General features: G+C 28.6%; 50 protein-coding genes and 1 tRNA gene (1 of these 51 only partly in view). 19 read left to right on the top strand and 32 right to left on the bottom strand.

Going from position 1 to position 48350, the window contains the following annotated elements; translation table 11 throughout:
• Positions 1–121 precede the first annotated feature (121 nt).
• Positions 122–613, top strand: a complete 492-nt coding sequence (gene ruvC / locus CBLAS_RS09385; protein WP_106869472.1) for a crossover junction endodeoxyribonuclease RuvC — start codon at positions 122–124, stop codon at positions 611–613.
• On the opposite strand, the gene CBLAS_RS09380 is transcribed toward ruvC, so the two are convergent.
• The 4 genes from CBLAS_RS09380 to CBLAS_RS09365 all read right to left on the bottom strand — a co-directional run bounded on the left by CBLAS_RS09380 (position 614) and on the right by CBLAS_RS09365 (position 4859).
• Positions 614–1048 carry a tetratricopeptide repeat protein gene (locus CBLAS_RS09380; RefSeq protein ID WP_106869474.1) on the bottom strand — a complete coding sequence of 145 codons (435 nt, stop codon included), beginning with the start codon at positions 1046–1048 and terminating at the stop codon, positions 614–616. It lies immediately after the preceding gene.
• A gap of 111 nt (positions 1049–1159) precedes the next feature.
• Positions 1160–1774: an FAD-dependent thymidylate synthase gene (gene thyX, locus CBLAS_RS09375; protein WP_106869476.1), complete on the bottom strand. Its 615-nt coding sequence runs from the start codon at positions 1772–1774 to the stop codon at positions 1160–1162.
• Between the two features lie 8 nt (positions 1775–1782).
• Entirely contained in the window at positions 1783–3114 is a 1332-nt protein-coding gene (locus CBLAS_RS09370) for a Na+/H+ antiporter family protein (RefSeq protein WP_106869479.1), read from the bottom strand.
• A 74-nt stretch (positions 3115–3188) separates the two neighbouring features.
• A complete protein-coding gene (locus tag CBLAS_RS09365) occupies positions 3189–4859 on the bottom strand; it encodes an anaerobic C4-dicarboxylate transporter (protein ID WP_106869481.1) in 1671 nt (556 codons plus the stop codon).
• Positions 4860–4999: 140 nt separating this feature from the next.
• On the opposite strand from CBLAS_RS09365, the gene ilvD reads away from it, so the two are divergent.
• On the top strand, positions 5000–6673 hold the full coding sequence (ilvD, locus tag CBLAS_RS09360) for a dihydroxy-acid dehydratase (RefSeq protein WP_106869483.1): 1674 nt from the start codon (positions 5000–5002) through the stop codon (positions 6671–6673).
• A gap of 202 nt (positions 6674–6875) precedes the next feature.
• Here ilvD and CBLAS_RS09355 read toward each other — a convergent pair whose 3' ends face one another.
• Genes CBLAS_RS09355 through CBLAS_RS09330 form a run of 6 tightly spaced genes read right to left on the bottom strand, consistent with a single transcriptional unit; the run spans position 6876 to position 10969 of the window.
• Positions 6876–8045 (bottom strand): sensor histidine kinase, encoded by a 1170-nt coding sequence (locus CBLAS_RS09355; protein WP_106869485.1) that lies wholly within the window; start codon positions 8043–8045, stop codon positions 6876–6878.
• A complete protein-coding gene (locus tag CBLAS_RS09350) occupies positions 8038–8691 on the bottom strand; it encodes a response regulator transcription factor (RefSeq protein ID WP_106869487.1) in 654 nt (217 codons plus the stop codon). The genes CBLAS_RS09355 and CBLAS_RS09350 overlap by 8 nt, the downstream gene beginning before the upstream one ends.
• Positions 8672–9121, bottom strand: a complete 450-nt coding sequence (locus tag CBLAS_RS09345) for an HvfX family Cu-binding RiPP maturation protein (protein WP_338152840.1) — start codon at positions 9119–9121, stop codon at positions 8672–8674. The genes CBLAS_RS09350 and CBLAS_RS09345 overlap by 20 nt, the downstream gene beginning before the upstream one ends.
• Entirely contained in the window at positions 9102–9800 is a 699-nt protein-coding gene (locus CBLAS_RS09340; protein ID WP_106869491.1) for an HvfC/BufC family peptide modification chaperone, read from the bottom strand. Before CBLAS_RS09340 ends, CBLAS_RS09345 begins: the two co-directional genes overlap by 20 nt.
• The gene (locus tag CBLAS_RS09335) at positions 9797–10612 is read right to left on the bottom strand and encodes a multinuclear nonheme iron-dependent oxidase (protein ID WP_106869493.1); all 816 of its coding nucleotides are present in this window, start codon (positions 10610–10612) and stop codon (positions 9797–9799) included. The genes CBLAS_RS09340 and CBLAS_RS09335 overlap by 4 nt, the downstream gene beginning before the upstream one ends.
• 3 nt (positions 10613–10615) lie before the next feature.
• Positions 10616–10969, bottom strand: coding sequence for an HvfA family oxazolone/thioamide-modified RiPP metallophore (locus tag CBLAS_RS09330; RefSeq protein WP_106869495.1), 354 nt, complete (start codon positions 10967–10969; stop codon positions 10616–10618).
• Positions 10970–11141: 172 nt separating this feature from the next.
• On the opposite strand from CBLAS_RS09330, the gene CBLAS_RS09325 reads away from it, so the two are divergent.
• From CBLAS_RS09325 to CBLAS_RS09300, 6 genes are all read left to right on the top strand, one after another.
• Entirely contained in the window at positions 11142–11711 is a 570-nt protein-coding gene (locus tag CBLAS_RS09325) for a hypothetical protein (RefSeq protein WP_106869497.1), read from the top strand.
• Complete coding sequence (locus tag CBLAS_RS09320; RefSeq protein ID WP_106869499.1) at positions 11708–13342, top strand: FAD-binding oxidoreductase; 1635 nt, start codon at positions 11708–11710, stop codon at positions 13340–13342. The genes CBLAS_RS09325 and CBLAS_RS09320 overlap by 4 nt, the downstream gene beginning before the upstream one ends.
• On the top strand, positions 13339–13710 hold the full coding sequence (locus tag CBLAS_RS09315) for a c-type cytochrome (RefSeq protein WP_106869501.1): 372 nt from the start codon (positions 13339–13341) through the stop codon (positions 13708–13710). Before CBLAS_RS09320 ends, CBLAS_RS09315 begins: the two co-directional genes overlap by 4 nt.
• Before the next feature lie 102 nt (positions 13711–13812).
• Positions 13813–14385 carry a hypothetical protein gene (locus tag CBLAS_RS09310; RefSeq protein WP_106869503.1) on the top strand — a complete coding sequence of 191 codons (573 nt, stop codon included), beginning with the start codon at positions 13813–13815 and terminating at the stop codon, positions 14383–14385.
• A gap of 62 nt (positions 14386–14447) precedes the next feature.
• Positions 14448–16010 (top strand): tetratricopeptide repeat protein, encoded by a 1563-nt coding sequence (locus CBLAS_RS09305; protein WP_106869505.1) that lies wholly within the window; start codon positions 14448–14450, stop codon positions 16008–16010.
• 44 nt (positions 16011–16054) lie between these two features.
• Positions 16055–17053 carry a tetratricopeptide repeat protein gene (locus CBLAS_RS09300; protein ID WP_106869507.1) on the top strand — a complete coding sequence of 333 codons (999 nt, stop codon included), beginning with the start codon at positions 16055–16057 and terminating at the stop codon, positions 17051–17053.
• A gap of 45 nt (positions 17054–17098) precedes the next feature.
• On the opposite strand, the gene ypfJ is transcribed toward CBLAS_RS09300, so the two are convergent.
• From ypfJ to CBLAS_RS09240, 12 genes are all read right to left on the bottom strand, one after another.
• A complete protein-coding gene (gene ypfJ / locus CBLAS_RS09295; protein WP_106869509.1) occupies positions 17099–17968 on the bottom strand; it encodes a KPN_02809 family neutral zinc metallopeptidase in 870 nt (289 codons plus the stop codon).
• 94 nt (positions 17969–18062) lie between these two features.
• On the bottom strand, positions 18063–18599 hold the full coding sequence (gene tpx / locus CBLAS_RS09290; RefSeq protein ID WP_106869511.1) for a thiol peroxidase: 537 nt from the start codon (positions 18597–18599) through the stop codon (positions 18063–18065).
• 753 nt (positions 18600–19352) lie between these two features.
• Positions 19353–20459, bottom strand: a complete 1107-nt coding sequence (locus CBLAS_RS09285; RefSeq protein WP_106869513.1) for an NnrS family protein — start codon at positions 20457–20459, stop codon at positions 19353–19355.
• The gene (locus CBLAS_RS09280) at positions 20452–21144 is read right to left on the bottom strand and encodes an ATP-binding cassette domain-containing protein (RefSeq protein WP_172658221.1); all 693 of its coding nucleotides are present in this window, start codon (positions 21142–21144) and stop codon (positions 20452–20454) included. Before CBLAS_RS09280 ends, CBLAS_RS09285 begins: the two co-directional genes overlap by 8 nt.
• Positions 21144–21941, bottom strand: a complete 798-nt coding sequence (locus tag CBLAS_RS09275; RefSeq protein WP_106869515.1) for an ABC transporter permease — start codon at positions 21939–21941, stop codon at positions 21144–21146. The genes CBLAS_RS09280 and CBLAS_RS09275 overlap by 1 nt, the downstream gene beginning before the upstream one ends.
• Positions 21938–22903, bottom strand: a complete 966-nt coding sequence (locus CBLAS_RS09270; protein WP_106869517.1) for an ABC transporter substrate-binding protein — start codon at positions 22901–22903, stop codon at positions 21938–21940. Before CBLAS_RS09270 ends, CBLAS_RS09275 begins: the two co-directional genes overlap by 4 nt.
• A gap of 13 nt (positions 22904–22916) precedes the next feature.
• Positions 22917–24770: a TonB-dependent receptor gene (locus CBLAS_RS09265; RefSeq protein ID WP_106869519.1), complete on the bottom strand. Its 1854-nt coding sequence runs from the start codon at positions 24768–24770 to the stop codon at positions 22917–22919.
• A 95-nt stretch (positions 24771–24865) separates the two neighbouring features.
• Entirely contained in the window at positions 24866–25288 is a 423-nt protein-coding gene (locus tag CBLAS_RS09260; protein WP_106869521.1) for an RDD family protein, read from the bottom strand.
• A gap of 36 nt (positions 25289–25324) precedes the next feature.
• Entirely contained in the window at positions 25325–25876 is a 552-nt protein-coding gene (gene frr, locus CBLAS_RS09255; RefSeq protein ID WP_106869523.1) for a ribosome recycling factor, read from the bottom strand.
• A gap of 15 nt (positions 25877–25891) precedes the next feature.
• Positions 25892–26212 carry a preprotein translocase subunit SecG gene (gene secG / locus CBLAS_RS09250; RefSeq protein WP_106869525.1) on the bottom strand — a complete coding sequence of 107 codons (321 nt, stop codon included), beginning with the start codon at positions 26210–26212 and terminating at the stop codon, positions 25892–25894.
• A 66-nt stretch (positions 26213–26278) separates the two neighbouring features.
• Positions 26279–26659, bottom strand: coding sequence for a thiamine-phosphate pyrophosphorylase (locus CBLAS_RS09245; RefSeq protein WP_106869983.1), 381 nt, complete (start codon positions 26657–26659; stop codon positions 26279–26281).
• Positions 26649–27344, bottom strand: a complete 696-nt coding sequence (locus CBLAS_RS09240; protein WP_106869527.1) for a Bax inhibitor-1/YccA family protein — start codon at positions 27342–27344, stop codon at positions 26649–26651. The genes CBLAS_RS09245 and CBLAS_RS09240 overlap by 11 nt, the downstream gene beginning before the upstream one ends.
• 179 nt (positions 27345–27523) lie before the next feature.
• Here CBLAS_RS09240 and CBLAS_RS09235 point away from each other — a divergent pair, with 179 nt between their 5' ends.
• The 4 genes from CBLAS_RS09235 to CBLAS_RS09220 all read left to right on the top strand — a co-directional run bounded on the left by CBLAS_RS09235 (position 27524) and on the right by CBLAS_RS09220 (position 32205).
• Positions 27524–28192 carry a carbonic anhydrase gene (locus CBLAS_RS09235; protein ID WP_106869530.1) on the top strand — a complete coding sequence of 223 codons (669 nt, stop codon included), beginning with the start codon at positions 27524–27526 and terminating at the stop codon, positions 28190–28192.
• A complete protein-coding gene (locus tag CBLAS_RS09230; RefSeq protein ID WP_106869532.1) occupies positions 28155–30329 on the top strand; it encodes a mechanosensitive ion channel family protein in 2175 nt (724 codons plus the stop codon). The genes CBLAS_RS09235 and CBLAS_RS09230 overlap by 38 nt, the downstream gene beginning before the upstream one ends.
• 108 nt (positions 30330–30437) lie before the next feature.
• Complete coding sequence (locus CBLAS_RS09225; RefSeq protein ID WP_106869534.1) at positions 30438–31088, top strand: superoxide dismutase; 651 nt, start codon at positions 30438–30440, stop codon at positions 31086–31088.
• A 298-nt stretch (positions 31089–31386) separates the two neighbouring features.
• Complete coding sequence (locus CBLAS_RS09220; RefSeq protein ID WP_106905672.1) at positions 31387–32205, top strand: transporter substrate-binding domain-containing protein; 819 nt, start codon at positions 31387–31389, stop codon at positions 32203–32205.
• A 169-nt stretch (positions 32206–32374) separates the two neighbouring features.
• On the opposite strand, the gene CBLAS_RS09215 is transcribed toward CBLAS_RS09220, so the two are convergent.
• The 5 genes from CBLAS_RS09215 to CBLAS_RS09195 are packed head-to-tail and all read right to left on the bottom strand — an operon-like array spanning position 32375 to position 36118.
• Positions 32375–32875 (bottom strand): hypothetical protein, encoded by a 501-nt coding sequence (locus tag CBLAS_RS09215; RefSeq protein WP_106869538.1) that lies wholly within the window; start codon positions 32873–32875, stop codon positions 32375–32377.
• 37 nt (positions 32876–32912) lie between these two features.
• Positions 32913–34010: a chorismate synthase gene (gene aroC / locus CBLAS_RS09210; protein WP_106869540.1), complete on the bottom strand. Its 1098-nt coding sequence runs from the start codon at positions 34008–34010 to the stop codon at positions 32913–32915.
• Entirely contained in the window at positions 34007–34684 is a 678-nt protein-coding gene (gene rnc / locus CBLAS_RS09205) for a ribonuclease III (protein ID WP_106869542.1), read from the bottom strand. Before rnc ends, aroC begins: the two co-directional genes overlap by 4 nt.
• Positions 34681–35115 carry a ribonuclease HI gene (rnhA, locus tag CBLAS_RS09200; protein WP_106869543.1) on the bottom strand — a complete coding sequence of 145 codons (435 nt, stop codon included), beginning with the start codon at positions 35113–35115 and terminating at the stop codon, positions 34681–34683. Before rnhA ends, rnc begins: the two co-directional genes overlap by 4 nt.
• Positions 35093–36118 carry a tetratricopeptide repeat protein gene (locus CBLAS_RS09195; protein WP_106869545.1) on the bottom strand — a complete coding sequence of 342 codons (1026 nt, stop codon included), beginning with the start codon at positions 36116–36118 and terminating at the stop codon, positions 35093–35095. Before CBLAS_RS09195 ends, rnhA begins: the two co-directional genes overlap by 23 nt.
• 57 nt (positions 36119–36175) lie before the next feature.
• On the opposite strand from CBLAS_RS09195, the gene dnaG reads away from it, so the two are divergent.
• From dnaG to CBLAS_RS09505, 3 genes are read left to right on the top strand one after another with little or no spacing between them, the layout of a single operon-like run.
• Complete coding sequence (gene dnaG / locus CBLAS_RS09190) at positions 36176–37816, top strand: DNA primase (RefSeq protein ID WP_106869985.1); 1641 nt, start codon at positions 36176–36178, stop codon at positions 37814–37816.
• Entirely contained in the window at positions 37813–38799 is a 987-nt protein-coding gene (locus tag CBLAS_RS09185; protein ID WP_106869547.1) for an argininosuccinate synthase domain-containing protein, read from the top strand. The genes dnaG and CBLAS_RS09185 overlap by 4 nt, the downstream gene beginning before the upstream one ends.
• A gap of 31 nt (positions 38800–38830) precedes the next feature.
• Entirely contained in the window at positions 38831–39700 is an 870-nt protein-coding gene (locus CBLAS_RS09505; RefSeq protein WP_193852728.1) for a hypothetical protein, read from the top strand.
• Between the two features lie 99 nt (positions 39701–39799).
• Here CBLAS_RS09505 and CBLAS_RS09175 read toward each other — a convergent pair whose 3' ends face one another.
• Positions 39800–40135 (bottom strand): YnfA family protein, encoded by a 336-nt coding sequence (locus CBLAS_RS09175; protein WP_106869549.1) that lies wholly within the window; start codon positions 40133–40135, stop codon positions 39800–39802.
• Positions 40136–40245: 110 nt separating this feature from the next.
• Between CBLAS_RS09175 and CBLAS_RS09170 the strand changes: the two genes are divergently transcribed.
• Positions 40246–40322: transfer RNA gene (locus tag CBLAS_RS09170), tRNA-Met, on the top strand.
• A gap of 35 nt (positions 40323–40357) precedes the next feature.
• Here CBLAS_RS09170 and CBLAS_RS09165 read toward each other — a convergent pair.
• Entirely contained in the window at positions 40358–41278 is a 921-nt protein-coding gene (locus CBLAS_RS09165) for an AEC family transporter (RefSeq protein ID WP_106869551.1), read from the bottom strand.
• 262 nt (positions 41279–41540) lie between these two features.
• Between CBLAS_RS09165 and CBLAS_RS09160 the strand changes: the two genes are divergently transcribed.
• Positions 41541–42071, top strand: coding sequence for a YbaK/EbsC family protein (locus CBLAS_RS09160; protein WP_106869553.1), 531 nt, complete (start codon positions 41541–41543; stop codon positions 42069–42071).
• 18 nt (positions 42072–42089) lie between these two features.
• Here the strand turns inward: CBLAS_RS09160 and CBLAS_RS09155 are convergent, their stop codons facing one another.
• Positions 42090–43925, bottom strand: a complete 1836-nt coding sequence (locus tag CBLAS_RS09155; protein ID WP_106869555.1) for an LTA synthase family protein — start codon at positions 43923–43925, stop codon at positions 42090–42092.
• A gap of 885 nt (positions 43926–44810) precedes the next feature.
• On the opposite strand from CBLAS_RS09155, the gene CBLAS_RS09145 reads away from it, so the two are divergent.
• The gene (locus tag CBLAS_RS09145; RefSeq protein ID WP_106869561.1) at positions 44811–45350 is read left to right on the top strand and encodes a GIY-YIG nuclease family protein; all 540 of its coding nucleotides are present in this window, start codon (positions 44811–44813) and stop codon (positions 45348–45350) included.
• Here CBLAS_RS09145 and CBLAS_RS09140 read toward each other — a convergent pair whose 3' ends face one another.
• On the bottom strand, positions 45351–47204 hold the full coding sequence (locus CBLAS_RS09140) for a monovalent cation:proton antiporter-2 (CPA2) family protein (RefSeq protein WP_106869563.1): 1854 nt from the start codon (positions 47202–47204) through the stop codon (positions 45351–45353). It abuts the gene before it with no gap.
• Positions 47204–47815 carry an NAD(P)H-dependent oxidoreductase gene (locus CBLAS_RS09135; RefSeq protein WP_106869565.1) on the bottom strand — a complete coding sequence of 204 codons (612 nt, stop codon included), beginning with the start codon at positions 47813–47815 and terminating at the stop codon, positions 47204–47206. Before CBLAS_RS09135 ends, CBLAS_RS09140 begins: the two co-directional genes overlap by 1 nt.
• Before the next feature lie 146 nt (positions 47816–47961).
• Between CBLAS_RS09135 and CBLAS_RS09130 the strand changes: the two genes are divergently transcribed.
• Positions 47962–48350: the 5' end (the start) of an SLC13 family permease gene (locus tag CBLAS_RS09130; protein ID WP_106869567.1), read on the top strand. Its footprint extends 1021 nt past the window's final position; 389 of the gene's 1410 nt are visible here — the first part of the coding sequence; it begins with the start codon at positions 47962–47964; the stop codon falls past the right edge of the window.

The following is a 48350-nucleotide window of genomic DNA, read 5'->3' as shown; positions in this document are numbered from 1 at the left end:
TAAAATCCTTTACAATAATTACATCTAATATTTTACCCTAAATATGATAAAATATTAGTTAATTTATAAGTTAATTTAATATTTATGTGAATAGAACTTGAATAATAGTGAAAGAGTATGAATGAGAATTTTAGGAATAGACCCAGGAACTCATAACTGTGGTTATGCAATCATAGAAAAAGATAATGTGAATGTAAAATTAATTGAAGCTGGATTAATTAAGATAAAACCTAACACTTTAAACTATCAAATAACAGAACTTTGTGAAGGGCTTGATATAATTTTTAAAAATAATCAAATAGATGAAGTTGTAATAGAAGATATATTTTTTGCTTTTAATCCAAAAACAGTTTTAAAGCTTGCACAATTTCGTGGAGCTTTAAGTCTTAAAATACTTCAAATTCATGGTGAATTTTATGAGTATACTCCACTTCAAATTAAAAAAAGTGTAACAGGAAAAGCAAAAGCTACAAAAGAGCAAGTTGCTTATATGGTTAAAAGAATTTTAGGGCTTAAAAAAGATATTAAACCCCTTGATATAACCGATGCTATAGCAATAGCACTAACACATGCAAATCAGGTTAAATTTTTAAAAAATAATCCAAAGATTTAATTATCTTAAATTTAAATAATAACAGGCCTGTTTATCACCTAATTTACATGATTTTGAAAAAAGTTTTGTTGCTTTGGTTATGTTTTTTTCAACATATTCGCCATACTCATACATCATAGCTAAATTTAAACAGCTATATGAGCTATTATTATCACATGCCCTTTGAAATACATCAAATGCCTCTTTTGGTTTTTGGCTTTTATTAAAAAATGCTTTTAATTCACATCCAATTGAAAACTTAATCTTACAACCTTTATCAAAATATATTAAGGCTTCTTCTAAATTATCATGCTTATAGTTTGTCATTCCAACTTCAGCACAAGCCCAAGAATCACCATGTTCACACTTTTCTACATATTTTTGATATTTGTTTTGTGCAAAAAGAGATGATGAACAAAATATTAAGATCATTAAAAAAGCATATATTTTTTTCAAATTTTATCCTTTATAATTATAGTTAAATTCATTTTATCTAAAATTTGATAAAAATATAGTTAGTGATAAAACAGACATATTTTTTAATAAAATATATCTACAATAATAAATTTAACTTTGTATACACTCTTCAAATATAAATTTATGTTCTTGTGGAATTTGCTCATAAATAGCATGGGCTAAGTTTTTTATCTCCCAAAGAGCTGATTTTGAACTTCTTAGATGTAAAAAATTTTGCAAAGACCTTGCATTTATACTCCAAGTAAGTTCTGTTTTATAGCTTTCTGGTAAGCAGTATTTTGCTATATCTATTGTTTTTACTTCTTGCAGTACTAAACGCATGTTTTCTAATGCTTTAATGCTGTAATTATCAACTATTTCATTACCTGTTAAAACTAAATATCTACTTGCATTAGTGAAATCATTTTCTTTAAATTCACTCTCATTTTTAAGCTCTTTTAATGTATATCTTGTTGATTTTACACTTAAACTTGCCATTCTATGGCGGGCAAGTTCCTGAAGTAGGGCTCTACTAATACCTTTTATATAAAAATTATAATGAAGGTGTTCTAGGGTTGATGCATGTTTGTATTTATTACCAACTCTATCAATTAATTCTTTATCTTTCTCTCCGCCATTATCACTTTTATCAAAGCTTTGCCAGCAAGTTCTGATTGCATTTGAGCATATCCATAAAGGTGTGTAATTTAATAAATTTACTTCCATAATTTTCCTTATAATATATATGCTGAAAAAATTGTTCCAAAAATAATTAATGGAATATTATAAAATATAAATGTTGGAATACAAGTATCATAAATATGGTTATGTTGTCCATCAAAATTTAGACCACTTGTTGGTCCAAGTGTGCTATCACTTGCAGGACTTCCTGCATCTCCAATGGCAGCTGCAACACCTATTAAAAAAATAGTAGCTTCAACGCTAAATCCAAGTTCTAATGCTAAAGGGCAATAAATCGCAGCTATTATAGGAATAGTTCCAAAGCTACTTCCAATTCCAATAGTTATTAACAGACCAATTAAAAGCATTAAAAATGCTCCAGTTATTTTACCACCAGCCAAGGTTGCTGCTGCATTTACAAGCTCGCCTATACCGCCTGTTTCTCTTAAAATTGCTCCATAACCAGCAGCTACAAGCATAACAAAAGCGATAAAACCCATTAGATGAATTCCACTATTAAAAGTTTCATCCATTTTTTTATATTTTATACTTGTAGTTAAGATCATTGTGATAATTCCAAGTAATGCACCAAGTGGAAGAGAACCATACATAAGTTGAATGATAAAAGCAACTATAATACCAGCTAAAGCTCCCCACTCTTCTAAATGCATTTTTAAGTTATCTAAATTTTGCTCTAAATTTTGTTCTATTGTCTGATATTCTCTTGGTTTTCTATAAACTATCAAAGCAGTAGCTAAACCAATTATCATAGGAATGGCAGCTAACCACATAATTGATGAAACATTGCTTAAAGTTACTTCAATACTATTATTTATCATCTCTTTTTTAATTAAGTTATGAAATATAAGTCCAAAACCTAAAGGAATTGCAACATACGGGGTTTGAAGACCAAAAGTTAAAGCACACGCGACAGCTCTACGGTCAATTTTCATTTTGTTCATAACTTTTAAAAGTGGTGGAATTAAAATAGGTATAAAAGCTATATGAACAGGGATTAAGTTTTGAGAAAAACAAGAAATTATAGCTAATGAAACTAAAAAATACATTTTTTTAGAGGTTATAAAATTTGAAATTTTATTTATGAAAATTGTTGTTAAATTTGTATGAGAAATTGCAGCTGCCAATACTCCAAGAAGTATATAAGAAAGTGCAGTTTCTAAATTTCCACTCATGCCATTTATAAAAGTTGAGATTGTATATTCAAGCGTTTGAGAAAAGCTAGGATCAATTACATCTTTTGGAGCTATACCACCTAATAAACCAGCAGTTATAGCTGAAATTAAAATAGCAAGCATAACATTGCATCTAAATATACATAAAACCAGCATTAAAACAATGCTTATAAAAACTGGATTTGAAAGCACGGATATCCTTTATGAAATTTATAATTCATTATATAATATCCGTGCTTTATAAAGTTTTAAAAATAAAAATTAACTTAAGCTAAATATCCAAATAAACCTGCCAATATATATCCAACAACACAAGAGCTAGATACACCTATTAAACCTGGAAGTATAAAACTATGGTTAATAACATATTTTCCTATATGCGTTGTTCCACTTCTATCAAACTGAATAGCTGCCAAATCACTTGGATATGTTGGAAGGATATAGTAACCATAGCAAGCTGGAGCAAAAGCTACAATTACACCTGGATGAACACCAATTCCTAAAGCTAATGGAACAAATGCTGTTAAAGCTGCTGCTTGAGAGTTAACAAATTTTGATATTAAAAGAAGCATTACAGCATATGTCCATGGGTAGTCATTTACAACACTTCCAAGAACCTCTTTAATCATTGGAATATGAACACCAAACATAGTTTCTGCCATCCATGAAATTCCAAAAACAGCAACTAAAGCTATCATACCTGAACGGAAAATCTCATTTTTAGAAATCTCATTTGCATTTGTTTTAGTAAATATAATTATTAAAGCACCCGCTAAAAGCATAAAAAGTTGGATTGTTTCTGTCATTTTTAAAGCTTTATATTTTGTTATGGAGCTTAAGACTACAATTTTAGCATCATTATAAATTTTATCACCAACTATGACATCATTTCCATCTTTTGTTATAGTAATTGTTTTTTCTGAATTATCTTTTTCTACTTTTGTTATTACAACTTTTGAATAATCAAGATTGGTCTTTGTTTTTCCATTATTTATAATTTCTTTATATTCTGAGCTTAAATTTGCTGTTAAACTTCCATTTTTTACATCAATTTTTTCTAAAATTGTATCGTCTTTAACTATTTGAACTATTTTTGCATCAGATTTTGATGGAAAACTAGGACGAAGTTCATTAAAATACCCAAGTAGAGCAACAACAGCTATAACTCCTAAGAATATCCACATAGCAAGCCATTTTTTAGACTCTAATTTTACTCCAAGTAAAGATACATTTCCCTCATCACCATAAACATATTTTTTAAACTCAGGATTTTTAATTTTTTCTTGAAAAACAGGGTCTTTATCTAAATCTTTTCCTCTAAACCAACTAAAAATTCCAATTGCCAAAACACCAAATAAAGTTGATGGTATAGTAATTTTTAAAAGATCTAAATAGCCATCAAAATTTGTTAATTGTGTTTTTGAAACTAATAAAAATGCAGTTAAAGTAACAACTGCCACTGATACAGGGCTTGCTATAATTCCCATTTGTGCACCAACAGAACTTGCAGCCATAGGTCTTTCTGGGCGAATTCCATTTTTTATAGCAACATCATATATAATTGGTAAAACAGTATAGCAAACATGACCTGTTCCACAAAGAATTGTTAATATACAAGTAACAAAAGGTGCTAAAATACTAACATATTTTGGATTTTTTCTTAAGATTTTTTCTGCAATTTGAAGCATACAATCCAAACCGCCACTAGCTTGAAGTGTGGCACTAGCAACAACAACAGCTAGAATTGTAAGCATAACGCTAATTGCTGGTTTTCCTGGTTGGATATTAAATCCAAAAACCATAATTAAAAGCCCTATACCTCCTAAAAGTCCTAAGGCTATACCACCTTTTTTTGCCCCGTAAAAAAGACAAACTAAAACTATTGCAAGTTGAATTGCAAACTGTGTACCTTCACTTAGATTAATTAAAAAATCCATATAAAACCCTTTTTAAAAATTTTCTGAATTTTATTGTATTGTTTTTTTTCTAAATTTCATTTAAAATTCTAATTAAATTTAAAAAATAAAATTAACAATTTTTAGATAAAATATTTATTATGTAATATAAAAGGAAAATTATGAGAAGTGATATAGTAAAAAAGGGTTATACAAAAGCACCACATCGTTCTCTTTTAAGAGCAACAGGGCTTAAAGATGAAGATTTTAACAAGCCTTTTATAGGTGTGGCAAATAGTTTTATAGAAGTAATTCCAGGACATTTTTTCTTAGATAAATATTCTAAAATTATAAAAGATGAGATTAGAAAAAATGGCTGTGTTCCATTTGAGTTTAATACAATTGGTGTTGATGATGGTATTGCGATGGGCCATAGTGGTATGCTTTACTCACTTCCTAGCCGTGAAATAATAGCAAATTCAATAGAAACAGTTATGAATGCTCATGCACTTGATGCATTAGTTTGCATACCAAACTGCGATAAGATAGTTCCTGGTATGCTTATGGGGGCTTTAAGGGTTAATGTTCCAACCATTTTTGTAAGTGGCGGACCTATGAAAGCAGGGGTTGGAGAGAGTGGCGAAGCACTTGATTTAAACTCTGTTTTTGAAGGAGTTGGAGCTTATGAAACTGGTAAAATAAATGAAGAACAACTTAAATTTATAGAGTGTGCTGCCTGTCCAGGTGGTGGAAGTTGTTCTGGAATGTTTACAGCAAATTCAATGAATACACTTTGCGAGGCTATGGGCATAGCACTGCCTGGAAATGGAACTATACTAGCTTTAACGCCTGAAAGAGAAAAGCTTTTAAGACTTGCTGCTAAAAGAATTTGTGAAATTGCCCTTAATAAAAAATACAAGATTAGAAATATCATAAATGAAAAATCAATAAAAAATGCTATGGTTATAGATATGGCAATGGGTGGAAGTTCAAATACAATTTTGCATATGCTTGCAATTAGTCGTGAGGCAGAGGCTCCACTTGATATTGCAAAACTAAATGATATCAGTAAAGTTGTGCCACATATAGCAAAAATAGCACCAAGTTTACCAACTGTACATATGGAAGATGTCGGTAGAGCGGGAGGTATGAGTGCTGTTATGGCTGAGATTGCAAGATATGATGAAAATCTTTTAAATTTAGATAATCTTTGTGTTGAAGGTATTATGTTAAAAGATAGATTAAAAAATGCAATTATTAAAGATGAAAACATTATCCATACTGTTGAAAATGCCTATTCAAAGGTTGGCGGGCTTGCGATTTTATTTGGAAATTTAGCTGAGCAAGGTTGTGTTATAAAAGCAGCTGGTATCATAGGAAGTAGAAAATTTAGTGGAAAAGCAGTATGTTTTAACTCTCAAGATGAAGCAATAGTTGGTATTTCTAGTGGTAAAGTTAAAAAAGGCGATGTTGTAGTTTTAAGATATGAAGGTCCAAAAGGTGGTCCTGGAATGCAAGAAATGCTTAGTCCAACAAGCCTTATAGTAGGTCGTGGTTTGGGTGCTGATGTAGCTTTGATAACTGATGGTAGATTTAGTGGAGCAACTAGAGGGCTTAGCATAGGGCATGTCAGTCCTGAAGCAGCTGAGGGTGGAATGATAGGGCTTTTAAAAGATGGAGATATTATAGATATTAATGTTGATGAGTATTCTATAAATGTGCGTTTAAGCGATGAGGAGGTAGCAAAAAGAAAAGCTGAGTTTAAATATCTTGGCAAAGAAGTTAAAAGCAGATGGCTTAGACAGTATCAAAAACTTGTTACAAATGCAAGTAATGGAGCAATTTTGGAAGCGTAAGTGATTTAAATAATAAATGAAAATTAGCTAATAATAAAAGTGCAATATAATTAATTTTATAAATAAAATTTAATATTTTTATTTTGTTTATTCGTGTTTTTAAATTTAAACTAGGTTGTTGCATATTTAAGGATAAAAAGGCATGTTCGAAGGAAGTTATAATCAATGGGATTTAGATAAAATAGATGAAGAGATTAATCTTTTATTTAGTAGCCAATTTTGACAGATTAAAGCTAAAAATACTTCCTTTATCTAAAGAGGATTGTAAATCAATTTTTATATTATATTCTTGGCATATTGAAGAGATGATGTCTAAGCCTATGCCAAAACCGCCTTCTTTGCTAACGCCTCTTTGATATCTTTTAAAAATCTCTTTTTGCATACTTTTATCAATGCCTATACCTTCATCTTGAACAATAAATTTATTTTCTTTAAGCGTTATATGAATGTTTTTATCTTTGTTTGTGTATTTTATAGCATTTGCTAAAACATTGCTTATAATCATCGTAGCACAGTATTTATCCATACAAATATTTGTATTTTCAAGCTTTGTGTGCAAAGTTATATTTTTGGATTTTGCAAGTTCGTTAAAAAATATAATACTTTCATCAATCAAGATTTTAAAATCAAATTTTTCATTATATCTTTCTGAGTTTTTTCCATTGGCATTAAAGAGTAGTTTATCAGAAGATAATTTTATATTTTTTACACTTAGTATTATTTGATTTAATGTTTTGTTGTCTATAGTTTTTTGTTTTTTTAGCTTTGAAACTATCATTACAAGGGCTGTTAATGGAGTGTTTAGTTCATGAGAACTATTTTTTACAAAATCATTTAATTGTTCAAAACTTTCTTTAATAGGCTTTACTAAAATTCTACTTAAAATATATCCAAAACACAGTATCATTATGAAATTTAATACGATAAAAGCTGCAATTTTATATCTAAGTTTTTGTATATCTGATAAAATATTTGTATCTTCAACTATTATGTATTTTATTGGAATTTCATTTTCATTTAAGTTTAAAATATATACAATTTTTGCACTAAAAATATGAGTTTTATTTTGTATATTAAAGTCAATTGGATATCTTAAATTTGAAAAATATACAGAAGTATCGTCCTTTAAAAGAGCATAATTTATAGTTTTATCTTCTATGTTAAGAACTAATTTCTCATTTTTCATATATTTATTTAGTATTTCGCTTTTAATTTTCCAAGCTATTTGACTTGTTTTCATACTGTAGTGACTTTCTATATTTTTCCATTCTTTGTCATAATACATAAAAGCTATAATTACAACAAATATAAAAGATGATCCGACATAGTATTGCAAAAATTTCAAAAAAGCAAATTTCTCTTTTTTATTCATATATGTAGCCTAAACCTCGCAAAGTTTTTATTTTATCCTTACCTACAATATTTCTCAAATTTTTTATATATACTCTTATTGTAATTTGGCTAGGGTATTCGTCACAATACCATATATTCTGAAATAATTCATCAAAACTTACAACTCTTTTGCTGTTATTATATAAATAATACAAAATTTCAGCCTCTTTTTTTGAAATTTCATAGGTATTTTTATCTTTTTCAATAGTATGGTTTATTAAATCAAGAGTGTGTGTTTTCATATCTATTATATGATTTTTATCAATTCCAAATCTTTTTGATAAATTTATAACTCTTTGGCTTAACTCTTCTAAGTCAAAAGGCTTTTTTATATAGTCATCACAACCGTAACAAAAGCCTTTTTTGAGATTCCCAGTATCTTGATAAGCCGTTATTATAATAGTTGGTATAGTTATATCATAATCTCTTATATTTTTTAGCAAATCTAAGCCAGAAATTTTTGGAACATTTATATCAAATATAAACATATCATATTTTTTATTTTCTATACTTTCTAATGCTTTTTCCCCATCATCAAATGTATCAACCTCATAATTTTGCTCTATTAGATGAGTTGAAATTAAATCAGATAATAACGCATCGTCCTCAAGAAGCAGTATTTTCATAAAATTTTCTTTTGATTATATGATCTAAGCTTATTTTTCCTGCTCCAAAACCCATCAAAATAATCAAAAATGATATGTAGTATAGTGGTATTTCAAATCCATTGTTTCCAACACTAAAACCATTTGCAAAATGAACTGTCATTATAGCAACGGTTAAAACCATAATTAATAAAAATGAAATATATCTAGTAAATAGTCCTAAAACTAATAAGATTACCCCAAAAATTTCAGTATATGTTGCTGCATATGCATTAAGTAGTGGAAAAGGAATTCCAAGACTTGCAAACCATGTAGATATTCCTTGAATATCAGAAAATTTATTTATTGCTGGCTCATAAAATCCATAAGCTAACAACATTCTAGCAAAAAATAATCCCACGCTTTGCAGATTATTTAAGCAATTATTGACTTTATTTAATATTTGTGTCACTATTTATCCTTTTTATTAAAACACCTAAATTTACAAGTTCTTTTAGGGCTTTTTTTAGTATTTTTTTACTCTCTTTTTTTTCTAAATCATATTTTTTGCATATGATTTTACTACTTTTTTTGAAAGAGTTATGCTTCATCAACTTTATAAACTCATACATAGATAAGGACAATTCCCTATAGATAACTATTTTACTTTGAGTATCATAATAGGCTAATAATGCACATTTCTCCTTGTTTTCTAAATCTTTTAAATGAACTTTATATTTTAACTTTTTTATTTTAGCATTTTTATTTAAAATATAATTAGATTTTAAAGAAAATTTTGATTTTTCAAAATCATCATAGTTTTTCATAAATAATTCTATTTCTATCCACTCAAACCATAATAAGTCTTTTGTATAAGGCAAGTTTTTGTATTTCTTGCTAGAAGTCAGATATTTTCCAAATTCTTTTGGCATTTTCCAAACATACTCATTCCTTGCACCAAATTCTAAAAAATCTTGAACCATTTTTTTAAATTTGTCATCAGGTATAATACTAGCAAATATAGGATAAGCATTTGATAAAATTTCATAATATCTTTGAAAAACCAAATTTTGATATAAAGTTATAGCTTTATCTTCGCTTGGTTTTCTTCTGCTTATTTTGTAAAAAAAATCTTTTTGTAAATCTTTCATTTTACACTTTCATATATTTGTTTCATTTTCTCAAATTCTTTACCTAGTTCATCTAAGCTTGGAATATTGTTATCTCTTTCTATCATACACGGAACTTTTTTCTGTTCTAATGTATAAGCTAGGAGTTCCCAAACTTTTTTTGTCACATTTTTCCCATGAGTATCAACCAAAAATCCAGATTCTCTGTCATTAAAATGACCTGCTATATGAATGTAAGCAATGGTTGACTTGTCCAAATCATCTATAAATTTTTGTGCATCAAAATTATGGTTAACTGAGTTTACATATACATTATTTACATCTAGTAAAATTCCAACACCGCTTTTTTCTACAAGCTTATTTATAAACTCAACTTCACTCATTTTTTCTTGCACTTTATAATAATATGTAGCATTTTCAAGTATAAGCTTTCTACCTAATTCATCTTGGACATAGTTAACTCTGTCGTTTAATAAATTTAGCGACTTTTTATTTAAACAAATAGGTAATAGTTCATAACTTTGTGAAAAATCAACATGCGAAAAACTTATATGCTCTGAATACTCTTTGATATTATATTTATCTAAAAACTCTCTAAGGTCTTTTAAAAACTTTTTAGATGGTTTTTTATTTGAGCCAATAGATAAAGACACTCCATGAGCTACTATTTTGTTTTGAGAGACTATTTTTTCAAAGTTTTCTCTGTGATGATAGGGCATTTGTATCCAATTTTCGGGAGTTATCTCCCAAAAATCAGGTTTAAAGTCGCTACTTAGAGCCTCAACCAAAAATTCTCTTCTAAGTCCTAAACCACAACCTTGTAATTTTTCCATTTATTAGCTACCGCACTTTCCTGCGCCACATTTAGCATCCATTTTTTTAGTAGTAGCTTTTTCTTCTACATCACCACCACATTTACCTGCGCCACATTTAGCATCCATTTTTTTAGTAACATTTTCTTCCATATGTGCGCCACATTTAGCATCCATTTTTTTAGCATCTTTTTTGCTTCCACATTTACCTGCACCACATTTAGCGTCCATACTTTTAGATGATTTACTTTCCATATTGTTAGAACCACATTTACTTGCGCCACATTTAGCTTGACCTGCACTTAAAACTGTTGCACTAACTAAAGCTGCACCTAATAATAGACCTTTTGTTTTTGTTTTTAAAGATTTCTTACTCATCTTTTCTCCTTCTGTTTGTTAAGATAGTTTAATTGTATATATTTAGTGTTGAATTTTTGTTGGATAACAAAATTTTAAATTAATCTAAAATATTTTTGTTACAAAATTTTAAAATTAATTTTTTATATATCTAATAATATAATTTTATTAACAAAACTAGAAAGGAGTGCTCATGCAAAAGTTATCTAGGCGAAATTTTTTAAAAATTGCATTAGCTACTGGCACCTTAATGAACAGTGCAAGTGCTTTTGTTTTTGATAAAAATTTTTCAAAAAATATAAATTACACTCATCTATTTTATGATGAAAGCTCTATTATAAGTAAATATTTTGCTAAAAAAATTTCAACTAACAATTCTAATCTTTATGGCTTAAATGGAGATATTTCACATATCTATACAAAACTATTAAAAGATATTTCTTCTAACTCAATACTTTGCGGATTTACAAGTTATGAGAGTTTTTTTGTTATTTCTCAAGCTGTAAAAAGTCTAAATTTAAGACCATTACATCTAAATATCTATGCTATAAATGATAATTTTAATGATTTGAAAGGATTAAAATCTGTTAGAAATTATATAAAAGATGATTATTTTATCAATAAACTAGCTTTTGATTTAACAAATTTTAATTTTAATGAAAAAGATATTGCAAAAAGTTTTACAAAAATAGCTCAAAAAGATAGCTACAAAACTACTTTGTATTCGTGGGTAATAACATCAAATAAAAGGAGAGACATATGATACTTCCAATAGGAGTTAGCGAAGCTAATTTTAAAACTGCTATAGAAAAATTTAAAAAAGCCATAGGAGAAAAATGGGTATTTGATAAAGAAGAAGATATCAAACTCTATAGAGATGCGTATTCTCCAGAATGGGACGAACCAACTGAACCAATACCTTCACTTGCTGTTGCACCAAAAGATACTGCTGAGGTTCAAGCTATTGTAAAGATTGCAAATGAGTATAAAATTCCACTCTTTCCAATCTCAACAGGTAAGAATTTAGGATATGGTTCATCTGCTCCAAATCGCCGTGGAGATGTGGTTGTTGATCTAAAAAGAATGAACAAAATTATAGAAGTTGATGATAAAAGAAATTTCTGTATTTTGGAGCCAGGAGTTAGTTATTTTGACTTTTATGAATATTGTGAGAAAAATAACCTAAATGTAATGATGGATATTCCAGATCCAGGTTGGGGGAGTCCTGTCGGAAATGCACTAGATCACGGCTGGGGCTATACATATGGAATGTATAGAGATCACTTTGGTGCACATTGTGGTATGGAAGTTGTGCTTGCAAATGGTGAAGTTATGAGAACAGGTATGGGAGCATTGCCAAATGCTAAAACATTTGCCGAAAATAAATATGGATATGGTGCTTATGTGGACGGCCTTTTTGCTCAATCAAATTTTGGAATAGTTACAAAAATGGGATTTTGGCTTATGCCAAAGCCTGAATTTTATGCACTTTATAGCCTTACAACTCCACGCCGTGAAGATATAATTCCAATGGTTGAAATTTTAAACTATTTGGAAGACTCTTTTATTATAGGTTGGCCACTTTATAGAAGCCCTTTAAACCCACCTCACGGCAAAGAGATGAATCCTGAGTTAAAATCTTATCTTACTTCAAATGGTGGAAAACCTGATCTTGAAAAGATTCAAAACTATGCTTTAAAGAATAAAATTCCATATTGGCAAATTGACATTCCAATTTATGGAAACAAAGACTCTGTTAAAGCAAATGCAGAGTATATCAAAAAGCGTTTTAGTGTAATAGATGGTTCAAAACTTGAGTTAGTTCAGGAATTTTCACTTCCTTTAAGTAAAGATGATATTGAAAAACTTAAACATAAAGTTTCTCTTGGAATTCCAAGTATGGAAATTTTTTGGCTTAGCACAAGGGGTGAAAAACTTGACCCTCAAGATGGACATGTTTGGTTCTCTCCTATAATTCCACGAGATGGAAAAGAGCTTTTAAAATGTCAAGATGTTTATATAGATGTGTTTCACGAGCTTGGTATGCCTTCGCCAATTACTCCTTTTGCTCATCCTAGAAGTTGGATGTATAGGGCATTTTGTTTTATGCTAGGTTTTGGAAACTCAAGAACAGATATAGAGCATAACAAAAAAATGAGAATAGCATATCGTAAAATGATAGAAGTAGCTGCAGATAATGGTTGGGGCGATTATAGAGCTGCACCTACATTCCAAGATGATGTTTATGATGTATATTCTTATAATGATCATATTTTAAAGAAATTTATAGAAAAATTAAAAGACGCAATAGATCCAAATGGTATTATGGCTCCTGGTCGTGGAGGAATTTGGCCAAAATCTCTAAGAGAAGCCAAAAACGGAGGTGCAAAATGAAAATAGTTAAAATTTTAGCCAAATTTGGACTTTTAATGGCAATTTTAAGTAGCTTTGCAATAGCTGAAAATAGCATAAAAATGTCCGATATTCCACAAGATGAAACTTTACAAAGAGGTAAAAAGGTTTATGATTATTGGTGTTTGCCGTGTCATGGTGCAAATATGCCAGGAACAAATGCACTTGTTGTGCTTTATAAAGATAGTGGCATTCCAACTGAACTTACAAAAAGAACAGATTTAGTTCCTGAATTAGTTGAGTTTTTTGTAAGAGAGGGCAAGCATAGTATGCCATTTTTTAGAAAAACCGAGATAAATGATGAAGATATGAAAGCTCTTAGCGAGTATCTCTCAAACCCTAAAAATTAACTATAATAGCGGGTGAAAACCCGTTATTATCTATACAAAATTTAGTTTATGCTAGAATACAGATAAATTTTATTAATATTAAAATCATACAAAGGAAATGTTTTGTATCTACTTACTATAAGACAAGATAATTATAGCACCATTATAGGAGTGTTTGAAACTCTTGAGAGTGGGCGAGAATTTGCTAAAAAACTGCCAGGATATAAGTACTTGATAGAAGATGGTTTTGAATACGAAACGCTAGATTATAAAGCTTTTAGTGATTATGTAGAAGTTCATTATAAAACAAATATTTTGCCATTTACTAAATTTATGTTTAGAAGCGAAAATGAAATTTATATAGATTGGAGCAAAGTTGTAAATTTAGACGAGACACAAAACAAAATAGTAGGAACTCACACACTTGTAGATGCATATTTTGTTAATAATGATGAGGTTAAAAGCTATATTGAAAAAAGAGAAAATCTTTATAAAAAAGTCAAAAAAGTCTTAGAAAATTTGGGTTATGAAGTAGATAGAAGCTATAAAGGTTCAGAAGATGGAGAAGCTATTTTGTATAAAAAGAGTGGTTCTAAGGATTGGCATTTTTTGACCCATTTAGATCCTATGTTTGTTGAAGAATGCCCTAGTAAAAATGAAGAGATTTCAAAATATGTGCAGGATTTACTTATATAAAGCTTTGTAGAATAAATATCAAAGATAAAAATGGTAAAATTAAATTATATTAGGAAAATAAAATGAAAAAATTTATTTTAATAGGATTATTTATCTTAACTAGTTGTTTTGGAAATACAGCTGATGAATTAAAGGCAAGATGTGAAATTGCAGATGGTAACTCGTGCCATACCTTAGGATTATGGCACAACTATGGAAGCAAAGAAGATGTAGAATATAATAAAACAAAATCAGAGTTTTTTATTAAAAAAGCTTGCAATTTGGGGCTAGGAAAAGCTTGCTATGATTTGATTGTAGTGTTAGGTGGAAATGGAAGAACAGAAGAAGAAAAAATGGATATTTATAAAAAAGGGTGTGATTTAGATGATGAATTCTCTTGTGAGATACTAGGAGATTTGCACTATCCATATAATAATAGCAAACAAGATTTTAATAAGTCAAAATATTATTATGAAAAAGCTTGCAAGATAAATCCTGTAAATTCATCTTGCGAAAAAATGGCATTTTATTCTATACAAAATCCAGAATTTAGCAAATTAAATCTAAATAAAGCATTATCTATCTTAAAAGAAAATTGTAATTTTTATAAAAAGAGAGGAAATTGTAGCTATTTCAATTATGCTTGTAATTTACAATCTTTAAGAGATAAATTACAAGAAGAGTGTAATTTAAACAAAGGTTATGCATGTGGAAATTTAGGATTAATTTATTATATGGAAGAAAAAGAAAATAAAGATTATAAAGCTATATTAAATTTATACCAAAAAGGCTGTGATTTAAAAGATGGAGATTCTTGTTCCTACTTGGCTGATTATTATTTTAATAATAAACAAAGCGACAAAGCAACTAAAATACTCCAAAATAGTTGCGAAAGAGGAGATTTAAAACAATGTGGCTTTTTGGGAAATATATATTTTATTGGCAAACTTACACAAACAGATTATATAAAAGCAGAGAAGTATTATATTAAAAATTGTGAATTAAAAACCAAAAACTATTGCAAAACATTAATTTCGTTGTATGAGGAAAGTGAAAAAGATCCAAACAATATAAAAGAGCTATTTGAACAGAAATGTTCCTTAGGAAATGGTAATTTTTGTGGGTTATTAGGTGAAATGTATGAGACTGGTTACTTCTTAGATGAAAATTTTAGTAAAGCTCTTGAGTTTTACAATAAAGCCAATTCCCTAGGACATACCGAGTATTATTTTAACCTTGACTGGTTGCAAACAATAAACAAAAATATAAATTTTGAAAAAATTTTAAACATATGTGATAAAAAATTATGTTATGAATTTGCAAAAGAGTATGAAAGTTCTTATAATATTGGTGATGAAAAAGCTCTTGAAAATATGAAACAACTTTACGAGAAAGGTTGTGATTTGGGTGATGGAAACTCGTGTGTAGAGCTAGGATATATAAATTATAATGATATAACTAAAGTAAAAGAATTATATAAAAAAAGTTGTGATTTAAATAATTCCAAAGGTTGTTTTATTCTAGGGTATTTATATGAAAATGGTGCAGGTATTACCAAAGATATGAACATTGCTAAAAAAATGTATGAAAAAGCTTGCAACTTAGGAAATAAAATATCTTGTGCTAAAATAGATAAATTAAAATAAATATCAAAGGTGAAAATGATAAATTTAATTATTAGGAATATAAAATGAGAGAAATAATTTTAATAGGATTTTTTATCTTAACTAGTTGTTTTGGAATGAGTGAATTAGAGCAAAAGTGCGAATTTGGTGATGGAAATGCCTGTAAGTCTTTGGCGCTTCAAAACAGACATAAAATAAAAACTAATGAAACACTAGAGTTGTCAAAAAACTATTTTATAAAAGCAGTTGAAATTTATAAAGAAAAATGTGAAATAGGGGATTATAGTTATTGTTCGCAATTGGCCGATGCTTATAAATACGGAGAAGGTGTCGAGATGGACACGGCAAAAGCAGATGAACTATATAGCAAAGTAGAGGCGCATTATAAAGAAAAATGTAATGAAGGCGATACTAAAAATTGCAACATAATTATAAATTTATATAAATATGGAATTATTGAGAATGGATCTTCAAATTTAGATGGTCTATATAAACAATTAGTTCAAATACACACAAAAAAATGTGAAATGGGCGATGGAGATTCATGCGAAGAGTTAATTAAACTTTATAATAGTAATGGCGAAGAAAAAAAATATATAAATGATGCAGATAAGCTTTATAAGAAGGCTTTTGAAGGTTATATGAAAAATTGTAATCTAGAAGACGCTAACTCTTGCTATAAATTATCTAATATATATGGTATGGGAAATCCTGCGGTAGAGCATAATTTAACTAAATCTAATTTATACTTTGATAAATCAGTTCAAATTTATAAAAAACAGTGTGAGGCTAATAATGGAGATTCTTGTAATAAAATAGTAGGCTTATATGCAAATAATCCAACACCAGATATGAAACGCGTAGATGAATTTTCTAAAAAAACTATAAAGGCACATGAAAATGCTTGTGAAACAGGAGATAGTTTTGCTTGTAGTAAGTTAGCATATATTTACGGATATGGACAAATTGTAAATTTAAGTAAATCAGTAGAATTTGCTAAAAAAGCCTGCAAGTTAGGCGATGAATTAAAGTCACCTTTTTTTTGTAAAAGATTAAATAAATAAGCTATATGCACTCTTTTAAAGTACATAATTAGAAAATTAAATTAATTATATTTTTGTGTTACAGTTTTTTAAATTTCCGCTTTTAAAGCCCTTATAAAACCACTCTTTTCTCTGTTTTGAAGTTCCATGTGTAAAAGAATCAGGCACAACATAGCCCCTAGCCTTTCTTTGCAAAGCGTCATCTCCTATCATATTAGCAGCATTTAAAGCCTCATCTATGTCGCCATCTTCAAGAAGATTTTTTTCAAAATGAACATAATGTGCCCAAATTCCAGCATAGCAATCAGCTTGAAGTTCTACTTTTACTTGAATAGCATTTTTACGAGCTTTGTCTGATGTCTGTTTTTTTAGCTCCTCTGCCTTTTTTAAAGTACCTGTTAAATACTGCACATGATGCCCAACTTCATGGGCTAAAACATAAGCATTAGCAAAATCTCCAGGAGCATTATATCTTTTTGCTAACTCATTAAAAAAGTTTAGGTCAATGTATATTTTTTGATCATTTGGACAATAAAATGGTCCAACTTGTGAGCTTGCAAAGCCACAACCACTATTTACAACACCACGAAACAGAACTAAATTTGGCTCAACATATTTTGAACTATTTTTTGCAAAAATATTATTCCAAACATCTTCAGTTTCTGCTAGAATAGTTGCTATAAATTTAGCTTGTTCCTCATCGTTTTTAGTAATGGCTTGATTTGAGGTTGCAGGGGCAGATAAATTTAACATTGAAAGAGGGTTAAAGCCCAAGAAATACGCTATAACACCGATTATTAATACAATTTTGCCTATTTTTGTTTGTAGTAGAAATCTTGCAATTGGTATAATTGCTTGCAAGTTCATTCCAGCTCTTACTTGCTCACCTCTTCTATCTTCTACATTATTACTTTGCCTTCTATCACGCCATTTCATAGTTTGCCTTTTAAAAATATTAGATTATTATAACAGATTATAGAGTTATTTAGATAAAGATTAGTAAGAAAAAGTAGGCAAGCGCCTACTTAAATTATAAAGAACAACCACCCGTAGAACAACCACCATTTTCTTTAATAATTTTTTGGATAGTTTCGTAGTTTGGCTCATTTGTAACCTCGCTTACTATCTCTTTATGGATAATTTTTCCATCTTTATTAACAATAAAAATAGCTCTTGCACTAAGTCCAGCAAGTGCCCCATCTTTTATTAAAACACCATAAGCATTTGCAAAATCTTTATTTCTAAAATCACTTCCAACTTGGATGTTTTCTATACCTTCGGTTGAGCAAAATCTACCCATTGCAAATGGTAAATCCATAGATATGACAGTTAGTTTAACATTGTCTTTGCCTGCTACACTTTGGTTAAATTTTCTTGTTTCTGTCGCACAAACTTCTGTATCTAAAGATGGAACTACTGCTAGAATTTGAATTTTATCACTAACACCACCAACTTTTATAGATGAGAGATCTTTTGCTGCAAGTTCTACAACTGGCGCTAAATCACCTACATTTACTTCATTTCCTACTAAATTTGCTACATTTCCGCCTACTGTTATATTTGCCATACATTCTCCTTAAAATTATTGATTTCATTATATCTAAAATAGGATAAACAAAAATTCAAGACTACTAATTATTTTGAAATAATTAAAAGCATTTTATTTTATATTTATCATCTACACCTCATATGGATTATGTATAGATATCATTATGCTGTCACCTTTGTTTAATATAAAATTTTGCCCTCTACATTTTTATTTTAGCACTTTAGTTAAAAACTCTTTTTCCATCAAATGCAAATAGTATCATTTTAAGCTTTATATGCATTTACTAAAGTCTTGTTTGCTACTTTGTCTGTTTGATACTATATCTTCTTTTAACTTTAAAAGTTTTTATTAATATATTTTCTCCTTTAATTTTATCATTGCTACTTTATAACCACTATCTAAATAAGCTTCTTTTTTAATATCTTGTTGTAAAAACAAAGATTAAAAGGCTGAATTTGAATATTTTTTCTCTATCTTATCTTTAAATTTGACTAAAACCACCTTTAAAAAGCAAATAAATTCTATTTATAGCTTGTTTTTTTATAACTTAACTCCTGATTTTCATCAAAAGAGTAAATAGATAGTTTAAAGTTTTTATCATAATTAGAACTTGGCTTACCACTTGTTTTTTGAATTTTGATTGATTTTTAAACTATAAATTGCGCTTTTCTTTATCTTATCTATTTTAAAATTTGATAATAAAAAAATATAAGTTTAGTAAGTTTATGCCAAATTAGGATAAAAATTATCTTTATGTGGATCAAGTAAATTCTATTCTGGGTCATCACTAAACTCATTATCTTTAAATACTATGAAAAACTCATACATATAAACCGCAAAAACAAGTGCGAGTAAAATTGAAGGCAAATATAGATAAAACAAATTTCCATAGATATACAAAAAGCTTCTTGAGATTGTTGCTAATAATATTAAAACAATTCCGATTTTACTTGAAATAAAAAAGTTTAAAATGACAAATCCACTATGTCTCATACCTGCTACATTAAAAACAAAATATATAAAGCCAATTAACCCAGAAATGGTAAGAATATGCAAAGAGGCTGGCTCATAAGGCAGATTAAATATATAAGATAGCCCAAGCCCTAAAAATCCTATAGCCATAAAAAGTTCTAAAATATAGTAAAATAAAATATAGTGATTTTTGATTAAAATAATATAGTGAAGCTCTTTTAGTTTAGCTAAAATTGCACTAGAACTAGCTAAAAGCACAAAGCCAAGAACTATTTTGCTCTGTATAAAAAAACTTCCAATTATAAACAAAAATATACTAAAAACTGCTATATTTTTATAAACGCCATTTGGTATAAAAACATTTTCATTCTCTTTTTGAAGTTTTAAAGCCTCTCTTCCTATAGCTAAACTAACTCTAAAAGATACTAGCATTATTAAAGCACAATTTAAAAAAACCTGAGAATTTAGGTATATTGATTCATCAGTAAAAGCATATAAAAATGACAAAACTACAAAACATAAAAGTGAAAAAAGAATGCTAAATTGGTTATCATTTCTATCTAACCAAACTATATATGTAGAAAATATCAACATATAAAACCATATAAAAGATACGGTAAAATTTACTATAGTTAAATTTATAAAAGAGAATAAAAATGCAACTATCAAAAGAGCAAAACAAGCAATTACATGTTGTTTTAAGTTATCGTGATACTGTGTCCAATCAGGAATAGCAGTGAATAAAAACCCCAAATATGCGCTAGGAACCATAAGTTGCAAGAAAAATACCTTATGCAATGTAACAAAGTCAAAATTTGTAAAAAATATTAAACTAGCAGGTATAACAAAAATAGATGAGAGCAGAAAAAAGATTCTCATTGGATGAGTAAAAAAATCATTAATCATAATAAATAACCCCTTTAAAATTAATATCTACAGCTTTTTGTATAAAAGCAATATCTCTTTTTGATGGCAGGGTATCAAAAGTTACTTTATTTTTAACCACAGCTTGTTTTTTGCTTAAAAACAGCACTTCATCAGACATCATAACTGCCTCAAATCTATCATGAGTTACCAAGATGCAAGCTATACTTTTTTCTTCAAGTTTTTTTGCTAGTAAATTTACTAGTATATTTCTTAAATCCATATCAAGACCAACAAATGGTTCATCTAAAAGAATTAGATCAGCACCACTTAAATAAGCTCTCATAAATGAGACTCTTTTTGCCATTCCTCCACTTAATTCATATGGATATTTATATGCATCTTTTTTTTCTAAACCTACTAAATTGAAGTGCTCTAATACTAAATTTTCATCAGGCTTATTCATACACAAAAGCACATTATCAAGTGCTGTTAAATTATCTAAGAGCCTATTTTCTTGAAATAGATATGATATTTTTTTAAATTTATTGACAACTATTCCTTTTTTTGGTATTTCTAATTTGCTTATAATTCTTAAAATAGTTGTTTTTCCGCATCCAGATGGTCCAAATAAAGTTTTAGTTTCTCCATAATTTAAAACTAAAGAGAAGTCTTTTACAATTTTTTCTTTCAAAATTTCAAATTCTACATTTTTAAGTTCTAACACTATCTTCTCCAAGGCATAAGTAAAATTTCAAGCGGTTTTATAACTAGGTATTCAAAAAGTGAGATGAAAACTATGATTAAAAGTGTGTATCCTAAAACTATATCCATCTCAAGCATACTTCTTGCATCAGCTATTTTAGAGCCTACACCACTTGTTGAGCTTAGCAACTCTACCATAATGACAATCTTTACCCCCATACCAAAAGCTATACTAATGGAGCTTATGATATATGGAATGATATGTGGTATGTATAGATGCTTTATCTTTTTAAATATGCTTAAATTATATATATCAAAAACCTCTTTTAAGCTCTCATCAACAGTTGCCATAGCTATCATTGAAGAGGCAAAAGTTAGTGGAATTACCGTTACAATTATCGTAAAAATAGTACTTGCATTTCCAAATCCAAACCAAAATAGAGCTAAAACTACCCAAATAATTGGGGGCATAGCAAGTAAAAAAGTGGATATTGGCTTTAAAAGCAAACTCATAGTTTTAAAATAACCAGCAATTAGTCCTGCCATTATGCCACCAATGCAAGCAATTCCAATCCCAATTATAGTTCTTTGAAGAGTTATATTAATCTCACTATTGCTATAGTTTTTTAAAATTTCAAAAGCCTTTTTTGCAGACTCAATAGGCGATGGCAGTATGAAACTTCCAAAATATTCATGTCCTATTTGCCAAATAGCTACCATTAAAAAAATAACACTTAGGGTGGCAAAACCACCCCAAAGATAGTCAAATATTTTTATAACAATATTACGATGTCTTGGTACTCCATCAGTTATTATCATAGAAAAAATCCTTTATCTGGCATTTTCCCACCCAAAATTTTAGGATTAAACTCAAACATAATTTCAAAAAATTCCATTATCTCATCTCTAATATCGCTAGCTTTTTTTACACATAAATTTGCATGTTCAAAAGAGTTAGCAATTATGATTTTATTTGCAGGTAGATATGCACTTGCAATCTCTGCTGCGCTTTGTTTGTTGCCATTTAACCAAATTAGAGCATTTTTTAAGTCTTCGTGAAATACTTCAAATTCTTTAATATGATTATTATAATAATCCACATCAACTATCATACCAGCTTGAGGTATTGAATTTGCTGTATTAAAGCTCTTTCCCCACTCTTTATGTATAGCAATGCTTCTATGAATTGAAACACCTAATTTTTTACCTTTAAAAATAGCAGCAGTTCCCATAGGTTCAGGTAAAATTGATGCCACATAATCTTTTGATTGTAAAAGCATAAGCATACTTTCTGGTGGCGTAGTTGTGTAGGTTATATCTATTTTTGAGACATCAACTCCTTGTTTTTTGCAAAGTGCGTGAAATATAAGATCTGGCATATCATTTTTAAAGGGCATTATCATCTTTTTACCTTCTAAATCGCCAAGTTCTTTTATATTTTTATCTTTTGTTATTATATTTTGAATACTTTCAGTTAATATATTTAGCATTGCGACATTTTGATTTTGGTTTTTCAAATTTACACCAACATTTGATGGACTCATCATAACTTTAAAAGTTTTGCTTGCCACTCCTGCTCTAAGTTGATCAGGTGTTTTCCAAATTTTAAGCTCTGTATTCATACTCTTTGAAAGTTTGCCTTGCAACGACGCTATTGCTATTATCGCACTAGGAACTGCTGGTGCACCGTATATTGTAAAGTTCTCTTTTGCAAATAAATTTGGTGCAAATGCACTTATACCAAAAGCACTTCCTAAACTTAAAAATTCTCTTCTTTTCATTTTTTTCTCCTTGTTAAAATTTCTTATGAAAACTTAAATAAAATGTTCTTCCTGGTGCATTAACTAAATTTGGTGATAGGGCTTGAACATGATTGCCACTGATAAACTCAGCATATTTTTTATCAAAAATATTATTTACACCAACTCTAATTCCAAAATCATCTTTTAAATTTATACCACCATAAATATCAAGTGTTGTAAATGATTTTGCAGCTTCTTCCAAATCAATCCCCAATCCTTTTGTTTTATCAAAATCACCTCTATTTTGTTTAGCAACATATCTTAGAGCTGCTCCAAGGTTGTAGCTTCCAAAGGTTGCATAATCTTTATAGTCTAAGTTTAAATTTGCCTCAAATGGTCTTATTTGATATAAAGCTCTATTATCTGTATCATTTTCTCCATAGTTGTATTGAAGGTCAATTTTTGCACCAAAATTTTTTAAAAAATTTATATTCAAATATGAATTAATAGAGTAAATTTTAACATCTACATTTCTTGTTATTAGTGAATTATCACTAACCATAATGCCTTTTTGTCCTCTTGCTCTATCATATATGATTAAATCCTCTACATCACTAAGTTTAATACTTCCTCCAAAATTTAACCCCAAACCAGTAAATGAGTTTAAATAGCCTTTATAATTTTCATTTTTTATATCAAAGCTAAATTTTATAAAATTATGTTTTTCTGCTTTTAAATTTGGGTTTGATACAACACCACCCACAAGCGATGAAAATCTTTCAGGATTTATAGGAAGTCTTGCTACTCTTGCAATCTCTATACTATATTTTTGCAAATCATTTGGAGTGTATTCATACTGAAGTTTTGCATTAAACAAATTTGTTTTTTTACTTCCGTCAAAATTTATATCATAATATTTTTTCCAAAGCATTTTAGCGTTAGGAAAATATGACATCATCATAGGATTTGGAATTCTTTCATTGAATTTTTTAACTTTAGCATTATTATAAATATATTCTAATCCTAAAGAAATTTTATTAAGTTCATTAAAGTTGTAACTTAGAGTATTAAATAGACTATAAGTATCTTGGTCAACATTTGCAAACCTGTAAGCATTAAAAATATCTTTTAAAGGTGTTTTTTTATATCTTTTGCCTTCGTGTTTATCTTTCTCATAACTTAAATTAAAAGAGTTATGAAAATTTTTAAAATCTATGTCATATGAAGCGGAAATATTATATAAATTTCTCTTTAAATCTAAAAATACCATCTTGTTTGGATTATAATTTCTTATTTCAAAATTATTTGCAGTTCTATCTAAATTTATATATTTAAAGTTTAAATTCAAAGTATTACTCAAATCCTCTTTTCCAATTCTAGTGTCAACTTTTACAACAATTCTATCAGTATTAACTGGATCCATTTTATGTTCTGGCTGTTTATCATCATCTATATCATCGTGTAAAACTGTAAGTCTTGCCTCTAAATTTTCATTTGGAACAAAACCTAAAATCAAAGATTGATTAAACCTTTCATATCCAAAATTTACCTTATTACCATTGCCATCTTTATACTTATTTGCTTTTGTGTGATTTAAATTTAGTATTGTGTAGTAATTACTATCTCTATATTTAAACAAAACAGAGTTATAAAAACTTTTTCCATAAATACCAGATGTTATATGAAATTTATCCATACTATTATCAATATTATCTGTGACAAAATAGTAATTTTGTCTATTAGCTAAATCAAACTGATTTTCAAAAAAATAACTCTGTGCGATATTTGGAGTTATAAGATTTGGCGGATTAAAACTTTTAAGCGGTTCAATTTGCGAGCTTATAGCTAAATTTTGTGCTAAAAGAATATTTGCAAAGATGCAAATAACTAAATATTGTTTATGCATAAAGACTCCTATTATTGTAATGATTTTTGATATCATTACAATAATATCAAAAAACCTGTTAGGAGCTATTGATATATGTCAAGTAATTAATTATCTTAAGATATTTTTTTACTAACTGGAGCAGAGTCTGTAAGCAAATCATGTAAATTTAATCTATCTTTTCTAAAAAAACATAAACATATCCCTATAACAGAAGTTGCAGATATTAAAAATAAAAGATATCTAATAAAGGCTTTTATAAAATTTATTTTTTTACCTGTTTTTAAATCAATAATATAAAGTTCATAAGCCCTATATCCTGGTGTTTGTGCTGATTTGGTATGAAAGATAGATGTTATAATGCCATAAATAAGCCATATTATCATAATTGCAAATTGGTTATTTTGAAAATCCTCTTTGCCATCTAATACTAAATATGCTGTGATGTATAACATTGGCATAGCTATTAAAAATATATCTAGTAAAAATGCTTTAACTCTTGAAGAAATGGTTGAAATTTTAGCTTTTTGTTTTGCCATGATTCAAAATTAGGTAGTTTTTTGCTACCTAATTTATTAAACTTTTAGAAGCTCAACTTCTTTTTGTTTTAATGCTTCTTCAACTTTTTCAATGTAATCATCTGTTATCTTTTGAACTTCGTCTCTAGCTCTTTTGATATCATCTTCTGAATACTCTTTTTCAAGTTTTTTCACATCATCATTAGCATCTTTTCTTATATTTCTTATACTAACTTTTGCTTTCTCGCCCATTGCTTTTGATTTTTTAACATTGTCTTCTCTTTGTTCAATGGTCATTGGTGGAAAAAACAACTTCACAGTTTCGCCATCATTATTTGGATTAACACCAATATTTGCAGCAGATATTGCACTCTCTACAGTCTTTAGCATACTTTTTTCCCAAGGTGTAACTGTTATAGTAGTAGCATCAGTTACTAAAACTGTGGCAACTTGGTTTAATGGTGTTTGATTTCCATAGTAATTTACAAAGATATTGTCAAGTATTCTAACATTTACTTTACCAGTTCTTAGAGTTGTAAAATCTCTTCTTAAAGCTTCTAGTGCTTTTTCGGAATTTTCTTTTTGAGTCTTGTATATTTCGTTTAACATGTTTTTACCTTTTATCTATTTTGTATTTGGTACACTCGGAATGCTTGGTATATTGCTTGCTGGAATTTCTATATTTTTAGTATCTACACTATCAAGAACAGATTTAGATGAACTTTTTTGATAGCTATATCCAAGAGCTAGAGTATTAAGAATAAACACAATTCCAATAACTGCTGTAAATTTAGCCAAAAATCCAGAAGCACCTTTTGCGCCAAATAGGCTTTCGTTACTTCCACTATACGCGCCAAGACCTATTGAAGAGCTTTTTTGTAAAAGTACTGCTATTACTAAAATTACAGTTAAAACAAATTGTAAAGTCAAAAAAATTGTAGTCAAATTTATATCCTTTTTATTTTCCTATCATTAAGTGGTCAATTATACATAAATTAAGATAAATTTTAGTTAAATTTGTTTTTCAACATCGTATAGTTCATATCTAGCATCTTTAAAAATCTCTGAAATTTTTGCATCAGATAGTTTAAAACACTCTTCTAGAACTCTTGCACTTTCTTGAGCTCTTTTTAAATTTGCTGTTATAATTGAGTCTAAATTTTCTCTTTTTAGCTCTATTTCTAAAGTAGGTTTTAAAACATCGTGATTTGAATCTCTAAATTTAATAGCCTCTTTTTGAATCTCTAAATTCCCAAGATGTCTTAATTTTTTTAGTCTTAAAGAGAGCTCTTTGTTGTCAAAAACATATCTTTGTATGTCCTCAACAACCCTTAAGCCCTCTTTATATCTATTTAAATTCGCGTCAATTACGCGGTAAATTCTAGTCTCTATTTAAAAAACCTAAAATATTTAAAAGTGAAATAAATAGGTTTAGTATATTTAAATACATTCCAACAGCTGCCATTATAGGTGAGTCATATCTACCTCTAATTATATTTTGAGTGTCAAATAAAATATAAGCTGAGAATAAAATAGCAGTTATTCCTGAGATAACTAGTGACCCCATAGGGCTTTTAAATAAAAAAACATTTAAAAGACTAACTATAATTACACCAATTAATGCGTAAAATAGCGGTTTTGCCCACGATGAAAAGTCGGTTTTAGTGTTCATCGCATAAAGTGTTAAACCACCAAAAGCAACGGCTGTGGTTACGAATGCCTGAGTTACAACATGTGCTGCACCCATACCTATATACATATTTAAAATAGGTCCTAAAGTAAGTCCTGTTATAAATGTAAATGCAAAAAGAAGGGTTAAAGCAACACTATTTTTGCCCTTTCTAACTGCAAATTGCATACCAAATAAAAGACCAAGTTCTACAATTAAAAATAGAATTGGGCTATAAAATGTTAAAAATTGCATACCTGTATAAGCACCTGCAACAGCTGCTATAAGAGATGCTGTGATTAATTTGTAAGTATCTTTTATAAAAGTACTTAGTGCACCTTGTGTTATTCCTTGTTCTAATTCGTATGAATTCTCTTTTGAGGCATACTCTCTGTCGTATAAGCTCATATAAAACTCCTTATTTTTTATGGAATTTTAGCTAAAAAATAGTAAATGAAGTATTAAAATAAGCTTAGTTAGTAATAAATAAAAAATTATTTAATCAGTTGCATTTAGTCGCTGTTTTATTTTATTTTGATATAATTCCTTATATAATAATAGGTTATATTTAAATTTGAAGGATTTTTTTGAACAATGCTATAGAGGGTGCTTTAAAATTTATGGAAGAAGATTTTAAAGCAAACAAAAAACTCTTTGAAGAGCTTGCGGATAGACAATCTCCACATACTCTTTTTATAGGGTGTTCAGACTCAAGAGTTGTGCCTAGTCTTATAACAAATACAGATCCAGGGGAACTTTTTGTTATAAGAAATATAGCAAATATTGTCCCAAGCTATAGAATTAGTAGTGAGGTTATAGCAACAACTTCAGCAATTGAGTATGCTTTAAGCTCTTTAAATATAAAAAATATTATTATATGCGGACATAGCAATTGTGGTGGTTGTGCTGCTTTATATTATGATAATAGTAAATTTGAAAATATGCCAAATGTTAAATTATGGCTTGATTTAATAAAGCCTATTAAAGACAAGGTAGAAACTCTAGGTATTAAGGAATTTTCTAAAAAGGCTTGGCTCACAGAAAGGCTTAATATTTTGAATTCGATTAAAAATATTGAGACATATCCAGGGGTTAAAAGCGCTATAGAAAAAGGTGATATCAGAGTTCACGGATGGCATTATATTATAGAAACAGGTTTGCTTTTTAGTTATGATAAAACTAATGGGCATTTTAAATTACTTGATAAAGAGGTAGATTATGAAAAAATATATAACGAAATTTTTACTGATTATTAGCATTATTACTTTTGCTAATGCAGAAGATAATGTTAGTAAAAAAGTAGATTTAAATAAAACATCAAAAGAGGTTGTTTTAGACTCTAATGCAACAAATTTAGATTCCAATGAAACAAAAGTTGATGAAAATAAGACAAAAAGTATACTCAGCTTAGACAACATCATAAAAAGCAAAGAAGAAAAAACAGTTGCAGATGAAAATAAAAGTGCTAAAAAAGAGGAAATTTTAGAAATTTTATCTAAAGACACTGACATTAATATCTCAGATACAAACAATGAACTAGTTAGTGTTATTTTAAAAAAAGTTACCGAAGATAAACCAAGCGGTACTGTTAATGGCAAAACTTTAAGTCAGGTTGTTGAAGAGATAAAAATAGTAAATTTAAAACTAAAAGCCCTAAAAAGCACTGTTGATTCAAACTCCTCAAAAGATATAACAGAAAACAACTCTTTAAAAAAAGAAAAAGAAACTTTACTAGAGAGCATACCAACAGCAGTATCTCAACAAACTTTAGATAAAGATAATTTGTTAGAGTATTTAAAACATAGAAAAGAGCTTAGAAAAACACTTGACAGACTTAAAAATAGAACAGGGACTTTTGAGTATGCACAGGCAAATTTACAAAATATCAATGTTGAGATAACTAATATTTTTTATACAACCATGCTAATACTAGAAAAGAAATTCAATGATGGTGAAAGAGAATCTAACATTAAAAAGCTACTTGAAGACGCTTTGATTGAAATTCAACTTAAAAAAATATCTAATCTTAAAGAGGATATAGAGAAATTTAATAACAAACAAAAAGATGCTTTAGAAGAAGACTATAAAGTGTTGGTAAATAACCAAGAGGTATATGAAGATATAATATCTTTTTTGATAAAAAATACTAATTTAATATCTGGAAATAAACTTTTTACTAGCTTAAATTTAAGGGATATAATCAATTATATAAACGATGTCTCACCTTTTAAATCCTCAGCTATAAATCTTGGAAAGATTATACCCATTACATTAATAATGATTTTATTATTCTCTGTTAGGAGATTTTTAGCAAATATAATAGTTTTTATAGTTTCAATATTTTATAAGAATGAAGAAAATCACGAAGAGATAAAAAGCCATGTCGTAGGAGCTATAAAAAGGCCTTTAGGCGTGCTTTTAATAGCTTTTGGAATCGACATATGTTCTAGTATATTTTACTACCCATCACCTGTTCCACTTAACTTCGTCAAGACTATAGGTATAATTTATGTGGTTTTATATGCGTGGTTAATTTTGAGTATTATAGATGGTTATGGCGCTATTATAATAGGTAAAATTGCTAAAAAAAGTGAAAGAAAAGAGGTCTTAAACCTGCTAGTAAAGATAATTTATATAATAATTATCTTAATAGCTATCTTGCTTATTTTGTCTAAACTTGGAGTGGATGTTTCTGCTATTGTCGCTTCACTTGGGATAGGAGGTTTGGCAGTTGCTTTTGCTACTAAAGATATTATCGCTAACTTCTTTGCTTCAATATTGCTTTTGTTTGATAATTCATTATCACAAGGTGATTGGGTTGTTGTTGGTGATGTTGAAGGGACTGTGGTTGAAACAGGACTTAGAAAGACAACCATTAGGACATTTGATAATGCCTTGGTTTCTGTTCCAAACTCAAAAATTATAGATAGTAGTATTAAAAACTGGAACAGAAGAAGGATTGGTAGACGAATAAGAATGACCTTAACTGTTGAGTATAGTGCAACCCCTAGGCAGTTAAAAAAATGTATAGATGATATTAGAGAGATGCTTTTAAATCATCCTGGAATCGCAAATCCATCTGGGCTTGGTAGAAAAAAAGATCAAAGACTTGCCTATAGGCAAAATATGGTTTCAATTGACGATCTAGCCGGATATAAAAATACTCTATTTGTTGTTCTTGATGAGTTTTCAAGTTCTTCTATAGATATAATGATTTATTGTTTTACTAAAAGTATAGTCTGGGGAGAATATCTAGATGTAAAACAAGATGTTATGCTTAAAATCATGGATATCATGAAAGATAATAATGTAGGTTTTGCATTCCCATCTAGAAAATTATATGTAGAAAAAAAAGATTCCGAAGAAGAAGCCATTAAAGACTTAGTAGAATAAAAGTAAAATAAAAATGCAAATTATAAATAATACAAAAAGTATCTTATTTATAATTTGCTTACTCTAATGATATATAATTATTATAAATTTTATTACAAAGGATTTTAAATGTTTAAATTAAGAGATTTGCCATTTGACGCTAAAAATAATGCAATAGTTAGCGAAAAAACCTGTGATTATCATCACGGAAAACACCATAATGCATATGTTGCAAATTTAAATAATTTAGTAGCAGGAACTGAGTTTGAAAAATCTGGACTATATGATATTATAATGAACGCAAAAGGTGGTATTTTTAACAATGCTGCACAAGTTTACAACCATGATTTTTACTGGGACTCAATAGCTAAAAAAAGTGAAGCAAGTAAAGAGTTAAAAGAGGCTTTAGAAAAAGAATTTACTAATTTTAAAGATGAGTTTATTAAAGCATCTGCTACACTATTTGGTTCTGGCTGGTGTTGGTTAACCTATGACCCTGAAACAAAAAAACTTGAAATTATTCAAACTAGTAATGCAGACACTCCTGTAACTCAAAACAAAGTTCCACTTTTAGTTGTTGATGTTTGGGAACATGCTTACTATCTAGACAGTCAAAATGCAAGACCAGCTTATTTAGAAAAATTTTATGAAAATATAAATTGGGAATTTGTTTCTGAAGCTTATGAGTGGGCAAAAAAAGAGGGAATGAACTCAGTTAAGTTTTATATTGATGAAGTTCATCCTGAAGTTAAAAAAGGTAGTTGCGGTTGTGGTTGCTAAAATTTTGAAGCACTTTTGTGCTTCAAAATTCACACAATACTCCTTTAAAATCTCTACTAACTAACCTTTTTATTTTAAATTTTTTTATATTTTCTAACTTAAAAATTAAATTTAACATCATATTAACAACTATTAGTATTACCATCACAAAATAACAATATTTTTTGAAACAACACAAGAGAAATACTTTTTTAATTAATTAAAAAGAGAAAATATTTATATAGTAATAATTAAGATATTAATCTGCTTTTAATGCACATATTATTATAATAACCATTATTATTTTTAAAGGAAAAAAATGAAAAAAATAATTTTAACCCTGTGTTTCTTGTTGAGCTTTGTGTTTTCTGCGACACTCAGTGAAATCCAAACTAGTGGTGTATTAAAAGTTGGCGTAAGGGACGGCAAACCACCTTTTACAAATATTAGTGATGGTAAATATGAAGGTTTTGAAATAGAGCTTGCAAATGCTATAGCAAAAGCTATATTTAATGAAAAAAGAAGCGGGGGGGGGGACGTTAAATTCGTAACCTTACAAACAAGCAATCGTATAGAAGCTCTTGAAAAAGGCGATGTTGATATAGTTATTACAACTTTAACAATAACAGATGAAAGAGCAAAAAGGATAGATTTCTCTATGCCATACTTCTCGGTAAATTTGGGAGTTTTAACTAGAAAAAATGATAATATACAAAGACTATCAGATTTTAACACAGGAAAGAAACTTTTAGTTGAAGATGGTTCTGTGGGGCAAAAATATTTTACTCAAAAAGGTTTTAACACTGTTTTGTGTAGAAGTTCAAATGAGTGTTATAAAATGCTTAAAAACAATGAAGGCGACGGTTTTGCTACAGATAATTTAATAGTTTTAAGCTATCCAATATTAGACAGAAGTGTAGAAGTAAATATAAAAAATGTTGGAGATACTGATTTTTTAGGAATAGGTGTTCAAAAGGGAAATAAAGAGCTTTTAGACATAATAAATCAAACATTGATTGACTTAAGCAAACATCAATTTTTCAAAGATGCTTTTGATAATGAAATAAATCCATTTTATAAAGGAACAGCTGAAAAAAAATATTTCTTACTTGATGATATTTATAGAATTTTTGGATAAAATTCAAGATAGGCATAAACTAGTAAAAAGTAATCAATTTTTATAGTTAAGGACTATCTTTTAATAGTATTTTTTATGGTGATAAAAACAGAAGTTTTATAAGTGATTTATCTAGTATTTGAAAATGTAATAAAACGTGTAGCAATTATTAGTCTAGGCTTTTTAATTGCTATTTTTTGATAGCCTTTTTAATATGCTTTTCATTTCTTTTTATTAAAAGATTATATTCATATATTCCTTTGTTTTCCAAAAGTTCGATAAATTTAGTAAAATCATCTTTATCAAATAAAACTTCATTTATATGAGTTCCAAATCTATATTTTTTATATATTAAAATAGTATAATCACCCGCAAAAGATCTAAAAAAGTCATACTTTTTCAAATAACTATAGTAAATTTTTTTAGAAAAAAGTATTCTTTGTATTATAAAATATTTTTCATAGCACTGAATCAGTCTTATATCAAACATACCAAAATACCAATAAAAAATAGAAATTATAAGAAAAACTCCAATAATATTTTTTAAAATAGTATCAGCCATAATAAACCATGATGGTATAAAAATTAAAGTAGCAAATATCCAGAATATAAAAGATATATGGTATATAAAATTAAAAAGTGATTTTTTCCTTTTTAAGGTTAGTATTGGCTCATTTTCATCTTTTTTCATCTTAAAATAACACTTTAATTTTCTATAAATAAATATGTTAAAGGTTGTAAATTTTTTTAATATTATCTAGTTTTGAACTTAAATTTAGTATTAGCATATCAGCAACTACTAGTCTTGCCATTGCAGTTGCAACAACACTTCCTCTAACAGCAACGCAAGGATCATGCCTTCCTTTTAATTCGCAAATTTTTTCATTTCCAAAAATATCAATAGTTTTTTCTTTTAAAAATATAGAAGGAGTTGGTTTAAAATGAGTTTTTATAATCACATCTTGACCGCTTGTTAAACCACCTAATACTCCACCAGAATTATTAGATAAAAAACCATTTTTATTTATAAAATCATTATTTTGACTTCCTTTTTTTTCACTTGCAAAAACTCCACTTCCAATTTCAACAGCCTTTACAGCATTTATACCCATCATAGCTTCACTAATCTTTGCATCAAATTTTTCATAAAGAACTTCCCCAAGCCCAATTGGAAGATTTTTTATGATAGTTCCAACACTTCCACCAATGCTATCGTGGGATTTTTTTGCTTTTAAAATTTCATTTTTAAACTCATTTTCTAAATTTGGATAAAGTGAAAAAATTTCAGAATTTTCTACAAATTTAAAATCTAATTTATTAAAATCATCTTCTAAATTTGTATTATGATTAACTTTACCAACACTATAAATACCACTACAAATTTCAATGCTTAACTCGTTTAAAAGTAGTTGTGCTATCGCTCCACCAGCCACTCTTATAGCACTTTCTCTTGCACTACTTCTTCCACCACCTCTATAATCTCTAATTCCAAATTTATGAAAATAGGTAAAATCAGCATGCCCTGGACGAAAAATATTTTTAACATTTTCATAATCTTTTGATTTTTGATTTTCATTATATATTATTAGACCAATTGGCATTCCTGTGCTAAGACCTTCAAAAACGCCACTTAAAATTTCAATCTTATCACTCTCTTTTCTTGATGTTGCAAATTTACCACCAGGTTTTCTTTTATTTAGCTCTTTTTGTATAAAGTCTAAATCTATTTTTAGTCCAGCAGGCACTCCATCAAGTACACCGCCTATGGCATTTCCATGGCTTTCTCCAAATGTTGTTAGTCTAAATTTAGTTCCAAATGTATTCATATATTTTCTTTTTCAATTTTTTCAATGGCTTTTTTTGCTGCTTTTTGTTCAGCATCTTTTTTACTTTTTCCTAATGATTCTCCATATTTTTTATCATTTAAAAACACACCCATAACAAATTTTTTCTCATGGTCAGGACCCTGAGAGCTTATAAGTTTATACATAGGCGTTGCACCAAATTTGGCTTGAGTTATTTCTTGAAGTGTTGTTTTATAGTCTTTTAATAGTGATTTTGAATCAATCTCATCATAGTTTTTTTCAAGTAATCTAATAGCTATATTTTTGCAAATTTCAAGTCCTCCCTCAATGTAGATAGCACCCATAATAGCCTCAAAAGCATCTGATAAAATTGAGTTTTTATGTCTTCCGTTGTTTTGCTCTTCAGCATTTGATAAAAAGATAAAATTACCTAAATTTAGATTTTTTGCAAGGTTTGAAAAGCTTGTTTCATTAACAAGTGCGGCTCTTAGTTTTGAAAGTTCGCCCTCATTTGTATCTTTAAATTTTTGACAAAGATACTCAGCCACTATCAAATCCATAACAGCATCTCCTAAAAACTCAAGTCTTTCATTGTTTTTAGGTGTTTTGGAGCTTTTATGAGTTAATGCTAATTTTAGTAAATTTTTATCTTTAAATTTATAACCTAAGTTTTTTTCTAAAATATTTAAATTCATCTAGTTAAAACCTTTTGCAAATTTATTGCCTCATTTCTTGCCATTTTATCGCACTCTTCATTTTGCGGATGTCCCGCATGTCCTTTTATCCATATAGCTTTTATCTTGTGTTTTTTTGATGTAACTATATACTCTTTCCAAAGCGGAATATTTTTAACATTTTTAAAATCTTTTTTAATCCAGTTAGTAAGCCATAAATTTATAGCATTAGCAACATAGCTACTATCAGTGTATATTGTTACTTCACATGGTTCTTTTAAGGCTTTTAAACCATTAATTACAGCTAATAATTCCATTTGATTGTTCGTAGTATTTTCTTGTGCACCACTTTGTTTTTTTTCTTTACCTTTGTAGTCTAAAATATATGCCCAACCACCAATTCCCGGATTTCCCAAACAAGAGCCATCACTAAAAAGGCATATTGATTTCATCATCTTTCCTTATTAGTTTTGGTACTATTTTAGCACTTTGTAAAGAGTAGCAAATAGGACACCTATAAAAAAATGACGGTAGATTATTCCTACATTCACTACAAATATATTTAAAATTTAAATTAGCATCAAAAAAACCACTTTTTCTCATAGCCGAAATTGCTTCTATCTCAAAAAAACTACTTTTTTCGTACTCATTTATTAAATTTTTAGCAAAAAATAGTGCTTTATACTCTTTATCTTTTGCATTTACGCACTCATCTAAATGCCATATTATATCTATACACTCTTTTAAAGGAGGAAATTTTTTTAGTTTGGATAGTGGCTCGTTGTTTTTAATAAAAAGTTCTATAATAAATCTTGATACAAAGTTAAAATGACTTGAGAATTTCATAATCTCTTTAATTTTTTTATCAAAACTAAGTGAGTTGTCATTTGCAATCATTTGTGCTTTGACAAATGCAGTGCTTTCATCTGTATTTAGCCCTTGCTCTTTTAGTGCATCTAAAACCTCAAGCTCTTTATCATACAACTTTAATTTTTCATAAATTACATTTAGAAATTTTAAAGCATCAATATTTCTAGCTCCTAAACTTAAAGCTTGTAAAAATATATCTTCTGATTTTTGCAAGAATCCAGCTTTAAAAAAAACCTTTCCTAGCTCAGTTAAAAAATACTCTTTTTCTTTTTTATCATTTGTTTTATTTAAAGCTATTGTATAGATATTTATAGCCTTTTCAAAATCCCCACTATTTTTAAATGTTGTTGCTAGTATTCCAAGTGTTTTTGGTTCTATATCTATACTTTCTAATAGTTCAATATGTTCTTTTGAAAGACCATTTATGGTATTAAATTTTTTAATAAATTTTTCTATGGTTTCATTTTTATCTTTTAGGCTAAAAACGCCCCAAATATAGCTAAATATAGCTACAATTAAAGCCGCACTTATTAGAATTATTAGCCCAAATATAGGATCTCTATAGTCTATAAAAAAATTTTCCAAATTTTACCTTGTTTTAATTTAGCTCGATTATAACAAAGTTTTTGTATAATTTTGCTTATGATAAGCCAAGATAGTATTAATAAACTTTTAGAACAAGTTGATATAGTTGATGTTGTTAGTAACTACATACCACTAAAACGAAGCGGTAGTAATTTTGTAGGAGTTTGTCCTTTTCATGATGACAGAAACCCAAGTATGAGCGTAAGCTCAAAGCTTGGAATTTTTCACTGTTTTTCATGCAAAGCAGGGGGAAATGCTATTAAATTCATAATGGATTATGAAAATTTAAATTACCCAGAAGCTATTGAAAAACTTGCAAATATCTCAAATTTCACTTTAGAATATACATCTTCAAAAAGAGATTTTAAAGAGGATAAAAAGGTTTTGGAGAAAGTGGGAGCTTTTTATAAAAGTTTATTGTATAAAAATCAAAATGCTTTAAACTACCTTTATAGTCGTGGTTTTGATGATGAACTTATAAAATGTTTTGATATAGGCTATGCTCCTATATCTCAAAATACAATTAATCTTTTAGAAAATGAAAAAATTGAGCCAAATGAAGCACTTGATGTTGGTATTATAAAGCAGGGCGAGAATGGATTTTATGCCAGTTTTATAGAAAGAATCACATTTGCTATAAAAAATCACACAGGAAAGCTTGTAGGTTTTGGCGGAAGAACTATCACAAATCACCCCGCAAAGTATGTAAATAGCCCAGAGTCAAGAGTTTTTAATAAGTCAAAAATTTTATACGCATATGACATTGCAAAAAGTAGCATTTATAATAAAAAAGAGATTATTATAACAGAGGGTTATATGGATACTATAATGCTACATAAAGCGGGCTACACAAATGCTGTTGCAGTTTTAGGAACAGCACTTACAGAACAACATTTACCGCTTTTAAGAAGAAGTGACGCAAAGATAGTTTTATGCTTTGATGGAGATAGTGCAGGAATTAGTGCTGCTATAAAAAGTTCAAAGCTTTTAAGCATAAATGAACTTGATGCAAGTGTTGTAATAATCCCAGAGGGTGCTGATCCAGCTGATTTGGTTCAAAGTGGAAATTTAAAAAGGTTAGAAAATATAATTGAAAATAGAATTGAAGCAGGGGAGTTTTTGATTAGAGATATAGCTTCTAAATATGATCTCTCTCGCCCTATTCAAAAACAAAAAGCACTTGAGGAAATTCAACAATTTACTTTTTCTTTAAAACCCATAATAGCTGATTCATACATGACTTTAGTAGCACAGGTGCTAAATATAGATATAGCTAGATTTGGACTATCAAGAAATCAAAGAAAAGAAAATATTAAAATAGAAATAGAAAAAAATCAAATCATTTCATCATCAAAAGATTATTTAGAACTTAGCATTTTAAAAACTCTTTTAGTTGATAATAGGTTTTATAAATCAGGGTATGATATGTGTAATGAGGAGATGTTTGCTAGACATTTTGATATATTTAGGCTAATTAAATTAAAAAAATATGATGATGAGCAGATAAGAGAGCTTCTTATAGATGAGGATATAGAGGTTATAAATAGCCAATCGCAGTTTTTTAAAGGAATTGGTATTTTAAAAGAAAAATACTATAAAATATTATTAGAAGATATAAAACATAGTAACGATCCACAAAAGATGGAAAAAATTATGAAAATTCAAAATGCACTTAGAAAATTAAGAGGAGTAAAATGAAAGCACTGGCACTTTTTAGCGGAGGGCTTGATAGTATGCTTGCTATCAAGATAATGACAATGCAAAATATAGAAATAATAGCATTGCATATAAATATAGGTTTTGGCTCAAAAGATGATAGAAGTGAAATTTTAAAAAAAAGAGCAAATTTAGCAGGAGCCCAACTTAAAATAGTAGATGTGAAAAATAGATATTTACAAGATGTTTTACTAAATCCAAAATATGGTTATGGAAAACACTTTAATCCCTGTATAGATTGCCATGCTTATATGTTTAAAACAGCATTAAATATGCTTGAAAATGAGGGTGCAAGTTTTATCATAACAGGAGAAGTTTTAGGGCAAAGACCTATGAGTCAAAGAAGAGAGGCGCTTGATAGCGTTAGAAATCTTTCAGGCGATGAAAACTCGCTTATTTTAAGACCACTTTGTGCAAAACTTTTAAAACCAACTACACCGGAGATAAATGGCTGGGTTGATAGAGAAAAACTTTTAGATATAAGTGGAAGAGGTCGCTCAAGACAGCTTGAAATGGCAAAGGAGTTCAAATTTGATGAGTTTGAAAGTCCGGGTGGTGGGTGCTTACTTACTATGCAAAATTTCAGTAATAAGCTAAAAGATGCTTTAAATTTCGAAGGGTTAGATAGCTTTGTAGATAGTGAAATTTTAAAATTTGGAAGACATTTAAGACTTGAAAATGGTGCAAAAATGATAATAGGTAAAGATGAAATTGATAACTTAAGACTTAAAAATATTCAAAATGATAAATTCACTGAGATAATTTTGCCAGATGGAATAGTTGGGGCATACTCTTTGATAAGTAAAAATGCAAATTTAGATGATAAAAAAGTTGCTGTAAAATTTGCTTTAACTTATGCTAAAACAGATATTTTAAAAGAGTATGAAGTTGGCATTGGAGATGAGAAATTTGTAGCTACTGCATTTAGTGATAAAAAAGAGGCTAGTAGGTATTTTGTTGGTTAGTTGAAAATTTAGTATTCATAAGGGCAGATTTATGAAAAAAGTTTTAATTTTCATTTTATTTGTTTTTGGCGTGTTATTTGCTGATGAGCTTGATTTGGGAATTTTTTACGATCAAAATGCTACGCATAAACAAATAGATGAAAAATTAGATGAAATTTTAGAGTTTATGGGTAAAAATCCACAAATGATAGACGAGGAATTCCAAGATGATAGAGTTGTTTTTCATTTTATAGTAAATTTAAACGCTTACCATACTCATAAATTTGACTTTGATAGAATTGAAAAAATACTGAAATTTAACCCTGATTTAAATTATGATATTTTTAAGTTAAGCTTTAAAACTACACTTTTAGACGTTGCAATAAGTATAAATACAGAAAAAGAGATTTTTTATGAAGATGAGATTATAAAATTAGCAGAAATTTTGGTTAAAAATGGCTATGATATAGGTAGAAATAACCTTTTAAACCCTGCTTATACAGTGAATAGCTTTAAGGTTTTTTCCTATCTTTTAGAAAATAAAGCTAAAAATACGGATAATCTTATGTTGGCTATTGTGTTTGATTTAGGGCAATTTATAAATAAAAATGGGTTTAACATAAATAGTAAAAAACCGCCTCAAAAAGATATGAGGGAATTTGTAAAAAGTGAAAAATTTTTGGAATTTTATAGCCAAAAAGAACTTTTTTTAAAAGAACTTTTTAAGTATATGAGATTTAAAGATTTAAGTGATAAAGATAAAGAATTTTTTATCAAATTTAATACATACTTAGATAATGACAAAGCTATAAAACTATTACTTGAAAATGGCATAGAAGATGATAAGAATTCTTATAAAACATTAAAAAATTATGCTAACGAATTTCAGAGCAAAAGCATTTTAGAACTATTAACACATTAATTTTATTCTATTGCTTCTTAGTTTGGCAATAGGTATTTTAAATATAAAATAAATTTAATATGACAAAGAAATTAAGAAATATATAATTGCAATATGACTTTAAGAGAGTTTTTTAATGGCTGAGGTTATTATGATAACTGCACCTAAAATGGAAAGAGTTGCCCCTAAAATATCGTATTTTGTAATACTTTGTTTTTCTATGAAAAATAACCATAAAAGTGAAGAAAATATATAAATTCCACCATATGCCGCATAAGCTCTTCCTGCAAATTCACTATCAACCCTTGTTAAAATGTAGGCAAAAGTTACAAGTGAAACTACGCCAAGAGTTAAAAAAAGTGGGCTTTTGCCATCTTTTATAACTATCCAAAATGAGTAACATCCAAGAATTTCAAAAAATGCAGCGATGATATAATAAAAAATTTCTATAAACACATTTAACCTTTAAAAATAATAACAATTATAATCAATTATCTTAAATTTAAGCTTTTTTATTTAATTTAAAAATAAGCATAAATTGGATATAATTCATTTTCTTTTTTAGTGTCAAGGTAGCTCAGCTGGTTAGAGCGCTGGTCTCATAAGCCGGAGGTCGGGAGTTCAAGTCTCCCTCTTGACACCACTAGCACTCAAGCCAAAAATAAATTAAAATATAAATTAATTTCCACCCAAAAATGTAATCATAAAATTTACAAAAGGTAAAGATACAAAACTAAAAATAACCCCCATTGCTACAGCAGAAACTGCAAGTTGTGTATCTAAATTTGCTTTCATTATCATAGCGCTGGCTAAAACCATAGGAGGCATTGCACATTGTAAAATACCAACACTCCAACTAATATCACCAAAATTTACTTTAAATATCAAAGCTATTGTTATAAAAAGCAAAGGAGCTACTATCATTTTGCAAAGAAGGACTATTATAGTGGATTTATAAGAGCTTTTAACACTTCTGAAATTTAATCCTAAACCTATAGCAAACAAAGCAACAGGAACAACGCTTGCACTAAAAAGATTAAGTGAATCAAAAATAACATGAGGTATTTTTACATTTCTAAAAGCAAACCCAAATACCAGTGCTATAAATGGTGGAAATTTTAAAACCTCAATAGTATTTTTAATTAAAGACACCTTTACATCGGCCCCAAAAGAGAGGATAAAAGGTCCCAAGATCGATATAGGTATAGATGTCGCAAGCTGATCGTAAAAGATTATTTCATCAAGAGTTTCTTTACCAAAAAAACCTGTTATTATAGGCATACCTATAAAAAGAGTATTTCCAAATAGAGCTAAAAGTAGAGTACTTATTGTGGTCGCTTTGCTAAATTTTAAAAACCTACATATTAAAAATCCTAAACAAGCACCTATTATTGATGATGCAAAGCCTGTTAGTATGATGTTTAAAAGTGTTGTATGTATGTGAACGTGGTAAATTTTATCAAAAATTAAAGCAGGCAGAGCAAAGGTTAATGCGTAGCTTATAAATATAGTTGAGTGTTTTTGTTTAAATATTTTTATTTTTTTTGAAAAATACCCAGATGCAATTAATATAAATATAGACAATAATGATGTAAACATAAAAGTAACCTAAAATTTAAAAATTAAATTGGTGATTATATGCCAATTTAAATTAAATAAAAATAAATTTCCATTAATTTAATTTATCTAAAGATATATTTTTATTATATTATTAAATATATTTATGTGAATAAGTATTTTAAATCAATCTAGGTCAGAAATAAGACTTTAAAGAGACTAAAATAATTAAAATATAAATAAATATTAGTTAAAATGATATCCTAGTGGTTATTAAAACTAGATGAGTTGTAAAGGTTATTAAATGTCAGAGCAAATTTTTAATAAACTCAATACCCTCTTAAGTAGCGAGAATGCTAAATTTAGAGTGATTGAGCATGAGTCAGCAGGCACATCGCAAGAAGTTGCTAAAGTTAGGGGAACTATGTTAGGGCAAGGCGCCAAAGCACTTGTTTGTGTTATAAAAGGTGTAGATGATCCAAGCTTAGATACCAAAAATAAAAGTAATCTTCCTAAAAAGAAAAAACTAAGAGTTTTAGCAGTTCTTCCAGCTGATATGCAAGCAAATTTAGCCTCTTTAGCATTGGAGCTTGGGGGGGTAAAGGCGTCTTTGGCAAGTCCTGCTGAGGTTAGTGAGCTAACTGATTGCGTTTTTGGCTCCATTCCTCCATTTAGTTTTAATGAAAAGCTGCTTTTGGTAGCTGATAGTAATTTGCTAAAAAGATATGATGAAATAGCCTTTAATGCAGGTTTGCTTGATAAATCTATAGTTTTAAATACAAAAGATTATGCGAGGATTGCTAAACCTAAATTGATTAATTTTGCTACAAGATAGAGTTTTAAATTTAAAACTCTATCTGTATTTAGCAAATTCTTTTATCTCGCCCTTGAAGAGTAAATCTTGATTTACATTCGTAAAAGATTTTATCTGATTTGCTATAAAACTTGAGTTTTTTGGACATGTTATAGGTATTTCTTTAAAATTTGATACATCATAACAACTCATTTTATCTTCTATTATTTCTATAGCTATATTGTCTTTTACTACTCCAAGAACTCCGTTGTGGTAATAATCAGCAAAAAAATTATTTTCTCTTAGTATGGATTTTCCGGTAAAAAATGGAGATATTTTTTTATAATCACCCAAAACTATATCGACTAAAGTAGGGGCGATATCTCTTTGAGATATGTAGCTATCTATCTTTTTAGGCTCAAGTGCTTCTGAATAGATGGCAAACGGTATCATATAGTTTAAAAAATTACTATTTGGCAAGCCACCACCACAATGATCAGCTAAAAATACAAATATTGTATTTGGGTATATTTTTTTTACTTGCTCGACAAACTCATACATCCATTTATCAGAGTAGTAAAATGTATTTAGTTTTAAATTTAACTCTTCATCATTTGTAAAGTTGATTAACTCCACTTCTTTAGGTATAACTATATCGTGTGTAGTTGCCCCATTTAAGCCTATAATAAAAGGTTGTGACATATTTTCTAATTTTTCAAGAGCAAAGTTATACAAATCTTTATCTTGAACACCCCAGCTGTTTTCTTTAAATATTTTTTTACTTACATTATGTTTTCCATATGATTTTTCAAAACCTAATGACTGAACTAATGCTCCAGTTCCCGATGTATCCTTATTCGTTCCTTGGAAAAAAACACTAGAATATTTTTCATACTTCTTTAAAAGATCTATAAGTGTTTCATATTCATAGTTTTGCAAATTTGTTTTTGCTATACTTTTGCCTAGTGGATTTTGAGATGATGTTAAAGTTGCAAAAACCCCTTCTGTTGTTCGGTGTCCATTTGCTATCATGGCTTTTGGTCTTATTGATTTTGTTAATAAACTATCAAAATTTGGTGTTGTTTGAAAATCTCCACCATAACTTTTTAGATGTACACCACTCCAGCTTTCAAGAAAGAACATAACTATATTTGGAGCTTTGTTTAACATAGGTTTGTAGTCTTTTATCTCTCCATATAGATTTTTAATGCTATTATTTTCATCTTCTGTTATGTATTTTTTTGTTTGCTTTAACTCATTTTTTGTTTTTAAATTTGTATATATTAAATTATATGCTCCATTTAGAGAAATTAAGGACAAATTTGGATCTGTGATTTTGCTTGATTGCCAAGGATTTAGTGGAATATGCTGAAACATACCTCTAATAAAGAAAATTGATATTAATATAATTAGTATTTTTTTAAAAATATAAAATTTATTAAATTTTTCAACATTTAGCGTTTTATTAAATGTAAAAAAAGACAGGATAAATATAACAGTAATTGCAAGTATTGAGCATACAAAAAGCCAAGTATGTTGAGAAAAAGCAACGGATAAAAGTCCAGAGGCATCATTTGTAGCATCCCTTATCTCATATGAGATATGTCTACCTGAGTCGTAAAAATACATAGTATCTGCAACTTGAATTCCAAATATAATGATTATTAAAACAGAAGCTAGTAAAACCATAGTTTTTTTATTAAATTCCAACAAGGTGGCTACAAAGGCTATCGTAGCGCTTGTTGCAAGGTCAAATTTATAACCAAAAAATATAGCATATAGTTTTTGTGAAATAGTTATATCTGGAAAAAGATAAAAAGCAAATATCATTTTGCCACATATAGTTACTACTAAACATATCAAAAATATGGCAAAGAAGTTTTTTAAAAAATTCATTTATTTTCCTATTTAAATATCTTATACTGAAAGTTAATATTATAATAAAAATTTTACTAAGATAGATTAATCTTTACTTAAAATCTAGAGATATTTTATATTTTTAGATAGTTTTTATATATTTTTATATGCTTAAAGCCTATTTTGCTAAAAAAACAATAGATTATATATTAATATATGGCAATAACAACTTTCAGCAGAGTTTAGTTATAAGTCTAAAAAGAGTTTGTGCATTATGAATAATATTATTATTAGCTATAGTAATGCAAAAATGATTTAATTTAATATATGACAATAAAGAAATAGTTTTTTGTGCAAATTCAGATTTGGTAGATAATAGAAATCTAATTTTATATGTTCGTCCAGATGAAAAAAATAATTTTTCATCTATAACATGGAGAGAATGGCTAAATAATAATCAAGACGATAAGCAGTTGCTAAAAGCTTGTAGCTTATATAAAAATATCATTTATCAAAAATTATATAATAAATATAGAGATGATTTTTATATTTTTTGATGTTTGGGGCATAGTAAGAGCACCGTTTAAGCTGCCAAAGTACGATATAACTTTTTCTAGCTTAAGCGGTAGAAATAAGTATAAACAAAGAATGTTAAGTTCTTTGGACTTCAAAGATTATAACCATCTAGAACATATTAATAAAAATACTAATATTGTATTTTTTGGAGGTTCAAAATATATTACACCTTTTTGTAATTTAACAAAAAACATTAAAAATAAAAAATTATAATTTATGAGAGTAAACTAAATAATGAAGCAAGTCAATATCTTAATGTGAATAATTTTGAATTTAAAGAATATTGTGGAATTCAAAATTCTTTTACAAATTGGCATTGTAAATTTGTAAAGAAAGAGTTGTTGTAATATGAAAAATAATCAATTAAGGGTTGCAGATATTAGAAAAAATAATATAAAAATAACTAGAAATTCTATTTTATATTGTTGGTGGTTTAAAGTTAGCTGTTTTAATATCTTGTTAGAAAAATTAAAAGATGAAATAGATTTTAGTAGGATTAAAACAAAAACCATAGAGGGAGATATCTATGGCCTTCTATATGCCGGAAAGGCTAAAAACGGGAATGAGAGATTGGTGAAGTATCATATTTTGGATTATAGTAATTTTCACAATAAGGGCGTTTTAAATGGCAGACTTTCTTCTTTACGCACGACACTTTGTGGATTACTAGATAAGCCTATGTCAAAAAACAAAAACTATATTAATGATTTTATAGATACAAATTGCATTGTATCATGGATGGAGGTTTGTGGGGACGAGTTATCTTTTTTAGAAAGAGATTTTATAACAAGTAACTACCTACCTTTAAATTATCAGCACACAAAAAATATTTTAACAAAATCCCATAGGGAAATTTTAAGAACCTGCAAAGCCAAAATGAAATTTTGATTATTTTTCAGGGTTTTTTGCAGTCCATGCTTTATCTAACTCTTCTAGTTCATCGCTATTTATATCTATTTTAATTAGTTTTTCCAGATCTTCATTATGTTTTTGATAGGTAAAAATATAGTTTTGGAAATCTTTTTTTGAAGATTCGTATAAAAAAGGCAAGATCTCACCATCTTTTTTCTTAAAAAGTCTCCCCATTTTATACGCCTCGTAAGGATCATATCCAATTAGTTTTAGTGCATCTTCCCCTAAGTTAATGGCACTTCCAAAAGTTTCTAGTCTAACTGCATTAACACCTAAATCCATAATCTCATAACTACTAATTCTATCATAGGCATTAACAGCTATTTTTAAATTTGGATAGTGTTTTTTCGCAAGTTCTATTAATCTTTTTGATTTTTCTATATCTTTTATAGTTATAATTAAAAGCTCTGCCTCGCTAGCTCCTGCTGACTCAAGCAAATCAGGTCTTGTGATATCGCCATAATAAACCTCAAATCCAAATTTTCTTAATGTATCAACATGCCCTGCGTTATAGTCAATAATAACAGGTCTAATGCCTGCTGATATTAAAAATCTTCCAAGATCTATTCCAAGCCTTCCAAAGCCTGCTATGATAACCTTGTGGCTATCAGGTTCTATTTCATCTTGCTCTTTTGTATCTTCTCTATCTTCTGTTTTTGCAAATTTGTCATATGCCATAAAAAGCAGAGGTGCTAAAAACATAGATATTGCAACAGCAGAGATTAAAGGCTCTATAAGATCATTTGGTAATACTCCATTTGATTTTGAAAATTGAAATAATACAAATGCAAATTCTCCACCTTGTGCTAGGGCTATTGCAAATAAGGCTCGCTCTTTTTTAGGCATTTTAAACATTATACTAGTTAGAATTAATGCAATCCACTTAAAAGATATAAGTGCAAAAACAAGACCACCTATTAAGAGTATATTTTCTCCTATTAGGGTAAAGTTCAAATTTGCACCGATTGTTATGAAAAATACTCCCAAAAGAAGCCCTTTAAAAGGCTCTATATCACTTTCAAGTTCATGTCTATATTCGCTTTCTGCCAAAACAACCCCAGCTAGAAAAGTTCCAAGTGCAGGAGATAGTCCAACAAGCGTCATAAGTAAAGATATCCCAACCACCAAAGCCAAAGCAGTTCCAACAAAAATCTCCCTAACTCCCGTTTTTGCAATGGCTCTAAAAATTGGTCTACTTGCATACTTTCCTACAATTAAAACAAATGCAATCGCCATAAGTGTTATGATAAGTTGCAGATATCCAGGCAATGCATGTATGTCGAAAAAGGCACTCTCTTGTGCTGATGAGCCTAAGATATCTAGAGTTGCTAGAAGTGGAAAAATAGCAAGCATGGGTATAACTGCTAAATCTTGAAATAAAAGAACTGAAAAAATTGACTTTCCCTGCGGTGTATTCAATAAGCCCTTTTCTTTTAATGTTTGCAAAACTATAGCAGTTGACGATAGTGCTACTATCAAACCTATTGCAAGAGCTTGTTGCCAAGGGATAAAAAACAGTGCAAGACCCGAGATAAGCAAAGTTGTTAATACAACTTGAGATCCACCCATTCCAAATATGGGAGTTTTCATCTGCCATAAAATTGATGGCTTAAGCTCAAGACCAACTAAAAACAACATCATAACAACACCAAATTCAGTAAAATGCATTATATCTTCAACATCACCAATTAGTGAAAATCCAAACGGTCCAATTATAATTCCTGCTAAAAGATAACCAAGAACAGAGCCAAGACCTAGTTTTTTAGCTACTGGAACAGCAATTGCTGCAGCAGTTAAAAATATAAATAGTTGAATTAAAAAAAAGTCCATCATACAGCCTTTTTAATTAAAGAATCTAAATCTTCATTTAGATATATTTTAGTTTTTGCAAGATCTAAATCCAATATTTCATCCCTTAAGGCAGTTAGTGCTTTTCTATACTCTGCAGTATAGGTTTCAAGTTTGCTTTTATCTATGCCTCTATGGGATCCAAAAATGCAAAATGGGGGCAAATAGGTCATTTTACAAATTTTAGCTGTGATTTTTCTAGGCGATATAAACTCTTCAAGAGTAAATTCATTTAATCCATCTTTGTGATATGTTTCCTCATCTCTTCCCGCACTTATGGCCTCTAAAAAAATCTTATCTTTTAAAGCTTCTGCATTTGAGCCATAAGCCCAGCCATGTTCTAAAACTAAATCTTGCCACTCTTTTACAATTGCAGGAGTTGAATACCAATAAAGTGGATGTTGAAATATGATAATATCATGTTCTTCACAAAGTTTTTGTTCTCTTTTTACATCTATTAAAAAATCAGGATAATTAGCATAAAGATCATTTATAGTAATATTTTCTAAGTTTTTTACCGCTTTTATTAGGGTCTTGTTTATACTTGAATGTCTTTTTGCTGGGTGTGCAAAATTTATTAAAATTTTTTTCATAAACTACCTTTTAAACTTAATAATATGCTATCCATAATTAAAAAAAGATTATAACATTTTTTGTCCTATAAAATGGAAATTTAGAGAGGTTAAAAAGATAGTTTTTGATATAATGGGCTAAAAATATAATAAAAAAGAGTTAATAAATGCTTGAAAAAATAAATTTCGCACCTTTTAAGTTTATAATAAGTTTAGTTTTTGCTTTGATAATCACATTTTGCCCTGAATATACTGATTTAAATGAGAAGGCAACACTTTCTCTTTTTATACTTTTATTTGCTACTGGTCTTTGGATGAGCGAAGCTGTACCTGCTTTTGCTGTGTCGCTTTTAGTAATTTTTTTAAATGTGATTTTATTGGGGTTTAATAGTTTTAATTTTGCAGATTCTAACTCTAACTGGGCAGTATATCTACAGCCTTGGGGTAGCCCATTAGTGTTTTTATTTTTTTCCGGTTTTATTATGGGTGTTGCAGCTTCGAAAACAAGGCTTGACTTATGGTTTACTAAGAAAATATTATACTTAGTTGGAGATGA

Origin of the sequence: Campylobacter blaseri, from assembly GCF_013201895.1 — a bacterium.
Lineage (GTDB): Bacteria > Campylobacterota > Campylobacteria > Campylobacterales > Campylobacteraceae > Campylobacter_B > Campylobacter_B blaseri.
The sequence above is the reverse complement of the archived record's forward strand: the minus strand, read 5'-3'. Positions and strand labels throughout refer to the sequence as shown.

Bases quoted from the DNA above. Each gene is read 5' to 3' on its own strand.
- ruvC (WP_106869472.1), top strand. From the start codon at position 122: ATGAGAATTTTAGGAATAGACCCAGGAACTCATAACTGTGGTTATGCA.
- thyX (WP_106869476.1), bottom strand. From the start codon at position 1,774: ATGGAAGTAAATTTATTAAATTACACACCTTTATGGATATGCTCAAAT.
- CBLAS_RS09365 (WP_106869481.1), bottom strand. From the start codon at position 4,859: ATGGATTTTTTAATTAATCTAAGTGAAGGTACACAGTTTGCAATTCAA.
- ilvD (WP_106869483.1), top strand. From the start codon at position 5,000: ATGAGAAGTGATATAGTAAAAAAGGGTTATACAAAAGCACCACATCGT.
- CBLAS_RS09355 (WP_106869485.1), bottom strand. From the start codon at position 8,045: ATGAATAAAAAAGAGAAATTTGCTTTTTTGAAATTTTTGCAATACTAT.
- CBLAS_RS09350 (WP_106869487.1), bottom strand. From the start codon at position 8,691: ATGAAAATACTGCTTCTTGAGGACGATGCGTTATTATCTGATTTAATT.
- CBLAS_RS09340 (WP_106869491.1), bottom strand. From the start codon at position 9,800: ATGAAAGATTTACAAAAAGATTTTTTTTACAAAATAAGCAGAAGAAAA.
- CBLAS_RS09335 (WP_106869493.1), bottom strand. From the start codon at position 10,612: ATGGAAAAATTACAAGGTTGTGGTTTAGGACTTAGAAGAGAATTTTTG.
- CBLAS_RS09330 (WP_106869495.1), bottom strand. From the start codon at position 10,969: ATGAGTAAGAAATCTTTAAAAACAAAAACAAAAGGTCTATTATTAGGT.
- CBLAS_RS09325 (WP_106869497.1), top strand. From the start codon at position 11,142: ATGCAAAAGTTATCTAGGCGAAATTTTTTAAAAATTGCATTAGCTACT.
- CBLAS_RS09320 (WP_106869499.1), top strand. From the start codon at position 11,708: ATGATACTTCCAATAGGAGTTAGCGAAGCTAATTTTAAAACTGCTATA.
- CBLAS_RS09315 (WP_106869501.1), top strand. From the start codon at position 13,339: ATGAAAATAGTTAAAATTTTAGCCAAATTTGGACTTTTAATGGCAATT.
- CBLAS_RS09305 (WP_106869505.1), top strand. From the start codon at position 14,448: ATGAAAAAATTTATTTTAATAGGATTATTTATCTTAACTAGTTGTTTT.
- CBLAS_RS09300 (WP_106869507.1), top strand. From the start codon at position 16,055: ATGAGAGAAATAATTTTAATAGGATTTTTTATCTTAACTAGTTGTTTT.
- ypfJ (WP_106869509.1), bottom strand. From the start codon at position 17,968: ATGAAATGGCGTGATAGAAGGCAAAGTAATAATGTAGAAGATAGAAGA.
- tpx (WP_106869511.1), bottom strand. From the start codon at position 18,599: ATGGCAAATATAACAGTAGGCGGAAATGTAGCAAATTTAGTAGGAAAT.
- CBLAS_RS09285 (WP_106869513.1), bottom strand. From the start codon at position 20,459: ATGATTAATGATTTTTTTACTCATCCAATGAGAATCTTTTTTCTGCTC.
- CBLAS_RS09275 (WP_106869515.1), bottom strand. From the start codon at position 21,941: ATGATAATAACTGATGGAGTACCAAGACATCGTAATATTGTTATAAAA.
- CBLAS_RS09270 (WP_106869517.1), bottom strand. From the start codon at position 22,903: ATGAAAAGAAGAGAATTTTTAAGTTTAGGAAGTGCTTTTGGTATAAGT.
- CBLAS_RS09265 (WP_106869519.1), bottom strand. From the start codon at position 24,770: ATGCATAAACAATATTTAGTTATTTGCATCTTTGCAAATATTCTTTTA.
- CBLAS_RS09260 (WP_106869521.1), bottom strand. From the start codon at position 25,288: ATGGCAAAACAAAAAGCTAAAATTTCAACCATTTCTTCAAGAGTTAAA.
- frr (WP_106869523.1), bottom strand. From the start codon at position 25,876: ATGTTAAACGAAATATACAAGACTCAAAAAGAAAATTCCGAAAAAGCA.
- CBLAS_RS09240 (WP_106869527.1), bottom strand. From the start codon at position 27,344: ATGAGCTTATACGACAGAGAGTATGCCTCAAAAGAGAATTCATACGAA.
- CBLAS_RS09230 (WP_106869532.1), top strand. From the start codon at position 28,155: ATGAAAAAATATATAACGAAATTTTTACTGATTATTAGCATTATTACT.
- CBLAS_RS09225 (WP_106869534.1), top strand. From the start codon at position 30,438: ATGTTTAAATTAAGAGATTTGCCATTTGACGCTAAAAATAATGCAATA.
- CBLAS_RS09220 (WP_106905672.1), top strand. From the start codon at position 31,387: ATGAAAAAAATAATTTTAACCCTGTGTTTCTTGTTGAGCTTTGTGTTT.
- CBLAS_RS09215 (WP_106869538.1), bottom strand. From the start codon at position 32,875: ATGAAAAAAGATGAAAATGAGCCAATACTAACCTTAAAAAGGAAAAAA.
- aroC (WP_106869540.1), bottom strand. From the start codon at position 34,010: ATGAATACATTTGGAACTAAATTTAGACTAACAACATTTGGAGAAAGC.
- rnc (WP_106869542.1), bottom strand. From the start codon at position 34,684: ATGAATTTAAATATTTTAGAAAAAAACTTAGGTTATAAATTTAAAGAT.
- rnhA (WP_106869543.1), bottom strand. From the start codon at position 35,115: ATGAAATCAATATGCCTTTTTAGTGATGGCTCTTGTTTGGGAAATCCG.
- dnaG (WP_106869985.1), top strand. From the start codon at position 36,176: ATGATAAGCCAAGATAGTATTAATAAACTTTTAGAACAAGTTGATATA.
- CBLAS_RS09185 (WP_106869547.1), top strand. From the start codon at position 37,813: ATGAAAGCACTGGCACTTTTTAGCGGAGGGCTTGATAGTATGCTTGCT.
- CBLAS_RS09505 (WP_193852728.1), top strand. From the start codon at position 38,831: ATGAAAAAAGTTTTAATTTTCATTTTATTTGTTTTTGGCGTGTTATTT.
- CBLAS_RS09165 (WP_106869551.1), bottom strand. From the start codon at position 41,278: ATGTTTACATCATTATTGTCTATATTTATATTAATTGCATCTGGGTAT.
- CBLAS_RS09160 (WP_106869553.1), top strand. From the start codon at position 41,541: ATGTCAGAGCAAATTTTTAATAAACTCAATACCCTCTTAAGTAGCGAG.
- CBLAS_RS09155 (WP_106869555.1), bottom strand. From the start codon at position 43,925: ATGAATTTTTTAAAAAACTTCTTTGCCATATTTTTGATATGTTTAGTA.
- CBLAS_RS09145 (WP_106869561.1), top strand. From the start codon at position 44,811: ATGAAAAATAATCAATTAAGGGTTGCAGATATTAGAAAAAATAATATA.
- CBLAS_RS09140 (WP_106869563.1), bottom strand. From the start codon at position 47,204: ATGGACTTTTTTTTAATTCAACTATTTATATTTTTAACTGCTGCAGCA.
- CBLAS_RS09135 (WP_106869565.1), bottom strand. From the start codon at position 47,815: ATGAAAAAAATTTTAATAAATTTTGCACACCCAGCAAAAAGACATTCA.